Annotated in this window: 45 protein-coding genes and 5 tRNA genes (2 of these 50 only partly in view); 15 read left to right on the top strand and 35 right to left on the bottom strand. The window is 73.2% G+C overall.

Features of this window, described 5'->3' with window-relative positions:
* On the bottom strand, window positions 1-1,531 hold the 5' portion of the coding sequence (locus AB2U05_RS10690) for a DAK2 domain-containing protein (RefSeq protein WP_369183095.1). 98 nt of this gene lie to the left of the window's left edge; only the first 1,531 of its 1,629 coding nucleotides appear in the window; the start codon lies at window positions 1,529-1,531; its stop codon lies beyond the left edge, outside the window.
* 295 nt (window positions 1,532-1,826) lie between these two features.
* Here AB2U05_RS10690 and rpmB point away from each other — a divergent pair, with 295 nt between their 5' ends.
* On the top strand, window positions 1,827-2,012 hold the full coding sequence (gene rpmB / locus AB2U05_RS10695; RefSeq protein ID WP_078860753.1) for a 50S ribosomal protein L28: 186 nt from the start codon (window positions 1,827-1,829) through the stop codon (window positions 2,010-2,012).
* A 149-nt stretch (window positions 2,013-2,161) separates the two neighbouring features.
* On the opposite strand, the gene thiD is transcribed toward rpmB, so the two are convergent.
* From thiD to AB2U05_RS10710, 3 genes are all read right to left on the bottom strand, one after another.
* Entirely contained in the window at window positions 2,162-2,959 is a 798-nt protein-coding gene (gene thiD / locus AB2U05_RS10700) for a bifunctional hydroxymethylpyrimidine kinase/phosphomethylpyrimidine kinase (protein ID WP_369183096.1), read from the bottom strand.
* 24 nt (window positions 2,960-2,983) lie between these two features.
* Complete coding sequence (locus tag AB2U05_RS10705) at window positions 2,984-4,009, bottom strand: ATP-dependent 6-phosphofructokinase (RefSeq protein ID WP_045702550.1); 1,026 nt, start codon at window positions 4,007-4,009, stop codon at window positions 2,984-2,986.
* Window positions 4,010-4,226: 217 nt separating this feature from the next.
* The gene (locus AB2U05_RS10710; RefSeq protein ID WP_045702552.1) at window positions 4,227-5,192 is read right to left on the bottom strand and encodes a thiamine-phosphate kinase; all 966 of its coding nucleotides are present in this window, start codon (window positions 5,190-5,192) and stop codon (window positions 4,227-4,229) included.
* Window positions 5,193-5,401: 209 nt separating this feature from the next.
* Here AB2U05_RS10710 and AB2U05_RS10715 point away from each other — a divergent pair, with 209 nt between their 5' ends.
* Together AB2U05_RS10715 and AB2U05_RS10720 are read left to right on the top strand one after the other, a co-directional pair.
* Complete coding sequence (locus AB2U05_RS10715; RefSeq protein ID WP_045702555.1) at window positions 5,402-5,635, top strand: Lrp/AsnC family transcriptional regulator; 234 nt, start codon at window positions 5,402-5,404, stop codon at window positions 5,633-5,635.
* 20 nt (window positions 5,636-5,655) lie between these two features.
* The gene (locus tag AB2U05_RS10720; RefSeq protein ID WP_369183097.1) at window positions 5,656-6,174 is read left to right on the top strand and encodes a DUF3515 domain-containing protein; all 519 of its coding nucleotides are present in this window, start codon (window positions 5,656-5,658) and stop codon (window positions 6,172-6,174) included.
* A gap of 58 nt (window positions 6,175-6,232) precedes the next feature.
* On the opposite strand, the gene AB2U05_RS10725 is transcribed toward AB2U05_RS10720, so the two are convergent.
* The 3 genes from AB2U05_RS10725 to AB2U05_RS10735 form a co-directional block, all read right to left on the bottom strand.
* Window positions 6,233-7,378 carry a D-alanine--D-alanine ligase family protein gene (locus AB2U05_RS10725; RefSeq protein ID WP_369183098.1) on the bottom strand — a complete coding sequence of 382 codons (1,146 nt, stop codon included), beginning with the start codon at window positions 7,376-7,378 and terminating at the stop codon, window positions 6,233-6,235.
* Window positions 7,379-7,467: 89 nt separating this feature from the next.
* Window positions 7,468-8,451, bottom strand: coding sequence for an NAD(P)H-dependent glycerol-3-phosphate dehydrogenase (locus AB2U05_RS10730; RefSeq protein WP_045702606.1), 984 nt, complete (start codon window positions 8,449-8,451; stop codon window positions 7,468-7,470).
* A gap of 14 nt (window positions 8,452-8,465) precedes the next feature.
* Window positions 8,466-9,299, bottom strand: coding sequence for a 1-acyl-sn-glycerol-3-phosphate acyltransferase (locus AB2U05_RS10735; RefSeq protein WP_045702559.1), 834 nt, complete (start codon window positions 9,297-9,299; stop codon window positions 8,466-8,468).
* A gap of 230 nt (window positions 9,300-9,529) precedes the next feature.
* On the opposite strand from AB2U05_RS10735, the gene cofC reads away from it, so the two are divergent.
* The gene (gene cofC / locus AB2U05_RS10740) at window positions 9,530-10,213 is read left to right on the top strand and encodes a 2-phospho-L-lactate guanylyltransferase (protein WP_369183099.1); all 684 of its coding nucleotides are present in this window, start codon (window positions 9,530-9,532) and stop codon (window positions 10,211-10,213) included.
* Between the two features lie 50 nt (window positions 10,214-10,263).
* A complete protein-coding gene (locus AB2U05_RS10745; RefSeq protein ID WP_045702562.1) occupies window positions 10,264-10,485 on the top strand; it encodes a hypothetical protein in 222 nt (73 codons plus the stop codon).
* A 161-nt stretch (window positions 10,486-10,646) separates the two neighbouring features.
* On the opposite strand, the gene AB2U05_RS10750 is transcribed toward AB2U05_RS10745, so the two are convergent.
* From AB2U05_RS10750 to leuC, 4 genes are all read right to left on the bottom strand, one after another.
* Window positions 10,647-11,357 carry an HU family DNA-binding protein gene (locus AB2U05_RS10750; RefSeq protein WP_045702563.1) on the bottom strand — a complete coding sequence of 237 codons (711 nt, stop codon included), beginning with the start codon at window positions 11,355-11,357 and terminating at the stop codon, window positions 10,647-10,649.
* 133 nt (window positions 11,358-11,490) lie between these two features.
* Window positions 11,491-11,679: a hypothetical protein gene (locus AB2U05_RS10755; protein ID WP_045702607.1), complete on the bottom strand. Its 189-nt coding sequence runs from the start codon at window positions 11,677-11,679 to the stop codon at window positions 11,491-11,493.
* Between the two features lie 341 nt (window positions 11,680-12,020).
* Window positions 12,021-12,617, bottom strand: a complete 597-nt coding sequence (gene leuD, locus AB2U05_RS10760; RefSeq protein ID WP_045702565.1) for a 3-isopropylmalate dehydratase small subunit — start codon at window positions 12,615-12,617, stop codon at window positions 12,021-12,023.
* A 5-nt stretch (window positions 12,618-12,622) separates the two neighbouring features.
* Entirely contained in the window at window positions 12,623-14,044 is a 1,422-nt protein-coding gene (gene leuC, locus AB2U05_RS10765) for a 3-isopropylmalate dehydratase large subunit (RefSeq protein WP_045702567.1), read from the bottom strand.
* Window positions 14,045-14,275: 231 nt separating this feature from the next.
* Here leuC and AB2U05_RS10770 point away from each other — a divergent pair, with 231 nt between their 5' ends.
* The gene (locus tag AB2U05_RS10770) at window positions 14,276-14,989 is read left to right on the top strand and encodes an IclR family transcriptional regulator (RefSeq protein ID WP_030306825.1); all 714 of its coding nucleotides are present in this window, start codon (window positions 14,276-14,278) and stop codon (window positions 14,987-14,989) included.
* A gap of 155 nt (window positions 14,990-15,144) precedes the next feature.
* Here the strand turns inward: AB2U05_RS10770 and AB2U05_RS10775 are convergent.
* The 8 genes from AB2U05_RS10775 to AB2U05_RS10810 all read right to left on the bottom strand — a co-directional run bounded on the left by AB2U05_RS10775 (window position 15,145) and on the right by AB2U05_RS10810 (window position 18,625).
* Window positions 15,145-15,219, bottom strand: a tRNA-Gln gene (locus tag AB2U05_RS10775).
* 49 nt (window positions 15,220-15,268) lie between these two features.
* Window positions 15,269-15,341, bottom strand: a tRNA-Glu gene (locus AB2U05_RS10780).
* A 25-nt stretch (window positions 15,342-15,366) separates the two neighbouring features.
* Window positions 15,367-15,439, bottom strand: a tRNA-Glu gene (locus AB2U05_RS10785).
* Window positions 15,440-15,466: 27 nt separating this feature from the next.
* A tRNA-Glu gene (locus AB2U05_RS10790) sits at window positions 15,467-15,539 on the bottom strand.
* Window positions 15,540-15,588: 49 nt separating this feature from the next.
* Window positions 15,589-15,660: transfer RNA gene (locus tag AB2U05_RS10795), tRNA-Gln, on the bottom strand.
* A 237-nt stretch (window positions 15,661-15,897) separates the two neighbouring features.
* On the bottom strand, window positions 15,898-17,397 hold the full coding sequence (gene gltX, locus AB2U05_RS10800; RefSeq protein WP_369183100.1) for a glutamate--tRNA ligase: 1,500 nt from the start codon (window positions 17,395-17,397) through the stop codon (window positions 15,898-15,900).
* Entirely contained in the window at window positions 17,390-18,190 is an 801-nt protein-coding gene (locus tag AB2U05_RS10805; RefSeq protein ID WP_045702595.1) for a fumarylacetoacetate hydrolase family protein, read from the bottom strand. Before AB2U05_RS10805 ends, gltX begins: the two co-directional genes overlap by 8 nt.
* A 216-nt stretch (window positions 18,191-18,406) precedes the next feature.
* Window positions 18,407-18,625: a hypothetical protein gene (locus AB2U05_RS10810; protein WP_045708680.1), complete on the bottom strand. Its 219-nt coding sequence runs from the start codon at window positions 18,623-18,625 to the stop codon at window positions 18,407-18,409.
* 638 nt (window positions 18,626-19,263) lie between these two features.
* Here AB2U05_RS10810 and AB2U05_RS10815 point away from each other — a divergent pair.
* From AB2U05_RS10815 to AB2U05_RS10850, 8 genes are all read left to right on the top strand, one after another.
* Entirely contained in the window at window positions 19,264-23,091 is a 3,828-nt protein-coding gene (locus tag AB2U05_RS10815; protein WP_369183101.1) for a nitrate- and nitrite sensing domain-containing protein, read from the top strand.
* A gap of 10 nt (window positions 23,092-23,101) precedes the next feature.
* Window positions 23,102-23,515, top strand: coding sequence for a roadblock/LC7 domain-containing protein (locus AB2U05_RS10820; RefSeq protein WP_030291361.1), 414 nt, complete (start codon window positions 23,102-23,104; stop codon window positions 23,513-23,515).
* Between the two features lie 164 nt (window positions 23,516-23,679).
* A complete protein-coding gene (locus AB2U05_RS10825) occupies window positions 23,680-24,105 on the top strand; it encodes a DUF742 domain-containing protein (protein ID WP_045706034.1) in 426 nt (141 codons plus the stop codon).
* Window positions 24,086-24,664 carry an ATP/GTP-binding protein gene (locus AB2U05_RS10830; RefSeq protein ID WP_369183102.1) on the top strand — a complete coding sequence of 193 codons (579 nt, stop codon included), beginning with the start codon at window positions 24,086-24,088 and terminating at the stop codon, window positions 24,662-24,664. The genes AB2U05_RS10825 and AB2U05_RS10830 overlap by 20 nt, the downstream gene beginning before the upstream one ends.
* 426 nt (window positions 24,665-25,090) lie before the next feature.
* Window positions 25,091-28,423 carry a nitrate- and nitrite sensing domain-containing protein gene (locus tag AB2U05_RS10835; protein WP_369183103.1) on the top strand — a complete coding sequence of 1,111 codons (3,333 nt, stop codon included), beginning with the start codon at window positions 25,091-25,093 and terminating at the stop codon, window positions 28,421-28,423.
* Between the two features lie 10 nt (window positions 28,424-28,433).
* Window positions 28,434-28,847 carry a roadblock/LC7 domain-containing protein gene (locus AB2U05_RS10840; protein ID WP_030291361.1) on the top strand — a complete coding sequence of 138 codons (414 nt, stop codon included), beginning with the start codon at window positions 28,434-28,436 and terminating at the stop codon, window positions 28,845-28,847.
* 299 nt (window positions 28,848-29,146) lie between these two features.
* On the top strand, window positions 29,147-29,749 hold the full coding sequence (locus AB2U05_RS10845) for a DUF742 domain-containing protein (protein WP_369185938.1): 603 nt from the start codon (window positions 29,147-29,149) through the stop codon (window positions 29,747-29,749).
* Window positions 29,730-30,314, top strand: coding sequence for an ATP/GTP-binding protein (locus AB2U05_RS10850; RefSeq protein ID WP_369183104.1), 585 nt, complete (start codon window positions 29,730-29,732; stop codon window positions 30,312-30,314). The genes AB2U05_RS10845 and AB2U05_RS10850 overlap by 20 nt, the downstream gene beginning before the upstream one ends.
* Before the next feature lie 97 nt (window positions 30,315-30,411).
* Here AB2U05_RS10850 and cimA read toward each other — a convergent pair whose 3' ends face one another.
* From cimA to AB2U05_RS10865, 3 genes are all read right to left on the bottom strand, one after another.
* Window positions 30,412-32,016, bottom strand: coding sequence for a citramalate synthase (gene cimA / locus AB2U05_RS10855; protein WP_045704806.1), 1,605 nt, complete (start codon window positions 32,014-32,016; stop codon window positions 30,412-30,414).
* 361 nt (window positions 32,017-32,377) lie between these two features.
* Complete coding sequence (locus AB2U05_RS10860; protein WP_045704808.1) at window positions 32,378-33,490, bottom strand: branched-chain amino acid aminotransferase; 1,113 nt, start codon at window positions 33,488-33,490, stop codon at window positions 32,378-32,380.
* A gap of 212 nt (window positions 33,491-33,702) precedes the next feature.
* On the bottom strand, window positions 33,703-34,740 hold the full coding sequence (locus AB2U05_RS10865) for a 3-isopropylmalate dehydrogenase (protein WP_369183105.1): 1,038 nt from the start codon (window positions 34,738-34,740) through the stop codon (window positions 33,703-33,705).
* Between the two features lie 183 nt (window positions 34,741-34,923).
* Here AB2U05_RS10865 and AB2U05_RS10870 point away from each other — a divergent pair, with 183 nt between their 5' ends.
* Window positions 34,924-37,413: a YfhO family protein gene (locus AB2U05_RS10870; RefSeq protein ID WP_369183106.1), complete on the top strand. Its 2,490-nt coding sequence runs from the start codon at window positions 34,924-34,926 to the stop codon at window positions 37,411-37,413.
* 64 nt (window positions 37,414-37,477) lie between these two features.
* Here the strand turns inward: AB2U05_RS10870 and AB2U05_RS10875 are convergent, their stop codons facing one another.
* The 13 genes from AB2U05_RS10875 to gatC form a co-directional block, all read right to left on the bottom strand.
* The gene (locus AB2U05_RS10875) at window positions 37,478-40,816 is read right to left on the bottom strand and encodes a S8 family serine peptidase (RefSeq protein WP_369183107.1); all 3,339 of its coding nucleotides are present in this window, start codon (window positions 40,814-40,816) and stop codon (window positions 37,478-37,480) included.
* Window positions 40,817-41,050: 234 nt separating this feature from the next.
* The gene (locus tag AB2U05_RS10880) at window positions 41,051-41,209 is read right to left on the bottom strand and encodes a hypothetical protein (RefSeq protein ID WP_167352989.1); all 159 of its coding nucleotides are present in this window, start codon (window positions 41,207-41,209) and stop codon (window positions 41,051-41,053) included.
* Between the two features lie 284 nt (window positions 41,210-41,493).
* Window positions 41,494-43,074 (bottom strand): phosphoglycerate dehydrogenase, encoded by a 1,581-nt coding sequence (serA, locus tag AB2U05_RS10885; RefSeq protein WP_045704816.1) that lies wholly within the window; start codon window positions 43,072-43,074, stop codon window positions 41,494-41,496.
* Window positions 43,075-43,316: 242 nt separating this feature from the next.
* On the bottom strand, window positions 43,317-44,315 hold the full coding sequence (ilvC, locus tag AB2U05_RS10890; protein WP_045704818.1) for a ketol-acid reductoisomerase: 999 nt from the start codon (window positions 44,313-44,315) through the stop codon (window positions 43,317-43,319).
* Between the two features lie 101 nt (window positions 44,316-44,416).
* Window positions 44,417-44,941: an acetolactate synthase small subunit gene (gene ilvN / locus AB2U05_RS10895; RefSeq protein WP_030302941.1), complete on the bottom strand. Its 525-nt coding sequence runs from the start codon at window positions 44,939-44,941 to the stop codon at window positions 44,417-44,419.
* Between the two features lie 37 nt (window positions 44,942-44,978).
* On the bottom strand, window positions 44,979-46,832 hold the full coding sequence (locus AB2U05_RS10900; protein ID WP_369183108.1) for an acetolactate synthase large subunit: 1,854 nt from the start codon (window positions 46,830-46,832) through the stop codon (window positions 44,979-44,981).
* A 340-nt stretch (window positions 46,833-47,172) separates the two neighbouring features.
* The gene (locus AB2U05_RS10905) at window positions 47,173-50,235 is read right to left on the bottom strand and encodes an EAL domain-containing protein (RefSeq protein ID WP_369183109.1); all 3,063 of its coding nucleotides are present in this window, start codon (window positions 50,233-50,235) and stop codon (window positions 47,173-47,175) included.
* Between the two features lie 373 nt (window positions 50,236-50,608).
* Complete coding sequence (locus AB2U05_RS10910) at window positions 50,609-53,650, bottom strand: AAA family ATPase (protein ID WP_369183110.1); 3,042 nt, start codon at window positions 53,648-53,650, stop codon at window positions 50,609-50,611.
* 131 nt (window positions 53,651-53,781) lie between these two features.
* A complete protein-coding gene (locus tag AB2U05_RS10915) occupies window positions 53,782-53,940 on the bottom strand; it encodes a hypothetical protein (RefSeq protein ID WP_157882173.1) in 159 nt (52 codons plus the stop codon).
* A 303-nt stretch (window positions 53,941-54,243) separates the two neighbouring features.
* Window positions 54,244-55,755, bottom strand: coding sequence for an Asp-tRNA(Asn)/Glu-tRNA(Gln) amidotransferase subunit GatB (gatB, locus tag AB2U05_RS10920; RefSeq protein WP_369183111.1), 1,512 nt, complete (start codon window positions 55,753-55,755; stop codon window positions 54,244-54,246).
* 75 nt (window positions 55,756-55,830) lie between these two features.
* A complete protein-coding gene (locus tag AB2U05_RS10925) occupies window positions 55,831-56,070 on the bottom strand; it encodes a hypothetical protein (RefSeq protein WP_045700020.1) in 240 nt (79 codons plus the stop codon).
* Window positions 56,067-57,566 carry an Asp-tRNA(Asn)/Glu-tRNA(Gln) amidotransferase subunit GatA gene (gene gatA / locus AB2U05_RS10930; RefSeq protein WP_107073064.1) on the bottom strand — a complete coding sequence of 500 codons (1,500 nt, stop codon included), beginning with the start codon at window positions 57,564-57,566 and terminating at the stop codon, window positions 56,067-56,069. The genes AB2U05_RS10925 and gatA overlap by 4 nt, the downstream gene beginning before the upstream one ends.
* 14 nt (window positions 57,567-57,580) lie before the next feature.
* Window positions 57,581-57,671 carry the 3' portion of an Asp-tRNA(Asn)/Glu-tRNA(Gln) amidotransferase subunit GatC gene (gene gatC, locus AB2U05_RS10935; RefSeq protein ID WP_030057414.1) on the bottom strand. It continues 206 nt past the right edge of the window, so the window shows 91 of its 297 coding nt (coding positions 207-297); its start codon lies beyond the right edge, outside the window — the gene reads right to left on this strand; its stop codon occupies window positions 57,581-57,583.

Raw genomic sequence — 57,671 nt, forward strand, 5'->3', positions numbered from 1 at the left:
GGTCGGCGAGCGCCCGGTCGGCACCCTCGCCGAGGACGAGGGTGACGAGCTCGCCGCCCGCGCCGAGCATCCGGTCCAGCACGCTGGCGCCGACCTCCTCCAGCCCGGTGCCGATCACCGCGACGTCCCCGTCGATCAGGCCGAGCACGTCCCCGGCCTGGCAGACGCCGGCCATCGTCCAGGACTCCCCCTCGGCGACGGCGAGTTCGGCGTAGCGGGTGGCGCCGGCCGCCGAGGTCATGGCGACCACGTCCTCGTCGAAGCGGCGGCCGCCCTCGTGCACGGCCAGCGCCGCGAGCCCCTGCACCGGCGAGCGGGTGGGCAGGACGGCGATCCGCACGCCCTCCTCGCGCAGCTGGTCGGCGGCGGCCCCGGCGGCGGCGCGCAGTTCGGGGTCGTTGAGCAGCAGGACGACCTCGCGGGCGGCGGACCGGCGGACGGCGGCGGCGAGTTCGGCGCTGGCCGGGCGGCGGTCCGGGTCGGCGTGCAGCACGACGGCGCCGGCCTGCTCGCACAGCTCGGCCAGGCCCTCGCCGGAGACCACGGAGAGCACCGCGCGGGCGCGCTCCTCGCGTTCGCCGCGCTCGGCGGCGGTGCCGGCCCGGGCGGCGGCCTCGGCGAAGTGGGTGATCCGGATCTGGTGCGGGCGCCCGGCCTCGACGCCGGCCTCCACGGCGGCGCCCGCGTCGTCGACGTGCACGTGGACGTTCCACAGCCCGTCGCCGCCGCCGACCACCAGGGAGTCGCCGAGCGCGCCGAGCCGCGCCCGCAGCGCGGGCAGGGCCTCGTCGGGCGCGTCCAACAGGTAGATGACCTCGAAGGCGGGGTGGCCGGGCCCGGGCGGCCGCACGTGCGTCTCGCAGCCGGCCACCACGTCCCCGCGCAGCGCGACCGGCCCCATCGGCTGCTGCCCGGCGACGGCGTCGGCGAGCGCGCCGAGGACGGCCACCAGGCCGCGCCCGCCGGCGTCCACGACGCCGTTCTCGGCCAGCACGGCGAGTTGTTCGGGGGTGTGCCGCAGCGCGTCCCTGGCGGCCCGGTAGGCGGTGTCGGCGACCTGCGCGAGCCCGTCCCCGGCCCGGACGGCCTCCCGGGCGGCGACCCGGGCGACGGTCAGCAGGGTGCCCTCGACGGGCTCCGCGACGGCCTGGTAGGCGGAGTCGGCGGCCCGCTGGAGGGCGGCCCGCAGCTGCGCGGCACCGCCGCCGCCCTCGGCGAGCGTCTCGGCGGTGCCGCGCAGCCACTGGGCGAGGATCACCCCGGAGTTGCCGCGGGCGCCGACCAGCGCGCCGCGGGCCATCGCCCGGACGGCGTCGGCGAGCCCGGGGGCCGGCCGGACGGCGGGATCGGCGAAGCGGCTCTCCACCTCGGCGGCGGCGGACTCGACGGTCAGGTACAGGTTGGTGCCGGTGTCGCCGTCCGGGACGGGGTACACGTTGAGCGCGTCGATCTCCTCGCGCGCCTGGCCGAGCGCGCGCAGGGCGAGCTGGCACCAGGTGCGCACGGCCGGGGCGTCGAGCGTGTGCAGCACCAGGTCTCCTCCGGATGGGACGCCGCGATGGCCCATGGGTGAACGGCGAGGGGTGATCGAGGGGTGATACCGGCAGGTTATCGGGGGCCGGGGAGGGCCGCCCCGGTCCGCGGCCCCGGAGCGATCACTCGGCCGGTCATGGTAGTTTCGTGGGACGGGAGCAGCCGTTGTATGCTCTCCCGGTTGCCTGGAACAATCCGGGCGCACCCCTCGATCCGATCCGGTTCACGCGAGTGCTCCGTTGGTTCGCCGGGGTTGTCGAACGTAAATGATCTGAAGTCTTGGAGTGACTCCTGTGGCTGCCAACTGCGACGTCTGCGGCAAGGGGCCGGGCTTCGGCAACAGCATCTCCCACTCGCACCGCCGTACCTCCCGTCGTTGGAACCCCAACATCCAGACGGTGCGCGCTGTGGTTGGGCGGACGCCGAAGCGGCTCAACGTCTGCACCTCGTGCATCAAGGCCGGTAAGGTCTCGCGCTGACGCGCAGACCGGCATGCCGGTCCTCCAGTGAAGCCGGTTCGTCCTCGGGCGGACCGGCTTCACTGTTTTCCGCGTGCGGCCACGCTCCGCGACGGTGAACTCGCCGTCCGTGCCGGGCGGGTCCGCGGGGCCGCCCGGCACGGGGGTGGTCAGCGCCAGCGCCAGGCGTGGTCGACCGGGCCGATCCCGGCGCCCAGGGCGAAGCCGCCGGCGATCGCGCCGGTGATGTACTCCTTGGCCAAGCCGACCGCCTCGGGCAGTGCCTCGCCCTTGGCCAACCCGGCCGCGATCGCGCTGGCCAGCGTGCAGCCGGTGCCGTGGGTGTGCCGGTTGTCGTAGCGCGGCGCCCGGTACCAGTGCTCCTCCCCCGGCCCTCCGTACAGCAGGTCGGCGGCCTCGCCCTCCAGGTGCCCGCCCTTGACCAGCACCCAGCGCGGGCCCAGGTCGAGCAGCGCCTTGGCGGCGTCCAGCATCCGCGTCTCGTCCTCGACGGTGCGGCCGGTGAGTTGCGTCACCTCGTGCAGGTTGGGCGTGGCCAGGGTGGCTACCGGCAGCAGCTTCTCCCGGACGGTGGCCACGGCCTCGGCGGCCAGCAGGGCGTCGCCGTGCTTGGAGACGCCGACCGGGTCGACCACGACCGGGGCGTCCACCCCGGCGAGCAGCTCGGAGACGGTCTCGACGAGTTCGATCGAGGCGAGCATGCCGGTCTTCACGGCCTGCACCCCGATGTCGTCGACCACGCTGCGGAACTGCGCCCGGACGGCCTCGGCGGGCAGTTCCCAGTAGCCCTGGACGCCGAGCGAGTTCTGCGCGGTGACGGCGGTGATCACGCTCATGCCGTGGACGCCGAGGGCGAGCATCGCCTTGAGGTCGGCCTGGATGCCGGCGCCGCCGCCGGAGTCGGAGCCGGCCACGGTGAGCACGCGGGGAGGTGCGGTGGAGGACATGGGCCCCAACCTACCCGTGCGGCCTCAGAGCACCGCCTCGGACTCCGCCCAGCGCTGCTCCGGCACCGTCTTCAGCCGGGTCACCGCGACGCCGATCGGCAGCAGCTCGATGCCGGTCCGGCGCAGCGCGGTGAAGTGCCCGAACGCGCCCTGGTGGACGGCCTCCACCGCGTGCCAGCCGAAGCGGGTGGCGAGCACCCGGTCCCGGGCGGTCGGGGTGCCGCCGCGCTGGACGTGGCCGAGGATGACCGGGCGGGCCTCCTTGCCGAGCAGGTCCTCCAGCTCGTGGGCGAGCCGGTTGCCGATCCCGCCGAAGGTGCGGTGGCCGTACTGGTCGACGTCGCCGTGGTCGAAGCGCATGGTGCCCGGGACGGGCGCCGCGCCCTCGGCGACGGCGATGATGGCGAACTTCTTGCCGCGCGCGAAGCGGTCCTCGATTATCCGGGCGACCGCCTCGATGTCGAAGGGCTTCTCCGGGATCAGGATGCCGTGGGCGCCGCCGGCCATGCCCGCGGTGAGGGTGATCCAGCCGGTGTGACGGCCCATCAACTCGACGACCATGACGCGCTGGTGGGACTCGGCGGTGGTCTTCAGCCGGTCGATCGCCTCGGTCGCCACGTGCACCGCGGTGTCGAAGCCGAAGGTGACGTCGGTGGCGTCGATGTCGTTGTCGATGGTCTTCGGCACGCCGACCACCGGCAGCCCGGCGTCGCTGAACTGCTTGGCCGCGGTCAGCGTGCCCTCGCCGCCGATCGCGATCAGCGCGTCGATGCCGATGTTCCGGGCGAGCGCCTTCGCGTTGTCCACCGCCCAGGCGATCCGCTCGCGCCGCACCCGGGCCGAGCCGAGGATGGTGCCGCCGAGGGTGAGCAGGCCGGTGACGTCGTCGTGCGAGACGGGCCGGGCACGGCCCTCGATCAGGCCGAGGAAGCCGTCCTCGATGCCGACGATCTCGTCGCCGTGCACGTCGGTGCCCCGGTGCACCACCGAGCGGATGACCGCGTTCAGGCCGGGGCAGTCGCCGCCGCTGGTCAGGACACCGATGCGCATGTGTGGCGGGCTCCGCTCGCAGTGGTTCGGCCGCCGGCGCCGGACGGCGGGCGGGCTCGGATGCCGCAAGCCTACGCATTTCGCACCCGCGAAGCCCGTCCCCGCACGCCCGGAGCGTCACGCGCCGTACCGGTGTCCACCGCCCATCAGCCGTACTCCGTACGCCGGTCCGGGCCGGCGGCCGCCGCGGCCTCCCGCGCCCGGCCCGGTCCGCGCGTCACTCCGCGAAGTGGTCCCAGCCGCCGACCCGGTCCCAGGGCGCGCCGTCCACCGTCACCCGGCCGCTGCGACGGCCGGTGGGGCGGCCGGTGACCTCGCCCACCACCCGCCAGCGGGCCGGGAGTTGGGCCCCGCGCGGGAAGGTCGCCACGATCGCGTGGTCCTCCCCGCCGGAGAGCACCCACACCAGCGGGTCGACCCCGACCGCCTGCCCGATGTCGGCCATCTGCGCCGGGACGTCGAAGTCGGCGGCCTTCAGGTCGATGTCCACCTCGCTGGCCCGGGCCACGTGGCCGAGGTCCGCGACCAGTCCGTCGCTCACGTCGATCATCGAGGTCGCGCCCAACTCGGCGGCGGCCGGGCCCGCGTGGTACGGCGGCTCGGGCCGGCGGTGCGCCTCGACGAAGGCCCGCGGGGAGCGGAACCCGCGCTGCAGCACGGTCAGTCCGGCCGCCGACCAGCCGAGCCAGCCGGTCACCGCGACCACGTCTCCGACCTGCGCGCCGGAGCGCGTCACCGCCGCGCGCCCCTGGAGGTCGCCCAGCGCCGTGATGGCCAGCGTGATGGTGTCGCCGCGCACCACGTCGCCGCCGACCACCGTCGCCCCGGCGACCTGGCACTCGTCGCGCAGCCCGTCCATCAGCTCGGTCGCCCAGGTGGTCGGCAGGTCGGCGGGGGCGACCAGCCCGAGCAGTATCGCGGTCGGCACCGCGCCCATCGCGGCCACGTCGGCGAGGTTCTGTGCGGCGGCCTTGCGGCCCACGTCGTAGGCGGTCGACCAGTCCCGGCGGAAGTGCCGGTTCTCGATCAGCACGTCGGTGGTGGCCACCACCCGGCCGTCCGGAGCCTTCACCACCGCGGCGTCGTCACCCGGGCCGAGGTCGACCGCGTCGGTGAGCGGTACCCGGGCGGTCAGCTCCCTGATGAGGCCGAACTCGCCCAGCTCGCCCACGGTCCCCTGCATCTGCCGTCCTCTCGCGTTCTCGTCCGAAATCCGACCCCCGTCGCGCTCCCCCGCGCGCAGCGTACGCCCTTCGGGGGCGCGCGGGTCTCCCTCCCCGGCCCGCTGCGCGGTAGCGTGGTGATCAGACTGCCGGTGAGCCCGATCCCGACCTCTTGCCCGGCCGGGTGATCACGGCGGCGATCCCCGTAACCGGCCCCCCGGAGGTCCCCGTGGTACAGGCGTACATCCTGATCCAGACCGAGGTGGGCAAGGCCACCGCCGTCGCGCAGACCATCTCCGCGATCAACGGCGTGATCACCGCCGAGGACGTCACCGGCCCGTACGACGTGATCGTCAAGGCCGAGGCGGACACCATCGACGACCTCGGCCGGATGGTGGTGGCGAAGGTCCAGAAGGTGGAGGGCATCACCCGCACCCTCACCTGCCCGGTGGTCAATCTGTAGACCCCGGCTACCATCGGCGGGTGGCCCGAGAACTCCGCATCCCCAAGGCGCTGGCCGCCCTTCCGGCGCCGGTCCGCTGGCTGGCCCCGCCGGTCGCGCTGACCTGCGCGGTCGTGGCGCTGCTCGGCTCGTGGAGCTCGGCCGCCTCGGACGTCGAAGCGCCGCGGCCCACCGGCCGGGCGGCCGAGCACTGCCGCGCGCTCGCGGCCGCGCTCCCGCAGGAGTTGCTCGGGCGCCAGCGCCAGGACCTCTCGCCCGCCTCGCCGTACGTCGCCGCCTGGGGCGATGCGCCCCGGACGGTGCTGCGCTGCGGCGTCGAACGGCCGGAGGAGCTGAACGGCGAGCACGCCGCGGACTGGTCCCCGACCGTGGACGACGTCACCTGGTGGTCGCAGAAGCTCGACGACGGCGGCTACCGCTTCGTGACGACCATGCGGGCCGCCTACGTCGAGGTGACCGTCCCGAAGGGCGCCGCGCGGAACCCCTTCGACCCGGCCGCCGCGCTGACCCCGGTGGTCAAGGCCAACATCCCGGGCTGAACGCATCCCGGGCTGACCGCGGGAGGGGGCGGGCTCCCGGCCCGCCCCCTCCGTACGGCTAGCGCAGCCCGGTGGAGCGCCGCAGCGCGGTCTGCAGCAGCCGGTCGATCAGCTCCGGGTACGAGACCCCGCTGGCCTCCCACATCTTCGGGTAGGCCGAGATCGGGGTGAAGCCGGGCATGGTGTTGATCTCGTTGATCATCCAGGTGCCGTCCTCCAGCAGGAAGAAGTCCACCCGGGCCAGCCCCTCGCAGCCGAAGGCCTCGAACGCGGCCACCGCCTGGCGCTGGATCTCCGCGGTCTCCTCGGCGGTCAGCGGCGCCGGGATCCGCACCTCGGAGGAGTCGATGTACTTGGCCTCGAAGTCGTAGAAGTCGAAGCCCTCGCCGACCAGCACCTCGGCCGGCACGCTGGCCCGCGGGCCGTCCTCGAACTCCAGCACGCCGCACTCGATCTCGCGGCCGGACACGCCCGCCTCGATGATCAGCTTGGGGTCGTGCCGGCGGGCCTCCTCGATCGCGGCGTCCAGCTCGGCCAGGTCCTTGACCTTGGTGATGCCGATGCTGGAGCCGGCCCGGCAGGGCTTCACGAACAGCGGCAGGCCCAGCGCGGCGGCCCGCTCGCGCACGTCGGCGCGGCCCTGCTCGGTCTCCCAGTCGCGCGGCCGGACGATCGTGTAGTGGCCGACGCCCAGACCGTGCGAAGCGAGGATCCGCTTGGCGAACTCCTTGTCCATGCCGGCCGCGCTGGCCAGCACGCCGTTGCCGACGTACGGCACGCCGGAGAGCTCCAGCAGGCCCTGGAGGGTGCCGTCCTCGCCCCAGGGGCCGTGCAGCAGCGGGAACACCACGTCGACGTCGCCGAGGGCCTTGGGGGCGCTTCCCGGCTCGCTGAGGACCACCTCGCGGCTGCCCGGCGAGACCGGCAGCGCGACCTGCCCGTCCACGGCCTCGGCGACGTTCGCGACGTCCGGCAGCTTGCCGTCGGTGATGGCCATGCGGGCCGGCTCGTCGCTGACCAGCGCCCAGCGGCCCTCGTGCGTGATGCCGATCGGCAGCACGTCGTACCTGTCGCGGTCGATCGACGTGAGCACGCTGCCCGCGGTGGAGACCGAGATGGCGTGCTCGGAGCTGCGGCCGCCGAAGACCAGCGCGACGCGCGGCTTGCGGGCGGACGGGTTCGGGGAGGACTGTTCGATGCTCATATCGGGTTTGAGACTACCGTGCGACGTGTTTCCGGGAAGTCAACGGCTTTCCGGAGACACGCCGCACGCGGTGTCCGCGTCCCGGGAGCTCAGCGCCGCTCCGGCTTCGCCGAGCGCGACATCAGCGCCCGCAGCGCCTCCTGGGTCGGCCGCCCGTTGTGCACCACGTCCACCACGGCCTCGACGATCGGCATGTCGACCCCGCTGCGCCGGGCCAGGTCGAGCACCGACTCGCAGGACTTGACGCCCTCCGCGGTCTGCCGGGTCGCCGCGATGGTCTCGGCCAGCGACATGCCCCGGCCGAGGTTCATGCCGAAGGTGTTGTTGCGCGACAGCGGCGAGGAGCAGGTGGCGACCAGGTCGCCCATCCCGGCGAGCCCCGCGAAGGTGTGCGGGTCGGCGCCCAGCACCTCGCCGAGCCGGGTGGTCTCGGCCAGTCCGCGGGTGATCAGCGTCGCCTTGGTGTTGTCGCCCAGCCCCATGCCGGCCGCCATGCCGACCGCCAGGCCGATCACGTTCTTGACCGCGCCGCCGAGCTCGCAGCCGATCACGTCGGTGTTGGTGTACGGACGGAAGTACGGCGTGTGGCAGGCCGCCTGGAGCCGCTTGGCGACCGCCTCGTCGGCGCAGGCGACCACGCTGGCGGCGGGCTGCTTGTTGGCGATCTCCTTGGCCAGGTTCGGCCCGCTGACCACCGCGACCCGCTCCGGGCCGACCTTGGTGACCTCCTCGATCACCTCGCTCATCCGCTTGGCGGTGCCGAGTTCGATGCCCTTCATCAGGCTCACCAGCACGGTCTGCGGCTCGATCAGCGGCGCCCAGGCGGCCAGGTTGTCGCGCAGCGTCTGCGAGGGCACCACGAGCACCGCGAAGTCGGCGCCGGCCAGCGCCTCGGCGGGGTCGGTGGTGGCCCGCACCGAGTCGGGCAGCCGGACACCCGGAAGGTAGTCCGGGTTCTCGTGCGTGGTGTTGACGGCGTCGGCGAGCTCCTGCCGGCGGGCCCACAGCACGACCTCGCTGCCGGCGTCGGCGAGCACCATCGCGAAGGCGGTGCCCCAGGAGCCGGTCCCCATCACGGCGCAGCGGCTCACCGGCCGGTCCCCTCACCCGAGTCGGCGGGCTTCTCGCCCTTGGCGCGGCGCCGTTCGGCGAGCGCCGCGGCGGCCCGCTGCCGGGCGGCCTTGCGCATGTCGTAGCGCTCGGCGGGCGGTTGCTCGCCGCGGATGTCGGCGAGCACCTCGGTGATCGCGGCCATGATGTCCTCGGTCGCGTCGGCCAGCACCTGGGCGGTGAGTTCCTGACCGCGGTACTTGCTCAGGTCGACCGCGGGCCCGGCCGCGACGACGACCCGGTGGCGCGGGAAGAGGTTGAACTTGCCCTTCCCGTAACCGGCTCGGCCGTACGGGGGGATGATCTCGTGCGCTCCCCAGTGCGCGACCGGGATGACCGGCGCGCCGGTCATCAGCGCGACCCGGGCGACGCCGCTCTTGCCGGTCATCGGCCACAGGTCCGGGTCCCGGGTGAGCGTGCCCTCGGGGTAGAACTGCACGCACTGCCCGCCGTTGACGGCGTCGATCGCGGCCCGGAAGGCCTGCGCGGCGTCGGTGGACTCGCGGAACACCGGAATCTGACCGGTCTTGCGCAGCATGAATCCGATGAACGGAATCGAGAACAGCGAGGACTTGCCGAGAATGCGCGGCGGGCGTCCACTGTTGTACTGCCAGTGCGCGTAGATCACCGGGTCGATGATCGAATTGTGGTTCACCGCGGCGATGAAGCCGCCTTCCTTGGGAAGGTGCTCCCAGCCCCGCCAGTCGGGCTTCACCAGGGCGGTCGTCACCGGTTTCACCAGCACGGCCGCGAAGCGGTACCAGATGCCGTAGTCGGCGTTGCCGAACTTGGCGTACGAGCGGCGGGCCACCCCAGGCTCCTTCTCATCACATGCGGCACGTGGGGTGCCGCGGTCGTAGCCTCCCGGTCCCCGCACCGGCGCGACCGGTGCCCGGGTCCCGGGCGCGGAACAGTCTCGCCCGCCCGCTCACCGACTGTCGAGCGGCCGCGCCAACCCGCGCGGCGGTCGTGATCAAACGCACGTCCGCACAGCTCGGACGGCCTGGCGGGGGTTCCGCGACCGGCGTCACAATGACGCCGATGACCCAGGACACCGTACGCCCCAGCGGGCCCGTCGCGCCCGCCGCACCCGCCGCCGACTGGTCGGTGGTACTGCCGCTCAAACCGCTCGCGACGGCGAAGAGCAGACTGGCCCCGTACGCCGGCCCGCACCGCGCCGGCCTGGCGCTCTCCTTCGCCCTGGACACCGTCCGGGCCGCGCTGGCCACGCCGGGCGTGGCCCGTGTCCTCGTGGTCACCCGCGACGCGACGGCCGGCGAGCGACTGGCCGGGCTGGGCGCCCTGGTGGTCTCCGACGAGCCCGGCGGCGGCCTCAACACGGCGCTGGCGCACGGCGCCTCGGCCGCCCGGCGGCTGGCCCCGCACGCCCCGCTGGCCGTCCTGTCGGCGGACCTGCCGGCCCTGCGCCCGGCCGAACTCGCCCGGGTGCTGGGCGCGGTGCCGGCGGACGGCCGGGCCTTCCTGTCCGACTCCCCCGGCCTCGGCACGACCCTGCTCGCCTGCGCGCCCGGGCAGCCGCTCTCCCCCGCCTTCGGGGAGGGCTCCCGGGCCCGGCACGCGGCCGGCGGGGCACTCGAACTGCGCCTGGCGGACGTCGAGTCGGTGCGCCGGGACGTCGACACCGGGACGGACCTCGGCGAGGCGGCGGCCCTCGGCCTCGGCCCGCACACCAGCGCGTTGTTCGCACGCCTGGCGCAGGTCTGACGGCGCGCCCGACCGGCGGGACGCGGCACCCCGATCGCTATGCTGCTCGCATGCAGGCCACCGCGTTCACCTTCGACCCCGCCACCCGGGCCGGCTCCGTGCTGCTCGACGACGGGACCCCGGTGCCGTTCGACGCGGCCGCCTTCGACGCCGGCGGCCTGCGGCTGCTGCGCCCCGGCCAGCGGGTGCGCATCCGCACCGAGGGCACCGGCGAGGCCCGCCGGGTGGTCTTCGTGACGCTGCAGACCTTCCCCGACCCCACCGAGCGGTAGCCATCCTCCACGGGAGCCCCCGGCCGCCGCGCGCCGTCGAATCCTGACCGAGCGCCCGGAAACCGAAAGAGCCGCGGCGCCCGGTCTCCGCTGTTCGCGGAAAGGGGGTTGCCGCGGCTCTCCAGCCGAAGGCCGTCCGGGGGACGAGCCCGCGCGGGACCTTACTTGGCCGAGGTCTTGCGCGCGGTGGTCTTGCGGGTGGCGGTCTTCTTCGCCGGCGCCGTCTTCTTGGCCGTGGCGGTCGCCTTCTTGGCGGCGGTGGCCGTGGTCTTCTTGGCGGCAGCCGTGGTCGTCGCCTTCTTGGCGGCGGCCGTCTTCTTGGTCGCGGCGGCCGTGGTGGTCTTCTTCGCGGCGGCGGCGGTGGTCTTCTTGGTGGCGGTCGCCTTCTTGGTGGCGGTGGCCGTGGTCTTCTTGGCTGCAGCCGTGGTCGTCGCCTTCTTGGCGGCGGTCTTCTTGGTCGCGGCCGGGGCGGCGGCAGCGGCGGCACGCTTGGTGGCGGCGCGCTTGGCGGCCGGGGTGGCGGCGACGCCGCTCTTGCCCGGGGTGAGCGAGCCCTTGGGGGCCTTCTTCACCGAGGGGCCTTCCTTCGGCAGCTTCTTGCTGCCGCTGACCAGGTCCTTGAAGCCCTGGCCCGGGCGGAAGCGCGGGACGGCGGTCTTCTTGACCTTGACCCGCTCGCCGGTCTGCGGGTTGCGGGCGAAGCGCGCGGAGCGCTCCACCTTCTCGAAGGTGCCGAACCCGGTGACCGAAACCCGGTCACCGGCCACAACGGCACGGACCATGGTGTCGAGCACTGCGTCGACGGCCTCTGCGGCAGCCTTGCGACCGCCCAGCTGCTCGGCCACCGCTTCGACAAGCTGAGCCTTGTTCACGTCTTCCCCTTCGGAAACGGGCGCCGGATGATTCCATCCGTTCTTTTCGCACGTTAGGTATGTATCTGCGGACTTTCAATTACCAAACGCGCGAATCACCCTAGTGTCGCAATGGATTTGCGCGTCGGCGACCTCAGCGGAGCGGCGGGAGCCCCTCGTCGAGGTCATGTACAAAGCGACTCAACCGCCGTGCCGCCTCCGGAAGATCGCGCTTGGCGGTCTCGGTGACGATGAGCAGTTGACGGGTGAGAGCGGTCTTTGCATCGGCAGACACGTTCAGCGCATGCACGCGGGCGTGAGCTTGCTTCAACCGCTCGGCCACGAGCGCGTAGAGCGCTGCGACTTCCTGGTCGTCCGATCCCTCAGCTGGCGCGGAGGTGACGTCCGGCCGATCGTCAATTCGGCGTTCGGATCGCCGGCCCATGGAGTCCTCGGACGCGGGTTCGCCGCCCGCGTACGGTGGTTCATGGTGCCGGTGCATGTACTGATTGTGCCATCTACCCGTAGTTGTACTTGCGCGGGCCCCTGTTCGGCAAAGCCGAATGGGCAATCCGGGGAAGGGCCCGGCGGTAACTCGCGGTCCGCAACGCCGGATGGCCCGGCCCCCCCGAGGGGGGCGCGGGCCATCCGGTGGATCGTCGGAATGACGGATCTGAACGGAACTCAGACCACGGGCAGGGTACGGGGTTTGAACGCGGGGCGGCTCGCCTCGAAGGCCGCGATCTCGTCCTCGTTCCGCAGCGTGATGCTGATGTCGTCCAGGCCGTTGAGCAGCCTCCACCGGACGTTGTCGTCCAGTTCGAAGCTCTCCGTGACGCCTTCGGCCCGCACTTCGCGGTTCTCCAGATCAACGGTGATCTCGGCCGAAGGGTTACTCTCGGTGAGCGCCCAGAGCCGCTCCACGGCCTCCTGCGGCAGGACGACCGTCAGCAGGCCGTTCTTCAGGGAGTTGCCGCGGAAGATGTCCGCGAAGCGGCTGGAGATCACCGCGTGGAAGCCGTAGTTCTGCAGCGCCCAGACGGCGTGCTCGCGCGAGGAGCCGGTGCCGAACTCGGGGCCGGCCACCAGGACGGTGGCGCCCCGGCGCTCGGGCCGGTTCAGGACGAACGACTCGTCCCGGCGCCAGGCCTCGAACAGCCCGTCCTCGAAACCGGATCGGGTGACCTTCTTGAGCCAATGGGCGGGGATGATCTGGTCGGTGTCCACGTTGCTGCGGCGCAGCGGGACGGCCCGGCCGGTGTGGGTGGTGAACTTCTCCATGGTTCTCAGGCCTCCACAGCCACGTTGGCGCTCAGGTCGGACGGTGCGGCCAGACGGCCCAGGACGGCGGTCGCCGCGGCGACCTGCGGGGAGACCAGGTGGGTGCGTCCGCCCTTGCCCTGCCGGCCCTCGAAGTTGCGGTTCGAGGTGGAGGCGCAGCGCTCGCCGGGGGCCAGCTGGTCGGGGTTCATGCCGAGGCACATCGAGCAGCCGGCGTGCCGCCATTCGGCACCGGCGGCGGTGAACACCTTGTCCAGTCCCTCCTCGACGGCCTGCAGGGCGACCCGGACGGACCCGGGGACGACCAGCATCCGCACGCCGTCCGCGACCGTGCGGCCCGCCAGGACGGCGGCGGCGGCGCGCAGGTCCTCGATCCGGCCGTTGGTGCAGGAGCCGACGAAGACGGCGTCGACGGCGACCTCGCGCAGCGGGGTGCCGGGCTCCAGGCCCATGTACGCGAGGGCGTTCTCGGCGGCCAGGCGCTCCTGCGGGTCGGCGAAGTCCGCCGGGTCCGGCACGTCGGCGCCGAGCGGGGCGCCCTGGCCGGGGTTGGTGCCCCAGGTGACGAACGGGGTCAGCTCGTTCGCGTCGATGAAGACCTCGTGGTCGAAGACCGCGTCCTCGTCGGTGACCAGGGTCCGCCAGTACGCGACGGCGGCGTCCCAGTCCTCGCCCTTCGGGGCGTGCGGGCGGCCCTCCAGGTAGGCGAAGGTGGTCTCGTCCGGGGCGATCATGCCGGCCCGGGCGCCGGCCTCGATGGACATGTTGCAGACGGTCATCCGGGCTTCCATCGACAGGCCGCGGATCGCCGAGCCGCGGTACTCCAGGACGTAGCCCTGGCCACCGCCGGTGCCGATCCTGGCGATGACGGCCAGGATCAGGTCCTTGGCGGTGACGCCCTCGGGCAGTTCGCCCTCGACGGTGATCGCCATGGTCCGGAACGGCGCCAGCGGCAGGGTCTGGGTGGCCAGCACGTGCTCGACCTGGCTGGTGCCGATGCCGAACGCCAGCGCGCCGAAGGCGCCGTGGGTGGAGGTGTGGGAGTCGCCGCAGACCACCGTGGTGCCGGGCTGGGTCAGGCCGAGCTGCGGGCCGACCACGTGCACCACGCCCTGCTCGACGTCGCCCAGCGAGTGGATCCGCACGCCGAACTCGGCGGCGTTGCGCCGCAGGGTCTCCAGCTGGACCCGGGAGACCGGGTCGGCGATCGGCTTGTCGATGTCCAGGGTCGGGGTGTTGTGGTCCTCGGTGGCGATGGTCAGGTCGGGGCGGCGGACCGTGCGACCGGCCAGCCGGAGGCCGTCGAAGGCCTGCGGGCTGGTGACCTCGTGGAGCAGGTGCAGGTCGATGAACAGGAGGTCGGGCTCGCCTTCCGCGCGCCGTACGACGTGGTCGTCCCAGACCTTCTCAGCGAGTGTCCGTCCCATCGGAATCCCTCCAGCCGGCCGCGTTGCCGGCCTTCTCGTGTCATCGGGGTCAAAGCGTCCGCCGCCCGGATCGGGGCGCGTCCGCGGACCTGCACGCCGGATCGCTGTCCACGATGCGGACACTCGGGCGAGGCCACATCCTGGATGTCTCCCGGGCTGCTGCCTCCAGAGTGGCGCTTTTCCCGGAAGATTGAACTTGCGTCTCGCGGAATGAGACTGCAGTCTTATCGCATGGACAACTCTAGCGGCGTCGGCGTTCTCGACAAGGCCGCTCTGGTGCTGAGCGCACTGGAGTCGGGCCCCGCCACGTTGGCGGGGCTGGTCGCCGCCACCGGTCTGGCGCGCCCCACCGCCCACCGGCTCGCCGTCGCACTCGAACACCACCGCCTGGTCACCAGGGACATGCAGGGGCGCTTCATCCTCGGCCCCCGGCTGTCCGAACTCTCCGCCGCGGCGGGCGAGGACCGGCTGCTCGCCACCGCGGGCCCGGTCCTGACCCACCTGCGCGACGTCACCGGCGAGAGCGCCCAGCTCTACCGCCGCCAGGGCGAGATGCGGATCTGCGTCGCCGCCGCCGAGCGGCTCTCCGGCCTGCGGGACACCGTCCCGGTCGGCAGCACCCTGCCGATGAAGGCCGGCTCGGCCGCCCAGGTCCTGCTGGCCTGGGAGGAACCCGAGCGCCTGCACCGCGGCCTGCAGGGCGCCCGCTTCACCGCCACCGCGCTGAGCGGCGTCCGGCGGCGCGGCTGGGCCCAGTCGATCGGCGAGCGCGAGCCCGGCGTCGCGTCCGTCTCCGCGCCGGTGCGCGGCCCCTCCAACCGCGTGGTGGCCGCCGTCTCCGTCTCCGGCCCGATCGAGCGCCTGACCCGCCACCCGGGTCGGCTGCACGCCCAGGCCATCATCGAGGCCGCGAACCGGCTCACCGAGGCCCTGCGCCGCAGCTGAACCGGCCGGGCCGGCCGAATCCCCCACCCGCCCCCACGAAAACCGGAAGGGCCCCGCTCGGAGTCGAGCGGGGCCCTCGGCGTTTCCGCGCCGAAGTCGCGGAGAAAGATCCGGGAAAACAAAAAGACCCCGGGAACCGGGGCCTTTCCTCTTTCTGGCTGGGGTACCAGGACTCGAACCTAGACTAAATGAACCAGAATCACTCGTGCTGCCAATTACACCATACCCCAACACAAAGCAAGGGCCGATGGGCGAGCCCATCGGCTTCCTGCTCTGAAGTACCCCCGACCGGATTCGAACCGGCGCTACTGCCGTGAGAGGGCAGCGTGCTAGGCCGCTACACAACGGGGGCTCCTGGCGATCTCTTGCGAGATCAGTACCCCCGACCGGATTCGAACCGGCGCTACTGCCGTGAGAGGGCAGCGTGCTAGGCCGCTACACAACGGGGGCTTTCCAGGCGGTCCCTTGCGGGACCAGTACCCCCGACCGGATTCGAACCGGCGCTACTGCCGTGAGAGGGCAGCGTGCTAGGCCGCTACACAACGGGGGCTTGGATCTTCATTTGTCACTGCGGTGCGATCGTCTCCGATCGTACAGCGCTGGGGTACCAGGACTCGAACCTAGACTAACTGAACCAGAATCAGTCGTGCTGCCAATTACACCATACCCCACCAGAGTTGAACCCTTGCGAGCTCTTCTCGGGCGTTGCGCCTCTCGTTCGGTCCCGGCGGGGGGCTTTCGCTCCCTCGTCCGTTCCCTCCCGGGCGGCGCAGAAAGAACATTACCCGACGTCTGGCCTGGCTCCAAAATCGATAACCCCAGGCAGCGGCCGGGAGGCCGGCGGACGACCTCCGGGTGCGCCGCGGGCCCGGCACGAGGCCGGGCCCGCGGGCTGTTCAGCCGGTGCCTCAGGCGGTCGGCAGGGCGTCCAGGGCGGAGCGCAGCCGGCGCAGCGTCTCGGGGCGCCCGAGCAGCTCCATCGACTCGAACAGCGGCGGCGAGACCCGGCGGCCCGTGACGGCCACCCGCAGCGGCGTGAAGGCGAACTTGGGCTTGATGCCCAGCCCGTCCACCAGCGCCTCGCGCAGCGCGGCCTGGATCGGCTCCGGGGTGAAGTCCGCCAGCTCCTCCAGCGCCTTGATGCTGGCCTCGAGCACCGGGCGGGCGTCCGCGGTCAGCGCCTTGGCGGCGTCGTCCGGGTCGACGGCGAAGTCGGCCGGGTCGACGAACAGGAAGCCGGCCATGTTCACGATCTCGCTCAGCACGACCATCCGCTCCTGGGTGAGCGGCGCGATCCGGGCGAGCAGGTCCAGCTGCTCGGCGGTCGGCTCGGCCGGCAGCAGGCCGGGGGCCTGCAGGTACGGCACCAGGCGCCGGACGAAGTCCTCCGGGGCCAGCCGGCGGACGTGCTCGGCGTTGATCGCCTCGCACTTCTTCAGGTCGAAGCGGGCCGGGTTCGAGTTCACCTTGGCGATGTCGAAGGCCGCGATCAGCTCGTCCGTGCTGAAGATGTCCCGGTCCTCGGCCAGCGACCAGCCCAGCAGGGACAGGTAGTTGAGCAGGCCCTCGCGGATGAAGCCGCGCTCGCGGTACAGGTTGAGCGAGGCCTGCGGGTCGCGCTTGGAGAGCTTCTTGTTGCCCTCGCCCATCACGTACGGCAGGTGGCCGAAGCGCGGGGTGCCGCCGTCGCCGACGCCGATCTCGGCGAGCGCCGCGTACAGCGCGATCTGCCGCGGCGTGGAGGACAGCAGGTCCTCGCCGCGCAGCACGTGGGTGATGCCCATCAGGGCGTCGTCCACCGGGTTGACCAGGGTGTACAGCGGGGCGCCGTTGGCCCGGACGATGCCGTAGTCCGGCACGTTCTCCGGCTCGAAGGTGAGCGTGCCGCGCACCAGGTCGTCGAAGGAGATGGTGGTGTCGGGCATCCGGAAGCGCAGGATCGGCTCGCGCTTCTCCAGCTTGTAGACGGCGACCTGGTCGTCCGTCAGGTCCCGGCAGTGGCCGTCGTAGCCGGAGGGCTTGCCGGCCGCGCGGGCGGCCTCGCGGCGGGCGTCCAGCTCCTCGGTGCTGCAGTAGCAGTAGTAGGCGTGGCCGGCCTCGTGCAGGCGGCGGGCGACGTCCGCGTAGATGTCCATCCGCTGCGACTGGCGGTACGGCTCGTGCGGGCCGCCGATCTCCGGGCCCTCGTCCCAGTCGAAGCCGAGCCAGCGCATGGCGTCGAGCAGCTGGTTGTACGACTCCTCGGAGTCGCGGGCGGAGTCGGTGTCCTCGATCCGGAAGACCAGCTTGCCGCCGTTGTGGCGGGCGTAGGCCCAGTTGAAGAGGGCCGTGCGGACCAGGCCCACGTGGGGGTTGCCGGTCGGGGACGGACAGAAGCGAACCCGGACGACCGGGTCAGTGTTAGCCACGCTTGATCACCTTGTTGGTGAGAGTGCCGATGCCTTCGATGGAGACGGCGACCTCGTCGCCGACGTTGAGCGGGCCCACCCCTGCGGGCGTGCCGGTGAGGATGACGTCGCCGGGCAGCAGCGTCATGGCCTCGGAGATGTGGACGATCAGCTCGGCGACCGAGCGGACCATCTGGGAGGTGCGGCCGGCCTGCCGGAGCTCGCCGTTGACCGTGCAGGTGACGGCGAGGTCGGCCGGGTCGAGGTCGGTCTCGATCCACGGGCCCAGCGGGCAGGCGGTGTCGAAGCCCTTCGCCCGGGCCCACTGGCCCTCGCGCTGCTGGACGTCGCGCGCGGTGACGTCGTTGGCGCAGGTGTAGCCGAGGACCACCTCGGGCACCCGCTCCAGCGGCACCTCGCGGCACATCCGGCCGATCACCACGGCGAGTTCGGCCTCGTGCTGGACGTCCGAGGAGAACGGCGGGTACGCGATGCTCTCGGTCGGGCCGATCACCGAGGTGGAGGGCTTGAAGAAGGTGAGCGGGACGTCCGGGACGTCGTTGCCCAGTTCGGCCGCGTGCGCCGCGTAGTTGCGGCCGACCGCCACGATCTTGTTCGGGAGCATCGGGCTGAGCAGCCGGACGTCCTGGAAGCGGTAGCTCTCGCCGGTGGGCTGGGGCTGGCCGAACGGGTGGCCGGCCAGCGCGTGGACGACCAGCGACTCGGGCTGGGAGGGGTCGCCCTCCACGACGCCGAAGGAGACCGTGCCGGCGGCAGGGCTCCCTTCCCGGACGGAAAACCTGGCAATGCGCACGGCTGGGCTACCCCTCGCTTCGTCGGCCGCCCGGGGCGCCCCCGGGCGCTGGTGGGCGCCTCGCCCGAGCTGGGCGCGGCCCCGTCAATCGTCGTCCAGGCTATCGCGTGGGGGCCCCGCCGACCCGTTTGCCCCTGTTCAGCGCGGTCTCGGCCGGATGCGCCGGAGGGTGCCCCCGTCAGCGACGGGGGCACCCTCCGGCGGGAACGCGTGGGGTCAGTCCCGGGGGGTGACGACCGGGGCGACCACCAGCTGGGTGCGGCGCGGGTTGGCCGTGACGGCCGGCAGCTCGGTGGAGTAGGTCACCGCGTCCTCGGGCTTGCGGGCGCCCGGGATCTGGCTGAAGTCCGCGACCGAGGCCAGCGTGGTCCGGCGGGGGTTCGCCGTGGAGCCGCTGGACAGCGTGGACTTGGTGGCCTTCTTCGCCTGGGACATCGAGAGCACCTCGTGGTCGCGGCCGGGCGGATCCGCGGCGGATCGGCACCGGCCTGAGTGATTCCGATTATTCGGAGGGGTTCTGGGCAGGCTGATCGGGGCCGTGCTCCGGAGACAGCCAGGTTACGAGATCTCATTCCACAGAGGCCGTGACCAAAGCTACACATTGAGCTGTGATTTTGCTCACAAATTGTGAATCAAAAGCCCGATTTCCGACATATCGCCGCATCGGATAATTCCGACATCCTGCGCATTTCGGGCATTCCATGAGGTCTGCGACTCTTTTCGATCTAGACCCCGGTTGGCATGTATCAGGCGAGTGTCCGAAAAAGGCGGTATTCCGGTCCGGTTACCGTACAGTCAGTGAAACCGCGCACGCGGTCGGTAGCGTTCGGCGGCCACGGCTGGCGGCCCTTGTTGGGAGTCCAAGGCTGTGCTGGAATGCCACGGACCGTGGGTAGGGAGCAGTCCACCGCGGCGACCCGCTCTCCCGGACCGGCCGGGGTGCGGATGGAAACTCGACACCGTCCAGATCGCGGCGACGCGGCGGGACGCCCGGTCCAGAGGTTGCGACGCCAGTGCAGGGACGTTTCAAAAGGGGTAGCGGCGCCGCGGGCGACCAGGAGTCGCACGAGCCCGTGGCCGCCCCTCAGCAGGCGGCTGCCCCCGGCGGCCCGGCCGAGCCGGCCGGGCCCGACGCGGTCGGTCACCCGGAGGGCGACGGCCAGGACCGCAAGTCCACCCGGGACAAGCTCCGGACCACCCTGACCAGGCGCCGCGCCACCGGCATCAGCCGGTTCCGGATGCGCAACTGGCGCATCCGCACCCGCCTGATCGCGCTGCTCGCGCTGCCCGTCCTGGTCTCGCTGGTCCTCGGTGGCCTGCGCATCCAGACCTCGATGGAGAACTCGCAGAACCTCGCCCAGATGGCCAACCTCTCGGACCTGGCCAAGAAGGCGACCAACCTCGCGGACGCCCTGCAGAACGAGCGCGACATCAGCGCCGGTCCGATCACCAAGGACCCGACCGCGCCGCTGGACGACGACGTCACCACCGCGCGCAAGACGACCGACGACCTGAACCGCGCGTTCACCGCCTCCTCGGACAAGTTCGAGAACCTCGAGCTCTCCGGCGGGAAGGCCCTGCTGTTCCAGATCCGCAGGGACCTGAACTCCATCTCCGAGGCGCGCAACTCGCCGTACCAGAACAACCAGAACATCCAGTCGACGATCACCGCCTACGACGTGATCATCCGCGACCTGCTGGGCCTCACCCAGGACATCGCGCTCGCGTCGAACAACAAGGACCTGGTCGTCGCGACCCGGGCGCTGCAGCAGTTCTCGCTCGCCAAGAACGTCACCTCGCAGCAGCGCGCCCTGGTCAGCGCCGCGCTCGCCAACCCCAAGGGACCGGACCTCAGCGCGAGCGACGAGTCCTTCGGCATCCGCTTGCGCACGTCCTACGACAACGCGCTCATCGGCTTCAACAACATCTACACCGCGCACGACCTGGACAACCTGCGCAGCCAGCTCAGCTACAACACGGTGATCGCCGACGCCGACCGCTACGCGCACTCGATCCTCCAGACCAACGGCATCCACCAGACCGACCCGGTGGGCTACAAGGAGTGGTACGAGAAGATCAGCGCGAAGATCACCGCTGAGCGCCGGATCGAGGCCAAGCTGCTGGAGAACCTGGACGGCAAGGCCCAGGACCTCCAGTCGCAGGCCGACACCGACGCGCTGATCATCGCCGCCGCCGTCGCCCTGGTGCTGCTCTTCGCCCTCGGCGGCGCCGCGCTGATCGCCCGCTCGATGGTGCGCTCGCTGACCCGTCTGCAGTCCGCGGCCGAGGACGTCGCCGAGCGGCGCCTGCCCGAGCTGGTCAAGACGCTCTCCGAGAGCGACCCGCACGACGTCGACACCACCGTCGAGCCCGTCGCCGTCGACTCCGCCGACGAGATCGGCCACGTGGCCCACGCCTTCGACATGGTGCACAGCGAGGCCGTCCGCCTCGCCGCCGAGCAGGCCCTCCTCCGCGGCAACATCAACGCGATGTTCACCAACCTGTCGCGCCGCAGCCAGGGCCTCATCCAGCGCCAGCTGTCGCTCATCTCCGAACTGGAGAGCCGCGAGGCCGACCCGGACCAGCTGGCCAACCTCTTCAAGCTGGACCACCTCGCCACCCGCATGCGCCGCAACGGCGAAAACCTCCTCGTCCTCGCCGGTGAGGACCCGGGCCGCCGCTGGACCAGGCCCGTCCCGCTGGTCGACGTGCTCCGCGCCGCCGCCTCCGAGGTGGAGCAGTACGAGCGCATCGAGCTGGCCTCGGTGCCGTCCGCCGAGGTCGCCGGCCGCGTCGTCAACGACCTCGTCCACCTGCTCGCCGAGCTGCTGGAGAACGCCACCTCGTTCTCCAGCCCGCAGACCCGCGTCCGGGTCACCGGCCACGCGCTGCCGGACGGCCGGGTGCTGATCGAGATCCACGACACCGGCATCGGCCTCAGCCCGGACGACCTCGCCGAGATCAACGAGCGCCTGGCCAACCCGCCGACGGTGGACGTCTCGGTCTCCCGCCGCATGGGCCTCTTCGTGGTCGGCCGCCTGTCCCTGCGACACGGCATCCGGATCCAGCTCCGCCCCAGCGACTCCGGCGGCACCACCGCGCTGGTCATGCTCCCGGTGGACGTCACCAACTCCGCCGACCGCCGCGGCCCCGCCGGCCCCGGCGGCCGCGCCGGCGGCCAGCAGCCCAAGCAGCAGCGCGGGATCGCCCCGACGCCGCGCCAGCAGCGTCAGATGGCGCCCGGCCAGAGCGGCCCGGCCGCTCTCGGCCAGGGCCCGGCCGGCGGTGCCCCGCAGGGCGGTCGCCCGCAGCTCGGCCAGGGCGGCCCGGCCGCTCCGACCGGTCCGGGTGCTCCCGGTGCTCCCGGTGCTCCCGGTGCTCCGGCGGGCCCCGGTGCGCCGGCCGGCCCGGGTGCGCCCGGTGGCCGCGCCGGCGGACTGCCGACCCGTCAGGTCGGCCAGTCGCTGCGCGAGAACCCGCCGCAGCAGGGCGCCGGTCAGAGCCAGGGCCAGGGCCGGCCGCAGGGCCGCCCCGTCCCGCCGCAGCCGCAGCGCGGCCAGGCCCGCCCGGGCCAGCCGCAGCCGTCCGCCCAGCAGCCCCCGCAGACCGGCCCGAACGGCCTGCCCCGGCGCGGCCGCCCACTGCCCGGTCAGCAGCAGCCCGGTCAGCCCCAGGCCGCACAGCCCCAGCCCGGGCAGCAGCAGCCCGGCGGTCCCGGCCCGCGCACCGGCGAGCAGCCGCAGCACGGCCGCCCCGACGCGCCGCAGCAGGGCGCCCGCCCCGGCGAGCGTCCGCAGCAGGGCGGCCTGCCGCAGCGCCGTCCCGGCCAGGCCGGTCCGCAGGCGCCCGGCCAGCCGGGTCAGCCCGGCCAGCCCGGCCAGCCCGGACAGCAGCAGCCCGGCCCGCAGGGGCCGCGCCGTCCGCAGCGCCCGGGCCCGGACGGGCCGCAGCAGCGCCGTCGCCAGCCCCAGCTGCCGCAGCAGCAGGGCCAGCCTCAGCCGCCGCAGCAGCCCCAGCAGCCCCAGCCGCTGCCCCCGGCCGAGCCGGCGCCGGTGGAGAGCACCCAGCAGTTCGCCCGGCCGCGCTTCGAGGCCAGCCAGATCGACCCGCGCGACCCGCTGGGCCTCGGCCTGGTGGAGCCGGTGCTGCCGAACGTGCCGAACCCGGCCCGTCCGGAGCCGGTACGCCCGGAGCAGGCCCAGCAGCCCGCGCCGCAGCAGCCGCAGCCGCAGTTCCGCCCGGAGCCGATGGCGCTGCCGACCGGGCCCTCCGAGGCCACCGGCGAGCAGCCCTGGAACCCGCAGGCCGAGCCGCAGCAGGAGCGTCCGCAGCAGTACCAGCCGCGCCGCCCCGGCACCTCGGCGCCGGGCTTCGCGGAGCCGCAGCGGCCCCAGCAGCCGCGGCAGCCCCGCCGGCCGCAGCCGCAGGCCGAGTTCCAGCCGCAGCCGCAGGCCCCTCAGCCGACCGCGCAGCAGCCGGCCGAGCCGCAGCAGGCTCCGGCGCCGCAGGGCCGGCAGGCCCCGCCGCAGCCGCAGCCGGGCCCCGGCGAGGCGCCGTGGCGTCCGTCCGCCAACGACGAGCGCTGGCGCCGCGCGGAGCAGGTCCGCGAGCCCTCGACCAGCGGCGTCACCCTGTCCGGCCTCCCCCGGCGCACCCCGCAGGCCAACCTGGTCTCCGGCACCGCCGAGTCCTCGCCGCTGACCGGTCCGCAGGTCTCCCGGGCGCCCGAGGAGGTGCGCGGCCGGCTGACCAACCTGCGCCGCGGCATCCAGCAGGGCCGCCGGGCGGGCGCCGAGCAGTCTGCCAACCAGGTCGGCTCGCACCATGGTGCGCAGCAGCCCGGATTCGATAGTTTCGGTGGCCGGAGCGACGGCAACGGCGCAGATCACCAGGAGCGTTGAGTTGAACCAGATGAGCCAGGCCGCACAGAACCTGAACTGGCTGATCACCAATTTCGTGGACAACACCCCCGGGGTGTCCCACACCGTGGTGGTCTCCGCGGACGGCCTCCTGCTGTGCATGTCCGAGGGCTTCCCCCGGGACCGTGCCGACCAGCTCGCCGCCGTGGCCTCCGGCCTCACCTCCCTCACCTCCGGCGCCAGCCGGATCTTCGAGGGCGGCGAGGTCAACCAGACCGTCGTCGAGATGGAACGAGGCTTCCTCTTCCTGATGGCCATCAGCGACGGCTCCGCCCTCGCCGTCCTCGCCGCACCCGACTCCGACATCGGCCTCGTCGGCTACGAGATGGCCCTGCTCGTCGACCGCGCCGGCGCCGTCCTCACCCCCGCACTCCGCGCGGAACTCCAGGGCAGTCTCCTGCACTGACCGGGCTCCGCACGGCTCCACCCACCCGTCCCACCTCCCCGCCGGGACCGACCCGACCGGCCCCGGCGCCTCACCCTCAGCTACCCTCAGGCAGCTGATCCCGCCTCAGCTGGCACCGCCCCAGCTGGAACCGGCTGCCCAAGGCCGCAGCACAAGGAGGACCCATGACCCCGCCCTCGACACCCGCCGGCCCGTACGGCAACGGGTACGGCAGCGGCTACGGCGGGCAGCAGTCCGACGGCTACGAGCAGCAGCCGCTGGTCCGTCCGTACGCCATGACCGGCGGCCGGACCCGCCCGCGGTACCAGCTCGCCATCGAGGCACTGATCTCGACCACCGGCTCGGCCGAGCGGACCGGCGGGCTGCTGCCGGAGCACGCCCGGATCGTGAACCTCTGCCGTGAGGTCAAGTCCATCGCGGAGATCTCCGCACTGGCCGGCGTCCCGCTCGGGGTCGCCCGCATCCTCGTCGCCGACCTTGCCGAGGCCGGTCTCGTCGCCATCCACCAGCCCGCCGCCGCGGGCGAGTCGGGCGGAACGCCCGATGTCACGCTGCTCGAAAGGGTCCTCAGTGGACTTCGCAAGCTCTAACGGACCCGCCCGGGCCACGACGTCGGCCAAGATCGTCGTGGCGGGCGGCTTCGGTGTCGGCAAGACCACGCTCGTCGGCGCCGTCTCCGAGATCAACCCCCTGCGCACCGAAGCCGTCATGACCTCGGCCTCCGCCGGCATCGACGACATCAGCCACGTCTCCGGCAAGACGACCACCACCGTCGCCATGGACTTCGGCCGCATCACCCTCGACGAAGACCTCATCCTCTACCTCTTCGGCACCCCCGGACAGGACCGCTTCTGGTTCATGTGGGACGACCTCGTCCGAGGCGCCATCGGAGCCATCGTCCTCGTCGACACCCGCCGCCTCGCCGACTGCTTCCCCGCCCTCGACTACTTCGAGAACAGCGGCCTGCCCTTCGTCGTCGCCCTCAACGGCTTCGACGGACACCAGCCCCACACCCCCGACGAAGTCCGCGAAGCCCTCCAACTCGGCGCCGACACCCCGGTCGTCACCCTTGACGCCCGCCGCCGCGACAGCGCCAAGAGCGCCCTCATCACCCTCGTCGAACACGCCCTCCTGGCCCGACTCCGCTGACACCCGCGCCGAGCCGCCTGCGGGGCGAGTGCACGAGCAGCAGCCCCGGTACCCCGTCCGGTCGGACGGGGTACCGGGGCTGTCGTGCCGAACGGCCGGTGTCCTCGGGGAGGCCCGCGCAAGGCCCGTGTATAAGCAGCCGATAACAGTTCGGTAGGCATTTGGTGATCAACAATGACTCAGTGTGGCTAATCAGCGCCGTTCAGCGCCAGATGACCACGGTTTTGCTCCGTCATGTCAATGAATGTCCGTATTGTGCCGACGCGTGCCCGGACCGGCGGCTGTTTGTCCCGTATCCCCGCACGTGCTGAAATTCCAGCTACCCCTGTCGTTCTCGTGTCGGCCCGCATCCGGCGCCGGGCCCGGGGCACGGGGGTAGCGCTGGATTGATCCATGGCCGTCAGACGGCCGAGAGGTAGTTGTCGAGTGAGGCGTAAGCAGCAACCCGCCCCGCAGCGGCGCTCCGAGCCCCGCCAGAGCGAGCCGAACGGTAGCGCAGCGGCCCCGGCCGGATTCTCCGCGTTCACCCCCGCCGAGGAGCGCGGCCAGACCGCGCCCGCACCGGATTCCGCGGCCAAGCCCAAGGAACTCCGGACCGGCGGCGCGCAGGCCCGGGGCGACGACGGCGCCGGCCGCTACGACTTCCTCCGCCCGCGCAACTGGCGCGTGCCGACCCGTCTGATCGCGATCCTGCTGATCCCCGTGATCATCAGCATCGTCTTCGGCGGCCTCCGCGTGAACACCTCGATCGACGGCTTCATCAAGGCCTCCCGGGCCGAGAAGACCGCCGAGCTCGCCAAGGCGGCCACCGAGCTCGCCGAGGCGCTCGAGAACGAGCGCGACAAGACGCTGATACCCCTGATGACCAAGCAGGACCCGAACGGCGAGGTCGCCAAGCGCCGCGCGGACACGGATGCCGCCCTGAAGGCGTACAACGCCGCCTACGAGGCCTCCGACAAGTCCGGCGAGCTGCCGCGCCGCCACGAGGCCTTCCAGATCCTCGTCGCGGACCTCCCGCACCTGCGGGCCAACGCCTACAGCGGCGAGCTGTTCGCCAGCGCCACCGCCAACGCGTACTCGACGATGTTCTCCCCGCTGCTGGCCTTCGACAACTCGGTCGGCAACGGCTCCTCCAACGCCACCAGCAAGGGCCGCGCGATCTACGCGATGTCGCTGGCCAAGGCCGCCGCCTCGTCCGAGCGCGCGCTGATGCTGAACATCCTGATCGGCGCCGCGCAGGGCACGACCACGCGGTACGAGAACCAGGACATGACCCAGCAGATCCTGGTCTCCGAGAAGCTGGAACAGGTCTCGCTCAACGAGTTCAACACCGGTAGCGCCCCCGAGGACGCCCGCAAGTACGCGGACGCGCAGGTCGCCCTGGCCACCGCCCAGGACCGCTCGGCCTACAAGATGCCCAACGGCGCCGCGCCGAACATGCAGAGCCTGCTGGCCATCGCCGCCAACTACGCCGAGGCCGCCGCCATCGGCCAGGGCAAGGGCAAGGCCGCGGCCGACGCCGCGTTCGCCGAGGTCGTCGCCGCCGGTCTGACCCCGGACAACTGGAACCAGGCCGCCAACACCCACATCCAGGCGCTGCGGAACACCGAAGTCGCGCTGCTCAACGACGTCCTCACGGACTCCCGCAACCTCAAGGACAACGCGCTCTACGACGCCATCCTGAACTCCGGCATCGTCCTCGTCGCGCTCGTCCTGGCCGGTGTGATGACCGGCTACGTCGCCCGCTCGATGGTCCTCGGCATGCGCACCCTGCGCAACGCCGCCCTCGAGATCGCCGACCACCGCCTGCCGGACCTGGTCGAGAAGCTCTCCAAGACCGACCCCGACCGGGTCGACACCTCGGTGACGCCGATCCCGCTGCACGGCAAGGACGAGATCGGCGAAGTCGCCCGGGCCTTCGACCAGGTCCACCGGCAGGCCGTCGAACTCGCCGCCGAGCAGGCGCTGCTGCGAGGCAACGTCAACGCGATCTTCACCAACCTGTCGCGCCGCAGCCAGAGCCTGATCCAGCGCCAGCTGGCGCTGATCACCGATCTGGAGAACAACGAGGCCGACCCGGACCAGCTGGAGAACCTCTTCAAGCTGGACCACCTCGCCACCCGCATGCGCCGCAACGGTGAGAACCTGCTCGTCCTCGCGGGCGAGGAGGCCGGCCGCCGCTGGAACACCCCGGTGCCGCTGGTCGACGTGCTCCGCGCCGCCGCCTCCGAGGTGGAGCAGTACGAGCGCGTCGAGCTCTCCGGCATCCCGGAGGTCGAGGTCGTCGGCGCCGCCGTGACCGACCTCGTCCACCTGCTCGCCGAGCTGCTGGAGAACGCCACCTCGTTCTCCAGCCCGCAGACCCGGGTGCTGGTCAACGCCACCCGCCTGCCGGACGGCCGGGTGCTGGTCGAGATCCACGACAAGGGCATCGGCCTCACCGCCGACGACTTCGCCGAGATCAACGAGAAGCTGGCCGAGCCGCCCACCGTCGACGCCACCATCTCCCGCCGCATGGGCCTGTTCGTGGTCGGCCGGCTGTCCCAGCGGCACGACATCCGCGTCCAGCTCCGCCCCTCCGGCGAGTCGGCCGGCACCACCTCGCTGGTCATGCTCCCGCCGTTCGTCACCCAGTCCGGCCCGGCCCCGGAGCCGGAGGAGCAGTTCACCGTCTCCCGGATCTTCGCCGACCAGGAGCCGACCTCCCAGTGGCCCCAGGACGGCCGCGCCCGCAGCGCCGCCGAGCTGGGCTTCGACGACCACCTCACGGGCGCCGGCAACGCCGGCTCCAGCGGGTTCAGCCCGGCCCTGGAGGCCGTCCAGCGCTCGCAGCGCCTCGACCAGGTCCGCCGCGCGGCCCTGGAGAGCGGCCCGCACGACCCGGTGCTCGACGCCGAGGTCGAGGAGGACTACCAGCAGGGCTACGACCCGTACGCCCCGCAGGGCTACCAGCAGCAGCCCGCCTACGCCGACGACCAGTACGGCTACGCGCAGGACGGCTACGCCCAGGACGGGTACGACCCGTACCCGCAGCAGCAGGGCTACGACCAGAACGCCGCCTACGCCGACGACCAGTACGGCTACGAGCAGGGCGGCTACCAGCAGGACGGCTACCACGGCCAGGACCAGTACGGTCAGCAGGCCCAGGAAGCCCCGGCCGGCCACCCGTACGCCCCGGAGCCGCCCGCCCTGCCGGCCGCCGAGCCCACCACCACCCTGCCGTCCGGGCTGCCGCAGCGCCGCCCCGGCCAGCAGCTGGCGGGCGGGGGCCTCGGCTCCGCGCCGGCCGGCGCCGTCCCGTCCGGCGACAGCCCGAACTGGTTCGCCGGTGCCAAGGACACCTCGGCCGTCCAGGAGCCGCGCGACGGCCACGACGTGTCGGCCCTCGGCGGATACGGCCCGACCGGCCCGACCGCCTCCCCCTGGCAGTCGCCCAACGACGGCGACTGGCAGCGGGCCGAGCAGCTGCGCGAGCCCGCCTCCAGCGGCACCACCGACTCCGGACTGCCGCGGCGCGTGCCCAAGCAGAACCTGGTGCCCGGGAACGCCAAGCCCACCCCGATGGACGGGCCGGCAGTCTCCCGCAACCCGGAGGAGGTCCGCGGCCGTCTCACCAACCTGCGCCGCGGCGTGGAGCAGGGCCGCAGCGTCGGCAACACCGGAAGCTTCCGGATCGACCCCGATCAGGTAGACCAGTCCGGCAACGGACAGAACCGAAGCACCGATCTCTTCGGCGGCTCGAACCACCAGGAGCGTTGAGTTGACCCAGATGAGCCAGGCCGCACAGAACCTGAACTGGCTGATCACCAATTTCGTGGACAACACCCCCGGGGTGTCCCACACCGTGGTGGTCTCCGCGGACGGCCTCCTGCTGTGCATGTCCGAGGGCTTCCCCCGGGACCGTGCCGACCAGCTCGCCGCCGTGGCCTCCGGCCTCACCTCCCTCACCTCCGGCGCCAGCCGGATCTTCGAGGGCGGCGAGGTCAACCAGACCGTCGTCGAGATGGAACGAGGCTTCCTCTTCCTGATGGCCATCAGCGACGGCTCCGCCCTCGCCGTCCTCGCCGCACCCGACTCCGACATCGGCCTCGTCGGCTACGAGATGGCCCTGCTCGTCGACCGCGCCGGCGCCGTCCTCACCCCCGCACTCCGCGCGGAACTCCAGGGCAGTCTCCTGCACTGACGGTTCGTCGGATACCGTCCAGGTATTCGAAGCACCTCCGCGTCCGTCCCGGGCCCGCTTCGGCGGGCTCGGGTTCGGACGTTGTACGGCCTTCGCACCACCGGCTCCGGACCACACCCGGAGCCAGCACCGCACCGCCGCACCCTGTGAGGAGAGGAACCGTGACACCGCCCGACGACCGCAGCGGCCAATACGGGATTCCGTACGGCACAGGCCATGACGCCTTCGGAGACCCGGGCGCCGGCCACGGTCAGCGATACGACCGGCAGCAGTACGGGCAGCCCCAGGCCCCCTACGGAATGCCGCAGGAGCAGTACGGCCAGCACCAGCAGTACGGCCGGCCCGAGCAGTACGGCCAGCACGGCCAGCACGGCCGGCCCGAGCAGTACGGCCAGTACGAGCAGTTCGGCCAGCCGCAGCCCGGTTTCGACGCCGCGGCCCCCGGCTACCCGGCCCCCGCGCCCGCCCCGGTCCCCGGCCAGGCACCCGGCCGGGCGCCCAGCCACCGGCGGCCGGCCCAGGAGCCCGGGCACGTCGAGGAGTTCGACGACGAACCGGACGCCGGCCCGCTGATCCGGCCGTTCGCGATGACCGGTGGCCGCACCCGGCCGCGCTACGAACTCGCGCTGGAGGCCCTGGTCTCCGCCGACGTCGACCCGCAGCGCCTCGCCACCCTGCTCCCCGAGCACCAGCGGATCTGCACGCTGTGCACGGAGGTCAAGTCCGTCGCGGAGGTGTCGGCCCTGCTCTCCCTCCCGCTGGGAGTGGCCCGCATCCTCGTCGCCGACCTGGCCGAAGCCGGCCTGGTCGCCATCCACCAGCCCGCATCCGGGGGCGAATCCGGAAACCAGCCCGACGTCACGCTGCTCGAAAGGGTCCTCAGTGGACTTCGCAAGCTCTAACGCGGCCGCCCCCACCCGCGCCACCACCTCCGCGAAGATCGTCATCGCGGGCGGCTTCGGTGTCGGCAAGACCACGCTCGTCGGCGCCGTCTCCGAGATCAACCCCCTGCGCACCGAAGCCGTCATGACCTCGGCCTCCGCCGGCATCGACGACATCAGCCACGTCTCCGGCAAGACGACCACCACCGTCGCCATGGACTTCGGCCGCATCACCCTCGACGAAGACCTCATCCTCTACCTCTTCGGCACCCCCGGACAGGACCGCTTCTGGTTCATGTGGGACGACCTCGTCCGAGGCGCCATCGGAGCCATCGTCCTCGTCGACACCCGCCGCCTCGCCGACTGCTTCCCCGCCCTCGACTACTTCGAGAACAGCGGCCTGCCCTTCGTCGTCGCCCTCAACGGCTTCGACGGACACCAGCCCCACACCCCCGACGAAGTCCGCGAAGCCCTCCAACTCGGCGCCGACACCCCGGTGATCACGCTCGACGCCCGCCGCCGCGACAGCGCCAAGAGCGCCCTCATCACCCTCGTCGAACACGCCCTCCTGGCCCGACTCCGCTGACACCCGCGCCGAGCCGCCTGCGGGGCGAGTGCGCGAGTAGCAGTGCGGCCCACGGGACTTGGCGAAGTCCCGTGGGCCGCAGGCGTGTTCGGGGGTACTACTCCGCCGGCTCCAGGCCGGCCCGGATCAGGCCGTAGGTGTACGCGTCCTCAAGTGCCAGCCAGGAGGCGGCGATCACGTTGTCGGCCACGCCGACCGTGGACCAGGTCGCGGTGCCGTCGGTCGACTCGATCAGCACCCGGGTCTTCGATCCGGTGCCGTGCTGGCCCTCCAGGATGCGGACCTTGTAGTCCACCAACTCGAAGCCGGCCAGCGGCGGGTAGATTCCCTCCAGGGCCGTCCGCAGCGCCTGGTCGAGGGCGTTGACCGGGCCGTTGCCCTCGCCGGTGGCGATCCGGCGCTCGCCCTTGGCCCACAGCTTGACCGTCGCCTCGTTGCCCGTGAAGCCCTTCGGGCCCTGCTCGCTGATGGTCCGCCAGGACTCCAGGGTGTAGAAGCGGTCCCGGCTGCCGCGCACCTCGTCGCGCAGCAGCAGCTCGAAGGAGGCGTCCGCGGACTCGTAGGTGTAGCCGAGGTTCTCCTGCTCCTTGACCCGGGCCACCACCCGGCCCGCGAGGTCCCGGTCGGTGGAGAGGTCGTAGCCGAGCTCCCTGCCCTTGAGTTCGACCGAGGCGCGGCCGGCCATGTCGGAGACCAGCATCCGCATGGTGTTGCCGACCAGTTCGGGGTCGGTGTGCTGGTAGAGGTCCGGGTCGACCTTGATCGCGGAGGCGTGCAGGCCCGCCTTGTGCGCGAAGGCCGAGTAGCCGACGTACGGCTGGTGGGTGGACGGCGCGAGGTTGACCAGCTCGGCGATCGCGTGCGAGATCCGGGTCATCTCGGCCAGCCGACCCTCCGGCAACACCCGCCGGTCGTACTTCAGCTCCAGCGCGCCGACCACCGGGAACAGGTTGGCGTTGCCGACCCGCTCGCCGTAGCCGTTCGCCGTGCACTGCACGTGGGTGGCGCCGGCGTCCACCGCGGCCAGGGTGTTGGCCACCGCGCAGCCGGTGTCGTCCTGGGCGTGCATGCCCAGCCGGGCGCCGGTCGCGGCCAGCACGTCCGCGACGGTGTCCCGCACGCCGGCCGGCAGCATCCCGCCGTTGGTGTCGCACAGCACCACGACGTCCGCGCCCGCCCGGTGCGCGGTGCGGACCACCGCGAGGGCGTACTCGCGGTTCGCCCGGTAGCCGTCGAAGAAGTGCTCGCAGTCGATGAACACCCGCCGGCCCTGGGAGCGCAGGAACTCGACGCTGTCCCGGATCATCTCCAGGTTCTCGTCCAGCGTGGTGCGCAGCGCCAGCTCGACGTGCCGGTCGTGCGCCTTGGCGACCAGGGTGACCACCGGGGCGCCGGAGGCGACCAGCGCCGCCAGCTGCGGGTCCTCGGCCGCCTTGCCGCCGGCCCGGCGGGTGGCGCCGAAGGCCACCAGCCGGGCCTGCTTCAGGTCCAGTTCGGCGGCGGCGCGGGCGAAGAACTCGGTGTCCCGCGGATTCGCCCCGGGCCAGCCGCCCTCGATGAAGCCCACCCCGAAGTCGTCCAGGTGCCGGGCGATGGCCAGCTTGTCCGCCACCGTCAGGTTGATGCCCTCGCGCTGCGCGCCGTCGCGCAGGGTGGTGTCGAAGACGTGGAAACTGTCGTCGGTACGGCTGACCTCGGTCATGACCTCTGGTTCTCCGTTTCGGGGAGGTTCGTACTGCTCTGCCGGATTCTTCGTCCCGGCTCCACTGTCCAGCATCCCGCGCGCGGCCCCGGTGTCCCCGAGCCCTTCGTGGGGGCTGTCGGCCGGTCCGGGAAACAAAAAGACCCCTCGCGGGTGCGAGAGGTCTGCGCGCGGGTCTGGACGCTGGTGGTCGCTCCGCATCGGGTCCTGCGGGAGCGGTCACTGCGGACCGGCGCGCCTGCTGCTAATCATCAGCGAAAGCGAGGACACGTCGGCAGTCTGGCACACCCCCCGCGATCCGGCCCGCGCGTCTCGCGATGCGAAACGACGCAGGCCGGAGCGGGTACGGGCGTTCCTCGGATCAGACGATCTTGTGCAGCCAGCCGTGGGTGTCCGGCTGCTCGCCGCCCTGGATGGCGAGCAGGGCCCGGCGCAGCTCCATGGTGACCGGGCCGGGCTCGCCGGTGCCGACCGTCCAGTCGGCGGCCGCGGACTTCACCGAGCCGACCGGCGTGATGACGGCGGCGGTGCCGCAGGCGAACACCTCGGTGAGGGTGCCGTCCGCGTTGCCCTGCTGCCACTCCTCGGTGGAGATCCGGCGCTCCTCGACGGCGTAGCCGAGGTCCGAGGCCAGGCGCAGCAGCGAGTCACGGGTGATGCCGGGCAGCAGCGCGCCGGACAGCTCCGGGGTGACGATCTTGGCGTCCTTGCCCTCGCCGAAGACGAAGTACAGGTTCATGCCGCCCATTTCCTCGACCCACCGGTGCTCGGCGGCGTCGAGCCAGACCACCTGGTCGCAGCCCTTGCCCGCGGCCTCGGCCTGGGCGACCAGCGAGGCGGCGTAGTTACCCGCGCACTTGGCGGCGCCGGTGCCGCCGGGGGCGGCGCGGACGTACTCCTTGGACAGCCACACCGAGACGGGCTTGACGCCGCCCGGGAAGTAGGCGCCGGCCGGCGAGGCGATGATCATGAAGAGGTACGAGTTCGACGGGCGCACGCCCAGGCCGACCTCGGTCGCGAACATGAACGGCCGCAGGTACAGGCTCTGCTCCGGCTCGTTCGGCACCCAGTCCTGCTCCTGGGTGACCAGCAACTCCACGGCCTCGACGAAGGCCTCCACCGGCAGCTCCGGCATCGCCAGGCGGCGGGCCGAGGCCTGGAAGCGCAGGGCGTTGGCCTCCGGGCGGAAGGTGGCGATCGAGCCGTCCTGCTGGCGGTAGGCCTTGAGGCCCTCGAAGATCGCCTGGCCGTAGTGCAGGGTCATGTTCGCCGGGTCCATCTCCACCGGCGCGTACGGGACGAGCTGGGCGTCGTGCCAGCCGCGGCCCTCGGTCCAGCGGATGGTGACCATGTGGTCGGTGAAGACGCGGCCGAAGCCGGGGTTGACCAGCCGGGCCTCGCGCTCCGCGGCGGACAGCGGGTGCGCGGAGGGCTTGAGGTCGAACGTGATGGGCGCCTGGGTGGGCGTGCTCATGACTGCTTCCTTCACCGTGGGGTTGGTTCGGGCCGCCACCGCCACCACCTCGCCCCGGCGGGGAACCCGGAACGGAGGCACGACGACACGGCCCACTGTCGATACTCGCATCCAGAGGGCCGTGCCGAACAGTTGCCCGCTCCTTGGAGCGCTGCAAGCTGCCGTTATACGGTCCGGCCCGGGGGGCCGGAACCTTGTCGGGTCCGGCCCCCTCAGCCGGCTACTCGGACGGCGAGCGCGTCGCCGACCTGGGAGGTGCTGCGGGTGCCCGAACGCTCGGCGAGGTCCGCCGCGACGGCGGCCTCCACCTTCGCGGCCTCGGCGGCGAAGCCGAGGTGGTCCAGCAGCATGGCGACCGACAGCACGGTGGCCGTCGGGTCCGCCTTGCCCTGGCCGGCGATGTCCGGCGCCGAACCGTGCACCGGCTCGAACATGGACGGGAACTCGCCGCTCGGGTTGATGTTGCCGCTCGCGGCCAGGCCGATCCCGCCGGTGACGGCGGCGGCCAGGTCGGTCAGGATGTCGCCGAACAGGTTGTCGGTGACGATGACGTCGAAGCGCTCCGGCTGGGTGACGAAGAAGATCGTCGCCGCGTCGACGTGCAGGTAGTCGGTGGTGACCTCGGGGAACTCCCGGCCGACCTCGGCGAAGATCCGGGTCCACAGGTGCCCGGCGTGCACCAGCACGTTGTTCTTGTGCACCAGGGTCAGCTTCTTGCGCGGCCGCGCCTGGGCCCGCCGGTACGCGTCCCGGATCACGCGCTCGATGCCGAAGGCCGTGTTCAGGCTGACCTCGGTGGCCACCTCCTGCGGCGTCCCGGTGCGCAGCGTGCCGCCGTTGCCGACGTACGGGCCCTCGGTGCCCTCGCGGACGACCACGAAGTCGATCTCCGGCTGCCCGGCCAGCGGCGACGCCACCCCGGGGAACAGCCGGCCCGGCCGCAGGTTGATGTGGTGGTCGAAGGCGAACCGCAGCTTGAGCAGCAGCCCCCGCTCCAGCACCCCGGACGGCACGCTCGGGTCCCCGATGGCACCCAGCAGGATCGCGTCGTGGGACTTCAGCTCCGCCAGCACGTCGTCCGGCAGCGTCTCCCCGGTCCGGTGGTAGCGCCGGGCCCCGAGGTCGTACTCGGTGGTCTCCAGCTTCACATCGGCGGGAAGCACGGCGCCCAGGACCTTCAGCCCCTCGGCCACCACTTCCTGGCCGATGCCGTCACCCGGGACTACTGCGAGACGAATGGTGCGAGACATGCTCGGACCCTACTCCGCCGTCCCAGGTGCTGACACCTGCCGTCCGCCATTCGGACACGTCCGGACGGCACCCCAGCACCGGACGGCATGTCACCCCTTCGGGGGGCGCGGGTGACCAGGGGGGCGCCGGGGGCGCGCTTAGGGTGGCGTGAACTGGGGTTCCTGGCAGAACGGGGCGCGTGCGTGAGGTCCGAGCGGCGGCGGGAGGTGCTGGTCTGCGGGGGTGCGGCCGGGCTGGCGGTAGGCGGGTACGCGCTCGCGGCGGGGCTGACCGGGCGGTGGCCGGCCGGGGCGGGGGAGGTCGCGGTGCCGTTCCACGCGCACCTGTGGGACCTGGTGCACGGGCGGGCCGCCGGGGACGTGCTGTTCAACTGGAACAGCGGCTACGGCGTCCCGTTCCTGGCGGACTTCTTCGCCTACCTGATGAACCCGTTCTCCTGGCTCACCGCGCTGCTCCCCCGCGACCAGGGGCAACTCGCCGTCTTCCTGGTCGTGCTGGCCACCATCGGCCTGGCCACCGCCCTGATGGCCCACCTGCTGGGCCGCGTGCACCCCGGTCCGCGGTGGCTGCGGGCGCTCGCCGCGGTCGGGTACGGGCTGTGCGCCTGGGTGCTGGACGTCGGCGGGGCGGCGCCGATGTGGCTGTGGGGCCTGGTGTCGCTGCCGCTGCTCGGCCTGGCCGGTGACTGGTGCCTGCGCGAACGCCGCTGGGTGGCCGGCTCGCTGTGCGTGACGCTCGCCTGGGCGGGCAACCTGTACACCGCCGCGCTGGCCACTCTGGTGGCCGGACTGCTGTTCGCCGTCCGGCTGTTCGCGACCCCGCGGCCGTTCCGGCACCGGGTCCGGGCGACCGGGCGGGCGGTGACCATGGTGACCACCGGGGTGCTGCTCGCCGCCCCGGTGCTGTTCGTCGCGGTTCGGGCCGCGCGCGGCGCCCAGCCGGAGTCCCCGGTGCAGCCGCTCGGCCCGTCCGGGGTGAGCGCGCACCTGGCCCAGCTGCTGCCGCCGACGCACGGCGGCCGGCCGCTGCCGGACGTGGCGATCGGGGTGCTGGGCCTGCTGCTGGTGTGCGGGCTGCCGTTCAACCGCCGGGTGCGGGTCCCGGAGCGGGCGGTGTGGTGCGCGGCGCTGGTGCTGGTGGTGCTGACCTTCGTCTGGACGCCGACCGTGCTGGTCTGGCACGGCCTGGCGATCCCGGCCGGCGGCCCGTACCGGGTGGCGTTCGTGCTGAGCGGGCTGCTGGTGCTGGCCGGCTGGGTGTCGCTGGCGCACCGGCCGGACCGGCCGACCCTGCTGGGCGGCGCGGGGCTGGTCGCGGTGATCGCCGCGCTGGCGGCGACCCGGCACTCGGTGCCCGCCTCCACCTGGGCGCTGCTCGGCGCCGGCGGCGCGGTGCTGCTGGCCGCGCTCCTCGCGCTGGACCTCCGGCACGCGGACCGCCGGGTGACCGCGGTCGCCACCTGGGTGGTGGGCGGCGCGGTGCTCGGCAACGCCGTCTGGTCGGGGTACGCGGCGATCGGCGCGGCCCCGGCGGGCGGCGCCTCCCCGGCGGCCGTCCGGGCCGGGTCCGCGGCGGTGCGGGGCGCCGACGACTGGCCGAACGGGCGCAGCGACCCGGGCCCGCACGCCTTCACCACCAACGACCCGCTGCTGCTGGACGGCCAGGGCGGCGGCTACTTCAGCGGCTACCTGCCGACCGTCGCCGCCCAGCTGCTGCACGACCTGGGCGCGGGCTGGACGGCCGGCGGGCGGCAGACCGCCAGTGTCACCGACCCGGTGGGGCAGGCGCTGTTCGCCGTCCGCGCGCACCTGGACGACGGCCCGACCCCGCCGGGCTTCGCCCCGGGCCGGGCCGCCGCGCCGCCGCTGGTGACCGTGCTGGCGCCGGGGGCGCGGCCGGACACCTCCTCGGTGTGGTCGCGGCAGGAGTCGCTGCTCGGCAGCCAGGTGTACGACGCGCCGCTGCCCGTCCCGGCCGGCGGGCCGGCCCCGACCCTGCACGGCACCAGCGGCTGGTCGGTGCCGGGCGGCGGCGAGGCGACGGTGTTCACCGCGACCTGCACGCCGGGTGGGACGGCGTACTTCCACGGGGTCTGGTACCGGGGCGAGGTGAGCGGGCTGGGCACCGTCTTCCGCAGCGCGGGCGAGCAGCCCACCACGGCCGTGGCGATCCACCGGCTGGGGCCGGTCCCGGCGGACGGGGTGGTCCGGGTGGCGCTCCGCTCGGACGTGGTGAGCCAGGTGCCCGCCCGCCCGATCGGCTGCCTGCGGGCGGGCGCGCTGGAGGCCGCCGTGGCCCGGCTGTCGGCCGCCGGCGCGACCCGGGTCGAGGCCGGCGGGCACACCCTGGCCGCGACGCTGCCGACGGGCTCCACCGGCACCGCGCTGCTGTCCGTCCCGGCGACGGAGGGCTGGACCTGCGCGGTGGACGGCGGCGCGCCCGCGGTGCCCGGCCGGGTGCTCGGCATGATCGGCGTCCCGCTGGGCGCCGGCGCCTCCCGCGTCTCCTGCGTCTTCCGCCCGCCCGGCCTCACCGAGGGCCTGACCGTCGCCTCCGGCACGGCGGCGGCGCTGGCCCTGGTCGCGGTCTTCGACCGCCTCTCCCGCCGCCGCCCGGCCCACGTGCCCCGCCGCGAACGCCGCCGCGCGGCCGCGGCCCCCGAAGGCACCTGACCCGCGGGCGGCCCGCCGGTCGCACCGGCGGGCCGCCCGTTCCCACGGGGGCCTTTCGCGGCCGTCAGGGCAGCGCGACCACCTCCGCCCGCCGCTCGGCCGGGTTGAAGTGGTGGAGCAGCAGCAGCCGGGAGCGGTCGCCGGGCGCCCGGTGGACGTCCAGGACGGTGCCGGCCTGGGCGGGCTCGGCGACGGCGGTGGGGCCGCCGAGGCCGGCCCGGACGGTGAGGGCCGGGTGCAGGACGTCCACCGGCACGTCCGGCCGGGTGCCGCGCAGCCCGATCGAGGAGTAGGCCTCGGCCGGGTCGGGCGTGCCGGGGGCGGCCACCCCGGTCCACACGCCGTAGCGGACGGTGCCGTGGTCGGGCCGGACGCCGGGCAGGGCGCTCAGCCGGACGGGCAGCACGAGGACGTCGCTGTCCAGCAGCCCGGTGTCGACGTCGCCCCAGCGGGCGTTGAGCGGCTGGACGTCGAGTTCCTCGCCGGTGCGGGCGTCGAGGGCGCGGGAGACCAGGACGTCGCTGCCGCGCAGCCGGTCGGCCTTGAGGACGACGTCGGTGACGCCGTCGCCGTCGGTGTCCAGCGAGACCCGCACGGCGTAGAGCCCGACCGGGGTGGCGGCGGGGGCCCACAGCCGGACGCCCACGTACAGCTGGTCGGCGGAGGCGGCGGCGCCCACCGCCCGCAGGTCGGCGGCGCGGTCGGCGGCGTGCTCGACGCAGACGTCCTGCGGCTGGTCGGGGCCTTCGGCCGCGTTCTCGGGCCGGATGCCGGCGCCGGGGCCGACCGCGGCGCCGCCGTTCGGCGGGCAGTCGGGCCAGCGGGCGCCTTCGCCGCCGAGGGCGAACGCGCTGACCAGGCCGGGCTTGTCGCCGGGCTCGGAACTGCCGGCGAGCGCGACGAGCGTGCCGTCCCGGGGGGTGCGGGTGGTGGCGGCGACGCCGAGGTCGGTGGCCGGGCGGGGCGCGGCGAACACCGGGACGCGCAGTTGCGGCAGCGTGGTGTCGGTGACTGGGCTCAGCAGGACCTGCCCGGACAGTTCGGCCCGGTAGCTGCGGGCCCTGCCGCCCTGCACGGGGTCGATGGTCGGGTCGGGGGCGCGGCCCAGCTCGCCGGGGACGGACAGCGTGACCCGCACCCGGGCCGATCCGCCGGCCGGTACCTCGACCTGCTCGGGGCTCACCCGGTAGGCGGCGCCGGGGAGTTCGGTGGCGGCCGCGTACCCGGTGCGGTACGTCAGCGGCACGGCGGCGTGGTTGCACAGCTCGATCTCGCGGCCGAGCTCGACCGGCCCGCCGACCTCGACCGGCCCGAAGGAGACGCCGACCGCGCCCTCGACGGCCCCCTCCCCCGCCGCGTAGGCGACGGCGGGCGTGCGGACGGCCCGGTCGACCTGGGCCCGCCCGGCCCCGGCGCGCTCCGGCCCGTAGACCGGCCCGCCGTGGTCGTCGCCGAGGTGGGTGTCGGCGGCGGTGTTCATCAGCGCGGCCTTGACCTGTTCGACCGGCCAGTCCGGGTGGGCGGCCCGGACCAGCGCGGCGAGGCCGGTGACGTGCGGGGTGGCCATCGAGGTGCCGTTCTCGCGCTGGCCGCCGGTGCCGCTGCCGACCAGGGCGGACCAGATGGTCTCGCCGGGCGCGGCGAGGTCGGGCTTGACCACGCCGGGCACCCCGATGCCGCGCGAGGTGAAGTCGGTGAGGGTGTCGGCCCGGCCGGGCTGGAGCTGGGAGACCGAGCCGTGCAGGGGGTTGCCGGGGGTGGCGAGCCGGACCCGCACGGGCCCGGCGGCCGCGGCCTGCCGGAGCCGTTCGCCGTCCGCGCGGGCGAGCAGGACGGCCGGGACGCGGTCGTCGCCGGCGATCTCGGCGAGGTGGTCGGAGTCGGCGGCGTAGAGGGCGCCGATCGCCCCGGCGTCGGCGGCGTGGTCGGCGCGCGGGCCGGAGTTGCAGGCCCGGTCGGGGTCGCGGGTGTTCCAGGCGAGGACCGCGATCCTCCCGGCGAGCCGCTGCCGGTCGGCGTCGCTGAAGGGCGCGCAGCCGTCCGACTGGTCGGCGGGCAGGGCGAGTTCGCCGCTCACCTCGGCGGTGGACCAGCCCTGGTAGCGCTCGCTCCAGTGGCCGGGGACGACGCCGGCGAGCGAGTCGGGGGCGAGCACGGTGATGCCGTCGACGTCGGCGTGCCCGTGCACGGAGGCGGCGACGGCGACGGCCCGGGCGGCGGTGCCGGGACTGCCGCCGATGCCGTACACGTCGCCCTCGTTCCCGGCGGCCGCGACGACCACGGTGCCGAGCGCGGCGAGCCGGTCGACGGCCAGGGCGTCGGCGTCGTCGGGGCTGCCGAAGCGGCTGCCGAGCGAGAGGTTCACGACGTCGAGGCGGTCGCCGAGGTCGCCGTCGCCGTTGGGGTCGGCGGCCAGGTCGAGGGCCTGGGCGAGCCGGTCGGTGGAGCCGTCGCAGCCGAACACCCGGATCGCGTACAGCCGGGCGCCGGGGGCGGCGCCGGGGCCGACCCGGAACGCGGCCGGATCGAGCCCGGGCCGGTAGGGGCCGCCGTACGGGTGGCCGTCCGCGGTGACGCCGAGGCCGGCGGCCGTCCCGGCGACGTGGGTGCCGTGCCCGTTGCGGGCGCAGTCGATCGGGTTGTCGCTGGGGTGCGGGACGGGCTGGTGGTGCGGGGAGGACGGGTCGGGGTCGTAGTCGTCGCCGACCAGGTCCTTGCCGCCGATCACCTTGGCGGTGGGGAACAGGGCGGCGGGCGCGGGCTTGCCGCGCTCGACGGAGCGGAAGGCCTCCTCGGTGCCGGGGCCGCCGAAGTCGGCGTGGGTGTAGTCGATGCCGCTGTCGATGATGCCGATCCGCACGCCCTGGCCGGTGTTGCCCTCGGCTCCCTCCCAGACCCGGGGGGCGCCGGTGAGCGGCACGGAGTAGGCGTTGTCCCGCCGCTTGTTCACGATCGGGTGGACGGCCCGGACGCCGGGCAGCGCCCGCAGCGCGGCCAGCCGGTCGGCGGGGGCGTCGACGGCGAGGCCGGTGAGCAGGGTGCGGGTGCGGTAGAGCTCCCGGGCGGCGGGCGCGGCGCGGTGGACGGCGGCGGCGAGCCGCTCCAGCGCGTCCCCGGCCCGGGCCCGCTGGGCGGCGCCGGCCTCGGCGGCCTCCCGGCGGACGGCGTCCGGGGAGCGCCGGGCCCGCTGGGCGCCGTCCGCGGCGCGCCGCCAGGCGGGGCCGGCGGCCTCGGTGCCGAGTTCGAGCAGGACGGACGCGGTGCGGCCGGAGCCGACCCCCGGTGGGCCCGCGCTCGGCGGGCCACCGGCGGCCGGGCCGGCGGTGAGTACGGTGGCCCCGGCCAGCAGGGCCAGGGTGAGTCCGATCCGGACGAGCGGACGGCGGACGGGTGGCAGGAGCACTGGGCCCTCTCCCCCGGCAGGGGGACTGATCCGCACACCGTGGTCGCTGACGCCCGCCCGCGCGGACGCCGATCACCCTTCCGGGGGCCCCAAATTAGGATGATCGCGCCGGGCGGGGCGAGCAACTTCCCTCGGACGGCGCGGAGTTGCACTCTACGGAGTGATCCTCCGGCCGCCCGGTCGGCCCAGTCGTCCGATGAACGCCAGCAGTGAACGACCGGCCCTGACCGGCGCTCAGCGGTGGCCGGTCGCCCCTCCGTTGTCCCGGCGGTCGAGCGAGCGCTGCAGCGCGGCGGCGGCGAAGGGGTTGCGCTCGGCGGCCCGGCGGCGGCGCGGGGCGCGGACGGCGGCGGCGGGGGCGGAGGTGACGTGGCGGTCGGCGGTGGTGGGCATACCGGGCTCCTTGGAAGCGGCGCTGGGCAACAGCGCGATGAGGGGAGGTGGGTACGCGCGGAGCAGGGATCGCCTGCCCGTGGGGGCGCACGCGCACACGGGCCGCGCGCCCTGGCTACAGGGGCGGCACACCGTATGGCCCTTCCACGGTACGACCCCGCCCCGGCCGTGTCTGCACGAATACTTGGATTTCCTAGTATCTGAGACGGGGGTCACCCGGGAGAACGCAGCAGGGCCCGTACCGCCGGTCGAACGGCGGTACGGGCCCTGCTGGGGGAAGAACCTCAGCCCAGGTCGACCGAGCGCGCGAAGTGGGCGCCGATCTCGGCGGCGATCACCGACAGCACCTCCTGCGGGATCTCGCTGTCCACCGTGATGGAGGCGAGCGCGCTGCCGCCGTCACGGGCGACCTGCATGCCGGCGATGTTGATGCCCGCGTCGCCGAGGTGCTTGCCGAGCACGCCGACCACGCCGGGGCGGTCCTCGTACTTGAAGAAGGCCATGTGGTCGGTGAGCGCGACGTCCACGTCGAAGGCGTCCACGCCGACGATCTTCTGGGTCTGCTTCGGGCCGGCCAGCGTGCCGGAGATGGCGATCTCCTCGCCGTTCGCCAGGGTGCCGCGCACGGTGATCACGTTGCGGTGCTCGGGGCTCTCGCTGGAGGTGGTGAGGCGGACCTCGACGCCGCGCTCCTGCGCGAACAGCGGGGCGTTGACGTAGGACACCGTCTCCGCCACCACGTCCTCGAACACGCCCTTCAGCGCGGACAGTTCGAGCACCTTCACGTCGTGCTGGGTGATCTCGCCGCGCACCTCGACGTCGAGGCGGACGGCCACCTCGCCGGCCAGCGCGGTGAAGATCCGGCCGAGCTTCTCGGCCAGCGGCAGGCCGGGGCGCACGTCCTCGGCGATCACGCCGCCCTGGACGTTGACGGCGTCCGGCACCAGCTCGCCGGCCAGCGCGAGGCGCACCGACCTGGCGACGGCGATGCCGGCCTTCTCCTGCGCCTCGTCGGTGGAGGCGCCCAGGTGCGGGGTGGCGACCACGTTGTCGAAGGCGAACAGCGGGGAGTCGGTGCACGGCTCCTTGGCGTACACGTCCAGGCCGGCGCCGGCCACCCGGCCGTCGCGCAGGGCGGCGGCGAGCGCCTCCTCGTCCACGATGCCGCCGCGCGCGGCGTTGACGATCCGCACGCTCGGCTTGACCTTGTGCAGCGCCTCGTCGCCGATCAGGCCGATCGTCTCGGGGGTCTTGGGGAGGTGGACGGTGATGAAGTCCGAGACCTCCAGCAGCTCCTCCAGCGAGACCAGCTTGACGCCCATCTGCGCGGCCCGGGCGGCCTGGATGTAGGGGTCGTACGCGACGATCTTCATGCCGAACGCGGACATCCGCTGGGCGACCAGGACACCGATCCGGCCGAGGCCGACGACGCCGAGGACCTTCTCGCTCAGCTCGACGCCGGTGTACTTGTTGCGCTTCCACTCGCCCTGCTTGAGCGCGGCGTTGGCCGGCGCGATGTTGCGGGCGACGGAGATCAGCAGGCCGCAGGCGAGTTCGGCGGCGGTGACGATGTTGGAGGTCGGCGCGTTGACGACCATCACGCCGGCCTTGGTGGCGGCGGCCACGTCCACGTTGTCCAGGCCGACGCCCGCGCGGGCGACCACCTTGAGCTTGCGGGCGGCGGCCAGCGCCTCCGCGTCGACCTTGGTGGCGGAGCGGATCAGGATCGCGTCGACGTCGGCGATCGCGGTCAGCAGCTCGGTGCGGTCGGCGCCGTTGCAGTGCCGGATCTCGAAGTCGGGGCCGAGGGCGTCGACGGTGGCGGGCGACAGCTCTTCGGCGATCAGAACTACGCCAGATTTCACAGTGTTAGCAGTGCTCACGACAGTGTTGTCCTTAACTGTCCGGTTCCCCGGCGCACGTAGGTGGCGTGGATAGGGCGGGGAAGGTGGCATGCCGCGTAGGTAGACGCACGACGCTGTGGGCCTGACGCGCACTCGGAGTGTATCGACGGGCTGGGTAGCAGGCTGCTCCCGTCCGGCGAAATCACCCGGACGAGAGCAGCCTACTTGTACAACGCAGTTACATAATCGGGGCCCGGGAGGGCTCAGGCCTTCTCGTCGACCCAGCTCATCAGCGCGCGCAGCTTCTTGCCGGTGGTCTCCAGCAGGTGGTCCTCGTCGGCCTTCTTGTACTCGTTGTACTTGGGCAGACCCGCCTTGTACTCGGCGATCCAGGTCTTGGCGAAGGTGCCGTCCTGGATCTCGGCGAGGACCTTCTTCATCTCCGCCTTGGTGGCGTCGGTGATGATCCGCGGGCCGGTGACGTAGTCGCCCCACTCGGCGGTCTCGGAGACCGACCAGCGCATCTTCTCCAGGCCGCCCTCGTACATCAGGTCGACGATGAGCTTCAGCTCGTGCAGGCACTCGAAGTAGGCGATCTCCGGCTGGTAGCCGGCCTCGACCAGGGTCTCGAACCCGGCCTTCACCAGGGCGGCGGTGCCGCCGCAGAGGACGGCCTGCTCGCCGAACAGGTCGGTCTCGGTCTCCTCGGTGAAGGTGGTCTTGATGACGCCGGCCTTGGTGGCGCCCAGGCCCTTGGCGTAGGACAGCGCCAGCGCGAAGGCGTTGCCGGTGGCGTCCTGCTCGACGGCGACGATCGCCGGGACGCCGCGGCCCTCGGTGTACTGGCGGCGGACCAGGTGGCCCGGGCCCTTCGGGGCGACCATGCAGACGTCGACGTCCGCCGGGGGCTTGATGAAGCCGAAGCGGATGTTCAGGCCGTGGCCGAAGAACAGCGCGTCGCCGGCCTTCAGGTGCGGGGCGATGTCCGCCTCGTAGACGTCGGCCTGGATCGGGTCCGGGACCAGGATCATGATGAGGTCGGCCTCGGCCGCGGCCTCGGCCGGGGTGACCACGCGCAGGCCGGCCTCCTCGGCCGCGGCGCGGGACTTGGAGTCCGGCTTCAGGCCGACCCGGACGTCGGCGCCGGAGTCGCGCAGGGACAGCGCGTGGGCGTGGCCCTGGCTGCCGTAGCCGATGACCGCGACCTTGCGGCCCTGGATGATGGACAGGTCGGCGTCGTCTTCGTAGAACAGCTCGGCCACGGGGGCACATCTCCTTGCGTGATGGTTGCCGGGGGTTCCTACCGTAGGGGGACCCGGCGAGGGGTGGGTCGTTGCTTCAGAAGGTGAGACAGCGCGGGTGGTTAAGCGCTGCGGTCGAGGGCGCGCAGCGACCGGTCCGTGATGGAACGGGCGCCGCGGCCGATGGCGACCAGGCCGGACTGGACCAACTCCTTGATGCCGTAAGGCTCCAGCATCCGGAGCATGGCCTCCAGCTTGTCCGAGCTGCCTGTGGCCTCGATGGTCACCGCATCGGGCGACACGTCGACGGTCTTGGCCCGGAACAGCTGGACGATCTCGACGATCTGCGACCGCGTCTCGTTGTCGGCGCGGACCTTCACCAGGACCAGTTCCCGCTGGATCGCAGCGGACTGGTCGAGTTCGACGATCTTTATCACGTTCACGAGCTTGTTGAGCTGCTTGGTGACCTGTTCCAGCGGGAGGTCCTCGACGTTGACCACGATCGTCATCCGGGACACGTCCGGATGCTCGGTCGGGCCGACGGCGAGGGAGTCGATGTTGAAGCCCCGACGGGAGAACAGCGCGGCAATGCGGGCGAGCACGCCGGGCTTGTTCTCGACCAGGACGGAGAGGGTGTGCTTGGACATGTCTCGTTCCTCAGTCGTTCTGGAGTAGGAGGGGCGGTCAGTCGAGGTCGTCGCCGAAGTCGGGCCGGACGCCCTTGGCGAACTGGATCTCGTCGTTGCTGGTGCCGGCCGCGACCATCGGCCAGACCATGGCGTCCTGGTGGACGATGAAGTCGATGACGACCGGGCGGTCGTCGATCGCCATCGCCTGCTCGATGACGGCGTCCAGGTCCTCGGGGCGCTCGCAGCGCAGGCCGACGCAGCCCATCGCCTCGGACAGCTTGACGAAGTCCGGGATGCGGGTGCCCTGGGCCGGCGGCTCGATGCCGTCGTGGTCGGGGCCGGAGTGCAGCACGGTGTTGGAGTAGCGCTGGTTGTAGAACAGCGTCTGCCACTGGCGGACCATGCCGAGGGAGCCGTTGTTGATGACGGCGACCTTGATCGGAATGCCGTTGAGGGCGCAGGTGACGAGTTCCTGGTTGGTCATCTGGAAGCAGCCGTCGCCGTCGATGGCCCACACCGGGGTCTCCGGGCGGCCGGCCTTGGCGCCCATGGCGGCGGGGACGGCGTAGCCCATGGTGCCGGCGCCGCCGGAGTTGAGCCAGGTGCCGGGCTTCTCGAAGCGGATGAACTGCGAGCTCCACATCTGGTGCTGGCCGACGCCGGCGGCGTAGATGGCGTCGGGGCCGACCTTCTGGCCGATGCGCTCGATGACCTGCTGGGGGGAGAGCCGGCCGGCGGGGGCGGGTTCGTGGCCCAGCGGGTAGGTCCGCTTCCACTGGTCGAGCTTGTCCCACCAGTCGGCGTAGTCGCCCTTGTGGCCGGCGTCGAACTCGGCCTGGACGGCGACGATCAGGTCGGCGAGGACCTCGCGGGCGTCGCCGACGATCGGGACGTCGGCGGGGCGGTTCTTGCCGATCTCGGCGGGGTCGATGTCGGCGTGGACGACCTTGGCGTGCGGGGCGAAGCTGTCGAGCCGGCCGGTGACGCGGTCGTCGAAGCGGGCGCCGAGGGTGAACAGCAGGTCCGACTTCTGCAGCGCGGTGACGGCCGGGACCGAGCCGTGCATGCCGGGCATGCCCAGGTGCTGCGGGTGACTGTCCGGGAAGGCGCCCAGCGCCATCAGCGTGGTGACCACCGGCGCGCCGGTCAGCTCGGCCAGGATCCGCAGCTCGGCGGTGGCCCGCGCCTTGATCACGCCGCCGCCGACGTAGAGCACCGGGCGCTTGGCGGAGACCAGCATCTTCGCGGCCTCGCGGATCTGCTTGGCGTGCGGCTTGGTCACCGGACGGTAGCCGGGCAGCTGCGGCTCGACCGGCCAGCGGAAGGTGGTGGTGGCCTGCAGGGCGTCCTTGGCGATGTCGACCAGGACGGGCCCGGGGCGGCCGGTGGCGGCGATGTGGAAGGCCTCGGCGATCACCCGGGGGATCTCGGCCGGGTCGGTGACCAGGTAGTTGTGCTTGGTGATCGGCATCGTGATGCCGCAGATGTCCGCCTCCTGGAAGGCGTCGGTGCCGATCGCCTTGGAGGAGACCTGGCCGGTGATGGCCACGATCGGCACGGAGTCCATGTACGCGTCGGCGATCGGGGTGACCAGGTTGGTCGCGCCGGGGCCGGACGTGGCCATGCAGACCCCGACCCGGCCGGTGGCCTGGGCGTAGCCGGTGGCGGCGTGGCCGGCGCCCTGCTCGTGCCGGACCAGGATGTGGCGGACCTTGGCGGAGTCCATCAGCGGGTCGTACGCGGGAAGGATGGCCCCGCCCGGGATGCCGAAGACGGTGTCCGCGCCCACGGCCTCCAGCGAGCGGATGAGCGACTGGGCGCCGGTCATGGTCTCGACGACGTGCTGGGGAGCGGGAGCGTGGGCGGCCGGGGCGTCCCCGCGGCGGGGGGATGCGGCGTGCTCAGTCATCTGCCTGTCTCTTCTCGGGTTCTGCCGACCCGGTGCTACGGGCCCCGGTGGTGCGAGGGGTGGGGTCCCGGTCCGGGCCGATCGCCGGCTCTGCCTCGATCCTCCTCCCGAAGCGGCCGAATCTCACGAATCGGGCCGAATCGGGCGGTCGAGGCGGGGGTCTTGCGGGGATCGAACAGCGTCGGTGCAACAAAAAACCCCTCGTGCCCAAGGGCATGCGAGGGGTGGCGCGTCGGTCTGTCACGAGCGGGGCGTGGAAGCCCGCTCAGCCGACGCGCCCGCCAAGTACGAGAATTCGGGTGCGCATGGCAACGACCTTCCTCCGGTCCGGGGTCGCATGTCAAGCAGGTGGGATGACCGTCTCGCCATTCGGACCGGCTGCCGGACCGCCGGCGGCCCGGTGTTCGGGCAGGTCGGAGGGCTCCTGGCGGCCTGCGCCACGCCCCGGCGCGGCCTCCGGACGGCCACTCGTCCGGGTGTCCGGGGCGGCCGGCACGCGGCGGGCGGGCGGCGCGCCGGGCTGCCGGGGCACCGGGTAGCCGCGGCGGGCCAGGGCGCGGCGCAGCCGGGGCTCGTCCAGCGGCGGGGCGAACACCGAGCCCTGCGCCTGCCGGCAGCCCAGCTCCTGCAGGACGGCGAGCTGCCGGGGCAGGTCCACGCCCTCGGCGGCGGTGGTCATGCCGAGGTCGCGGCCGAGCCGCAGGGCGTGCCCGGCCAGGGTGCGGCCGACCGCGGACCCGCCGAGGTCCTGGACCAGGGTGCGGTCCAGCTTGAGCCCGTCGAAGGGCAGCCGGGCGAGCGCCCCGAGCGAGCCGCCGCCGGCGCCGTAGCCGGCCAGCCAGGTGGAGACGCCGAGCCGGCGCAGCGCGGCGAGCCGGCGGCCGAGCTCGTCGGCGGTCGCGTCCGGGCCCATCCGGGCCACCTCGATCACCAGTTCGTCGGCCGGCAGCCGGGTGTCGCGCAGCGCGGCGGCGACCGTCTCGTACACGCCGGGCGTGCACAGCCGCTCGGCGGAGAGCCGGACGGCCACCGGGACGGCCGAGGGCGCGCCGCGGCCCCGGCCGGGCAGGCCGCGCCGGCCGGCGGCCGCGGCGACGGCCTCCTGGATCAGCCAGCGGGCGAAGCGGGTGGCGGCGTCGCCGTGCTCGGCCGAGCGCAGGAACTCGGCGGGGGTGAGCAGCAGGCCGCCCGCCGAGCGCCAGCGGGCCTGTGCCTCGACGCCGGCGACCGAGCCGGTGGCGAGGTCCACCACGGGCTGGTGGAGCAGCGTGAAGCCGCCCTCCCGGACGGCCACCCGCAGCCGCTCGTCCAGCTCGCTGCGGCGCTCCAGGTCGGCGCGCATGGCCGGGGTGTAGAGCACCACCCGGCCCTTGCCCTCGGACTTGGCCCGGTACATCGCGAGGTCGGCGTTGCGCATCAGCTCGTCGGCGGCGGCCCGCGGGTCGGCGGCCGGGCCGCGCTCGGGGGTGCCGAAGGCGATGCCGATGCTGGCGGCGACGCCGAGTTCGGCGCCGCCGATCCAGTACGGCTCGGAGAGCGCGACCCGCAGCCGTTCGGCGAGCTCCTGGACCTGGAGGCGGCCGAGCGGGCCGCAGACCAGCGCGGCGAACTCGTCGCCGCCGAACCGGGCGACGGTGTCCCCGCTGCGGACGGCGCCCTGCAGCCGGCGGGCGGCCCGGACGAGCAGTTCGTCGCCGACCTGGTGGCCGGCGCTGTCGTTGACGGCCTTGAAGCCGTCCAGGTCGAGGAAGAGCACCGCGACGCCGGCCCCCGCCTCGTTCTGCTGTCCGCGTGCGCCGAGGGCGCCGCGCAGCCGCTGGGTGAACAGCGCCCGGTTGGGCAGGTCGGTGAGCGGGTCGTGGAAGGCGTTGTGCTGCAACTGGGCCTGCAGCATGACGCGTTCGGTGACGTCCCGGCTGTTGAGCAGCAGGCCGTCGCGGTGCCGGCTGACGGTGGACTCGACGTGCAGCCACTCGCCGCCGCCGGAGCCGATCCGGCACTCCACCCGGGCCGAGGACTCCGCGGTGCCGGGGCTGCGGTGCGCGGTGAGCCGGACCCGGGCGAGGTAGCGGCGGACCTCGGAGAGCACCCGGTCCAGGTCCTCGGGGTGGACGAGGTCGAGCAGGTTGCCGCCGACCAGCTCCTCCGGGTCCCGCCCGTAGACGCCGAGCGCGGCCGGGGACACGTACGAGAGCACGCCGTTCGCGCCGGCGATCATGATGACGTCGCTGGAGCCCTGCACCAGGGAGCGGAAGTGCGCCTCCTTGTGGGCGAGTTCCTGCGCGAGCGACAGGTTGTCGAGCAGCATCACCCCCTGCCGCAGGATCAGCGCCAGGCCGACGGTGCACGCGGCGGCGGCCACCACGCGGTCCAACTCCCGCCCGCCGAGGGCGTTGTAGAGGATCCCGGCGGTGCACACCGCGGCCGCCGCGTACGGCGTGAGCGCGCTGAAGGTGGTGGCGACCCGGCGGCGCGGGAGGCCGCCGGCCGAGGGGTGCTCGCGCAGCGGGCGGCGCCAGCGCGGGGACCACGGCGCCCAGGCGAGCAGCAGGCTGCCGGAGAACCAGCCGGCGTCCAGCAGTTCGCCGGAGTGGTAGCTGTTGTGCAGCGTCGGGGAGGTCCACAGCGCGTCGCACAGGACGGTGACGGCGAGCGCGACCATCGCGGTGTGCACGGCCGCCCGGTTGCCGTCGCGGCCGCCGAAGCGCAGGCCGACCACCAGGCTGACCAGCAGGATGTCCAGCACCGGGTAGGCCAGGTTGAGCGCGATGTGCAGCGGGGAGCCGTTCTCGCCGGCCGCGATCCGGCCGAGGGCCAGGCTCCAGCTGAGGGTGAACAGCGAGCCGGCGATCAGCCAGCCGTCGAGCAGCAGGCAGAGCCAGCCGGCGGCCGAGCGGGGGTGCTGGGCGAGCACCAGGACGCCGGTGATCGCGAGCGGGGCGAACAGCAGGAAGGCGTACTCGGCGAGCGAGTCCTGCGGCAGCGGTCTGCGCACGACCAGCTCGTACCAGCCCCAGGTGCCGTTGCCGAAGGCGACCATGAGCGAGGAGAGGCCGAACAGCAGCCAGGCCGGGCGGGCGTGCCCGCCGACCGTGCAGCCGTACACCAGGCAGGACAGCGCGGCCGCGAGGGCCGCCGCGGCCAGCCCGAAGTCGCCCATGAAGATGGAGAGTTGGGGCGAGCCCCAGTCGGCGGCGGCGCCCAGCGCGTAGGCTCCGCAGAGGCCGCCGAGGACGAGGCCGGGCAGCGCGCGGCTGTGCCGGAACCGGCGCAGCACCCCCGGGCGGACGGGCGGCGGGGCGGCGGCCGGGCCGGGCGCGGACGCGTCGACGGGCGCGGACCCCTCGATGGTCGGCGGGCCCGGGCGTCCGGCTCCGGGCAGCACCGTATCGGTGGAGCTCACTGGACCTCTCCCCCTCCGACCCGGGGCCCGGCGCCCCGGTCGCGGACCACCGGCCGCGCACCTCTCGGCCGTACGCGGCGACCCGGCGCCCCGTCAGGACGGCGGCCCAGGGGGCGGGCGGCCGGTCGGCCACCGCACCGCACCGATGCTCCCGGACGGGACCCTACACCAATTCCGTCACTCAATGACACGCACACTCAACTTAGAGTAATGGCGAGTGGGTGGGGTGATGCATCCGATTCGAGCGGATCGGCCCGGTTGGCGGCGGCGCGCGGGAGGGGGCTCACACGACGCGCACGGGAGCGCGCGGCGGCGCTCGAACAACCGGAACGGCCCCCGACCGTCCAGGTCAGGGGCCGTTCCGGGGCGCCGGTCAGCTGCCGGCGGGGGCCAGGTCGTCCGGGAACAACCGCAACCGGTGCGCCAGCGCGGCCGCCTCGCCCCGGCCGGCGACCGAGAGCTTGCCGAGGATGTTGGACACGTGCACGCTTGCGGTCTTCGGAGAGATGTACAGCTCCTCGGCGATCTGCCGGTTCGTCCAGCCGCGCGCGAGCAGTCGGAGCACGTCCCGCTCACGGGGGGTGAGGCCGAAGGAGTCCCCGACCGAGGGGGCGGGCGCCGCCGCGGCGGCGGGCCGCTCGCCCGCGGCGAGGTCCAGCCCGCCCCGCTCGACCAGCCCGGCGATCCGCGCCGCCAGCAGCCGGTCGCCCCGGCCGGACGCCAGTTCGCGGGCCTCGCGCAGCAGTTCGGCCGCGGCCTCGCGCCGGCCGGCGACCAGCTCCGCCTCGCCGGCCCGCGCCAGGGCGAGCGCCAGCGGGTGCGGCAGGCCGGTCGTCCGCAGCAGCGCGACCGCCTCCGCCCACTGCTCCGGGGTGTCGGCGCCCTCGGCCCGGGCCAGTTCGGCCTCCAGCAGCCGGGCCCAGCCGTGGTGCAGCGGCGCCCGCGGCCGCAGCTCGGCGGCGGCCGCGGCGATCGCGGCCAGCGCCTCGGCGCGGCCCGGACCGGCCTGCGGCAGGCCCCGGTTGTCCGCCTCCACCGTCGCGCCCTCGACCAGCAGCGGGTAGACGTCGGACTCGTAGCCGAGCCGCTGATCCCGCCCCAGCTCGGCGAGCAGTTCGGCGCGGGCGTCCAGCGGCCGCCCGCCGTGCGCGGCGAGCGCCACCGCGAGCCGGCTGATCGGCACGGTGTGCTGCACCTCGCCCTGCCGGTCGCTGGCCCGGGCCCGGGCCAGCGCGGTCGCCGCGCCCGCCAGGTCACCGTTCAGCAGGGCGAGGTCGCCGCGTATCCGGTCCAGGAACTCGACATGGCCGTCGGTCAGCCCGGTCGCCTCGCAAGCGGCCAGCACTTCCGCGGCCTCGTCGAGCCGGCCGAGGTCGACCAGCGCCTCCAGCAGGTTGCCGGACAGGATGCTGCCGATGTTGCGCAACAGCCCGTTGCCGTCCGCGAACTCCAGGCCCTCCCGGGCCAGCGCGACCGCCTCCTCGGGCCGGCCCAGCCCGCGCCGCATGTTGGCGAGGTTGTTGATGCCGCGCAGCAGCACGTCGGGCACGCCCAGGGTGCGGGCCCGGTCGACCGCGCCGGCGAGCTCGGCCAGCCCGCCCTCGGTGTCGCCCAGCACGTCGTAGCGCAGGTAGCCGAGGGTCATCCGGGCGTGCAGCTCGACCGAGTGCGCGCCGACCTCCTCGGCGATCCGGATCGCCCGCTCCGCCAGCTCGATGTGCTCGGGCCCCGGGCCCTTGATCACCCCGCGCCCGGCGCTGAGCGCGAACACGTCGGCCTGCACGGCGGACGGCGGCAGGTGCTCGACCAGCCGCAGCGCGTAGTCGATCTCCTCGTTGCTGCCGGACCGCCGCAGGCTGTCGAGCATCCGGGACCGGTTGATGTGGAACCAGGCCGCGCGCAGCGGGTGCGCCGCCTCGTCCACCAGCCGCAGCCCGCGCCGGGCCAGGCTCAGGCCGCGCTCGCGGTCGCCGCTGCGCCGGGCCGCGACCACGGCCTCGGCCAGCACGTCGACGAGCTGGATGCTCTCGCAGTCGTCGGCGCCGTGGTCGCAGGAGCCGGGCGGGTAGGTCTCGGCCCAGTCGTACGGCCGCAGGGTGTTCGCCAGCACCTCCTCGGAGACCGCGTCCCACAGCTCCAACGCCCGCTCCAGCATGCCGAGTTGTTCGGCGAAGGCGTTGCGGCGGCGGGCCGCGCGGGCGGCCTCCAGGGCGGCCGGCAGGGCGCGCGCCGGGTCGTGCGCGTGGTACCAGTAGTTGGCGAGCCGCGCGGGCAGCGCGTCGCCCGGGACGAGCAGCGGCTCGGCCTCCACGGCGAGCGCGAACTTGCGGTTGATCCGGTGCCGTTCGCCCGGCAGCAGGTCGTCCGAGACGGCCTCGCGGACCAGCGCGTGCCGGAAGCAGTAGCCCTCGCCGTCACCGTCCAGCCGCAGGATGTTGGCGCCGACCGCCGCCCGCAGCGACTCGATCAGCGCCTCCTCGTCGTCGGCCAGGACGGCCGCCAGCAGGGCGTGCTCGACCCGGGACCCACCCTCGGCGGCGATCTTCACGACCCGCTGGGCGTCCTCGTCCAGGCCCTCGACCCGCACCAGCAGCATGTCCCGCAGCGAGTCGGTGAGCCCGGCGCCGACGCCGTCCTGCACGGCGGTGGCCAACTCCTCGACGAAGAACGGGTTCCCCTCGGAGCGGCGGTGGATGCGGTCCACCAGCTGCCGGTCGGGGGCGGTGGTGCCGAGGATGCCGGCCAGCTGGGCGGCGACCTCGCGGCGGCCGAAGCGCGCCAGCTCCAGCCGCTGGACGGTGCGCAGCCGCTCCAGCTCGGCGAGGAAGGGGCGCAGCGGGTGCCGGCGGTGCAGGTCGTCGGTGCGGTAGGTGGCGACCAGCAGCACCCGGGAGCGGTGCAGGGTGCGCACCAGGAAGGCGAACAGCTCGCGGGTCGAGCGGTCGGACCAGTGCAGGTCCTCGATGGCCAGGACGAGGGTACGGTCCGCGCCGAGCCGCTCGAACAGCCTCGCGGTGTGCTCGAACAGCCGGGCCCGGCCGTACTCGTCGTTCGGCTCGCCGTCCGCCTCGCCGAACTCCGGCAGCAGCCGGGCGAGATGGCCCTCGCTGCCGGCGGCGGCACCCTCCAGCTCGGCGCCCAGCGCGCGGTGCAGCCGGCGCAGCGCGGCGGCCAGCGGCGCGTACGGCAGGCCCTCGGCGCCGACCTCCAGACAGCTGCCCAGGGTGGTGAGCGCACCGGCGTCGCCGGCCCGGCACAGGAACTCCTCCAGCAGCCGGGTCTTGCCGACGCCCGCCTCGCCGCCGATCAGGATGGCCTGCGGGCTACCGGTGCCGGCCCGCCGCAGCGCGTCGGTCAGCTCGGTGATCTCGCTGCCGCGGCCGACGAAGACGGGACTGACCGATATCTGCTGCATGGAGGCGAGCATGCCATAGCCGGAGCCGCCGGTGAGAGGGGTATTCACCCCCGGCGAACGCCCGGAGGGGGAGGCGCCGTTCGGCGTCTCCCCCTCCGGGATGTCCTCGGCACCTTCGCGGTGCCCGGCGGTCAGCATTCCCGCTGCTTCACGGGGCGGCGCTGGAAGCGCGCGGCGACGGGACGGCGCTGCAGGCGTCGCGCCTGGCGGGCCTCGCGCACCAGGCGCTCGTGTTCGGCGCGCTCGGCGAGCTCGTGGGCCTGGTGCTGGATGAGCTGGTACTCGATCACTTCGGGTTCCCCTTTGTGGGTTTCACTGCGTTTCCCTGACATGTAAGAGCTTCCTCTCCCAGGAGGGGGTGCCACATCGGGAGCCTGCCCGATGTTTCGAAGGCGGGATGCCTTAGATCGGGCCCTGGAAAAGGTTTAAGGCCCTGCCTCACCTCGATCTGGAGGTGAGACAGGGCCTTAGGCCTTACTTAGGGGGCCTTAGACGCCTTAGATGCCTTAGGAAGGCGGGCTTGACGGCCTAGGACCCCTCAGGACGCTCGGGATGCCCGGGCTCAGACAGCGCCGAGCTTCTCCAGGCTGTGCTTACTGGCTTTCCGCGGCAAGCCGCTCCAGGATCAGGTCCTTCACGCGCGCCGCGTCCGCCTGGCCGCGGGTGGCCTTCATGACCGCGCCGACCAGCGCGCCCACCGCGGCGACCTTGCCGTCGCGGATCTTGGCGGCGATCGCCTCGTTCTCGGCGATGGCCTGGTCGACGGCCGCGCCCAGCGCGGAGTCGTCCGAGACCACGGCCAGACCGCGCTTCTCGACGACCTCGTCCGGCTCGCCCTCGCCGGCCAGCACGGCCTCGATGACCTGGCGGGCCAGCTTGTCGTTCAGCTTGCCCTCGGCGACCAGCGCGGCCACCCGGGCGACCTGCGCCGGGGTGATCGGCTGCTCGGCCAGCTCGGTGCCGGTCTCGTTGGCGCGGCGGGCCAGCTCGCCCATCCACCACTTGCGGGCCTGGTCGGCCGGGGCACCGGCCGCGATGGTCTCCTGGATCGGCTCCACCGCACCGGCGTTGAGCACCGACTGCATGTCCTTGTCGGACAGGCCCCACTCGGCCTGCAGCCGGGCGCGGCGCACCCGCGGCAGCTCCGGCAGACCGGCGCGCAGCTCCTCGACCCACTCGCGGGCGGGGGCGATCGGCACCAGGTCCGGCTCGGGGAAGTAGCGGTAGTCCTCGGCGTTGTCCTTGATCCGGCCCGAGGTGGTGCTGCCGTCCTCCTCGTGGAAGTGACGGGTCTCCTGGACGATGGTGCCGCCGTCGGTCAGCACGGTCGCGTGCCGCTGGATCTCGAACCGGGCGGCCCGCTCCACGCTGCGCAGCGAGTTGACGTTCTTGGTCTCCGAGCGGGTGCCGAAGGTCTCGGTGCCGTTCGGGCGCAGCGACAGGTTGACGTCGCAGCGCATCTGCCCCTTGTCCATCCGGGCCTCGGAGACGCCCAGCGACTTGATGACCTCGCGCAGCTCGGCCACGTACGCCTTGGCGACCTCGGGGGCACGCTCGCCGGCGCCGACGATCGGCTTGGTGACGATCTCGATCAGCGGGATGCCGGCCCGGTTGTAGTCGAGCAGCGAGTGGGTCGCGCCGTGGATGCGGCCGGTGGCCCCGCCGACGTGGCTGGACTTGCCGGTGTCCTCCTCCATGTGGGCGCGCTCGATCTCCACGCGGAAGGTCGAGCCGTCCTCCAGCTGCACGTCGAGGTAGCCGTTGAAGGCGATCGGCTCGTCGTACTGCGAGGTCTGGAAGTTCTTGGGCATGTCCGGGTAGAAGTAGTTCTTCCGCGCGAACCGGCACCACTCGGCGATCTCGCAGTTCAGCGCCAGACCGATCTTGACGGCCGACTCCACGCCCACCGCGTTGACCACCGGCAGCGAGCCCGGCAGGCCCAGGCAGGTCGGGCAGGTCTGGCTGTTCGGCTCGGCGCCCAGCTCGGTCGAGCACCCGCAGAACATCTTGGTCTTGGTGCCGAGCTCGACGTGGACCTCAAGGCCCATCACCGGGTCGTACGACGCGAGAGCGTCCTCGTAGGAGACCAGGTTCATGACGCTCACAGCGTCCCTTCTCAACTAAAGACTCGGGAGGTACGGGCCCGGCCGCCGCGTCACGCGGCGGCCGGACCAGGGGCGTCAGCCCTGCAGCACGTCGTCGGAGGCGAGCTGACGCAGCTCGCGCACCAGCAGCGCCGTGCCGGTGATCAGCGCGGCGGCGCCGACCAGGGCGTTGACCAGCTTCAGGGTGTCGCTCTCGTCGCGGGCGCTGCGGACGTCCTTGACGATGGAGATCGCGCCGAACGCGCTGGTGCCGATGGACAGCAGCAGACCGGGCTTGGAGTGCTTCCAACCCTTGGCCTTCTCGATCTTGCTCACAGTGCCGGTGCCTCCTCCAGCAGGGTGTGCCCCCACTTGTCGTTGAGTGCGGCCTCGACGGCGCCGCCCACGCGGTACAGGCGGTCGTCCGCCATCGCGGGCGCGATGATCTGCAGGCCGACCGGGAGATTGTCCTCCGGCGCCAGGCCGACCGGCAGCGACATGGCCGCGTTGCCCGCCAGGTTCGACGGAATCGTGCACAGGTCGGCCAGGTACATCGCCATCGGGTCGTCGGCGCGCTCGCCGATCGGGAAGGCGGTGGTCGGCGTGGTCGGCGAGACCAGGACGTCGACGCCGGCGAAGGCCGTGTCGAAGTCCCGCGAGATGAGCGTGCGGACCTTCTGGGCCGAGCCGTAGTAGGCGTCGTAGTAGCCCGAGGAGAGGGCGTAGGTGCCCAGGATGATGCGGCGCTTGACCTCGTCGCCGAAGCCGGCCTCACGGGTCAGCGCGGTGACGTCCTCGGCCGAGCGCGAGCCGTCGTCGCCGACCCGCAGGCCGTAGCGCATCGCGTCGAAGCGGGCCAGGTTGGAGGAGCACTCGCTCGGCGCGATCAGGTAGTACGCGGGCAGCGCCAGGGTGAACGACGGGCAGGACACCTCGACGACCTCGGCGCCCAGCTCGCGCAGCAGCTCCACCGACTCGTTGAAGCGCTGCATCACGCCGGCCTGGTAGCCCTCGCCGGCGAACTCCTTGACGACGCCGATCCGCATGCCGCGGATGTCGCGCATCTTCGCGGCCTCGACCACGGCCGGGACGGGCGCGTCGATCGAGGTCGAGTCCAGCGGGTCGTGCCCGGCGATGGCCTCGTGCAGCAGCGCCGCGTCCAGCACCGTACGGGCGCACGGGCCGCCCTGGTCCAGGCTGCTGGAGAAGGCGACCAGGCCGTAGCGGGACACCGAGCCGTAGGTCGGCTTCACGCCGACCGTGCCGGTGACGGCGCCGGGCTGGCGGATCGAGCCGCCGGTGTCGGTGCCGATCGCCAGCGGGGCCTCGAAGGCGGCCAGCGCGGCGGCCGAACCGCCGCCGGAGCCGCCGGGGATGCGGGTGAGGTCCCACGGGTTCCCGGTCGGGCCGTAGGCCGAGTTCTCGGTGGAGGAGCCCATCGCGAACTCGTCCATGTTGGTCTTGCCGAGGATGACCACGCCGGCGTCCTTGAGACGGCTCGTCAGCGTGGCGTCGTACGGCGGGATCCAGCCTTCGAGCATCTTCGAACCGCAGGTGGTCGGGATGCCCTTGGTGGTGAAGACGTCCTTCAGCGCGAGCGGGACACCGGCCAGCGGGCCCAGCTCCTCGCCCTTGGCGCGCTTCTCGTCGACGGCCTTGGCGGCGTTCAGCGCGCCCTCGGTGTCCACGTGCAGGAAGGCGTTGACCTTCTTGTCGACGGCGTCGATGCGGTCCAGGTGCGCCTGCGCGACCTCGACGGCGGACACCTCGCCCTTGGCGATGGCGGAAGCCGTCTCGGCGGCCGTCCACTTAATGATCGGAGTGGGGATCATCTCGGTCATCTCGGTCAGTCCTCCCCGAGGATCTGCGGCACACGGAAACGCTGCTCCTCGGCGGCGGGGGCGCCGGACAGCGCCTGCTCCGGGGTGAGCGACGGC

The organism is Streptomyces sp. Y1 (assembly GCF_041053115.1).
Classification (GTDB): domain Bacteria; phylum Actinomycetota; class Actinomycetes; order Streptomycetales; family Streptomycetaceae; genus Kitasatospora; species Kitasatospora rubellomurina.

Excerpts from the sequence above, each read along its gene's own strand:
- cofC (WP_369183099.1), top strand. The coding sequence starts at position 9,530 with ATGACCCAGGACACCGTACGCCCCAGCGGGCCCGTCGCGCCCGCCGCA.
- AB2U05_RS10710 (WP_045702552.1), bottom strand. The coding sequence starts at position 5,192 with ATGCAGGGGACCGTGGGCGAGCTGGGCGAGTTCGGCCTCATCAGGGAG.
- AB2U05_RS10840 (WP_030291361.1), top strand. The coding sequence starts at position 28,434 with ATGAGCCAGGCCGCACAGAACCTGAACTGGCTGATCACCAATTTCGTG.
- AB2U05_RS10810 (WP_045708680.1), bottom strand. The coding sequence starts at position 18,625 with ATGTCCCAGGCGAAGAAGGCCACCAAGTCCACGCTGTCCAGCGGCTCC.
- AB2U05_RS10820 (WP_030291361.1), top strand. The coding sequence starts at position 23,102 with ATGAGCCAGGCCGCACAGAACCTGAACTGGCTGATCACCAATTTCGTG.
- AB2U05_RS10865 (WP_369183105.1), bottom strand. The coding sequence starts at position 34,740 with ATGTCTCGCACCATTCGTCTCGCAGTAGTCCCGGGTGACGGCATCGGC.
- AB2U05_RS10770 (WP_030306825.1), top strand. The coding sequence starts at position 14,276 with ATGGACAACTCTAGCGGCGTCGGCGTTCTCGACAAGGCCGCTCTGGTG.
- AB2U05_RS10910 (WP_369183110.1), bottom strand. The coding sequence starts at position 53,650 with ATGCAGCAGATATCGGTCAGTCCCGTCTTCGTCGGCCGCGGCAGCGAG.
- leuD (WP_045702565.1), bottom strand. The coding sequence starts at position 12,617 with ATGGAGAAGTTCACCACCCACACCGGCCGGGCCGTCCCGCTGCGCCGC.
- leuC (WP_045702567.1), bottom strand. The coding sequence starts at position 14,044 with ATGGGACGGACACTCGCTGAGAAGGTCTGGGACGACCACGTCGTACGG.
- AB2U05_RS10745 (WP_045702562.1), top strand. The coding sequence starts at position 10,264 with ATGCAGGCCACCGCGTTCACCTTCGACCCCGCCACCCGGGCCGGCTCC.
- AB2U05_RS10705 (WP_045702550.1), bottom strand. The coding sequence starts at position 4,009 with ATGCGCATCGGTGTCCTGACCAGCGGCGGCGACTGCCCCGGCCTGAAC.
- AB2U05_RS10880 (WP_167352989.1), bottom strand. The coding sequence starts at position 41,209 with ATGCCCACCACCGCCGACCGCCACGTCACCTCCGCCCCCGCCGCCGCC.
- AB2U05_RS10900 (WP_369183108.1), bottom strand. The coding sequence starts at position 46,832 with ATGACTGAGCACGCCGCATCCCCCCGCCGCGGGGACGCCCCGGCCGCC.
- thiD (WP_369183096.1), bottom strand. The coding sequence starts at position 2,959 with ATGTCCTCCACCGCACCTCCCCGCGTGCTCACCGTGGCCGGCTCCGAC.
- AB2U05_RS10730 (WP_045702606.1), bottom strand. The coding sequence starts at position 8,451 with ATGGGGACCGGCTCCTGGGGCACCGCCTTCGCGATGGTGCTCGCCGAC.
- AB2U05_RS10825 (WP_045706034.1), top strand. The coding sequence starts at position 23,680 with ATGACCCCGCCCTCGACACCCGCCGGCCCGTACGGCAACGGGTACGGC.
- gatA (WP_107073064.1), bottom strand. The coding sequence starts at position 57,566 with ATGATCCCCACTCCGATCATTAAGTGGACGGCCGCCGAGACGGCTTCC.
- AB2U05_RS10860 (WP_045704808.1), bottom strand. The coding sequence starts at position 33,490 with ATGAGCACGCCCACCCAGGCGCCCATCACGTTCGACCTCAAGCCCTCC.
- AB2U05_RS10725 (WP_369183098.1), bottom strand. The coding sequence starts at position 7,378 with ATGAGCATCGAACAGTCCTCCCCGAACCCGTCCGCCCGCAAGCCGCGC.
- AB2U05_RS10845 (WP_369185938.1), top strand. The coding sequence starts at position 29,147 with ATGCCGCAGGAGCAGTACGGCCAGCACCAGCAGTACGGCCGGCCCGAG.
- cimA (WP_045704806.1), bottom strand. The coding sequence starts at position 32,016 with ATGACCGAGGTCAGCCGTACCGACGACAGTTTCCACGTCTTCGACACC.
- ilvN (WP_030302941.1), bottom strand. The coding sequence starts at position 44,941 with ATGTCCAAGCACACCCTCTCCGTCCTGGTCGAGAACAAGCCCGGCGTG.